At 70.4% G+C, this 49,479-nt stretch carries 32 protein-coding genes; 1 reads left to right on the forward strand and 31 read right to left on the reverse strand.

Going from position 1 to position 49,479, the window contains the following annotated elements; genetic code table 11:
• The 28 genes from ABTZ43_RS06370 to ABTZ43_RS06505 all read right to left on the reverse strand — a co-directional run.
• A partial coding sequence (locus ABTZ43_RS06370) for a DUF2510 domain-containing protein (RefSeq protein ID WP_350538214.1) occupies positions 1–279 on the reverse strand: 279 nt, incomplete at its 3' end.
• Positions 279–998, reverse strand: a complete 720-nt coding sequence (locus ABTZ43_RS06375; RefSeq protein ID WP_350538215.1) for a DUF2510 domain-containing protein — start codon at positions 996–998, stop codon at positions 279–281. The genes ABTZ43_RS06375 and ABTZ43_RS06370, both read right to left, overlap by 1 nt.
• A gap of 46 nt (positions 999–1,044) precedes the next feature.
• Positions 1,045–1,806, reverse strand: a complete 762-nt coding sequence (locus tag ABTZ43_RS06380) for a hypothetical protein (RefSeq protein ID WP_350538216.1) — start codon at positions 1,804–1,806, stop codon at positions 1,045–1,047.
• On the reverse strand, positions 1,803–2,666 hold the full coding sequence (locus ABTZ43_RS06385; RefSeq protein ID WP_056413297.1) for a hypothetical protein: 864 nt from the start codon (positions 2,664–2,666) through the stop codon (positions 1,803–1,805). Before ABTZ43_RS06385 ends, ABTZ43_RS06380 begins: the two co-directional genes overlap by 4 nt.
• Before the next feature lie 33 nt (positions 2,667–2,699).
• Complete coding sequence (locus tag ABTZ43_RS06390) at positions 2,700–4,394, reverse strand: type VII secretion target (protein ID WP_350538217.1); 1,695 nt, start codon at positions 4,392–4,394, stop codon at positions 2,700–2,702.
• A 16-nt stretch (positions 4,395–4,410) separates the two neighbouring features.
• The gene (locus tag ABTZ43_RS06395) at positions 4,411–5,154 is read right to left on the reverse strand and encodes a hypothetical protein (RefSeq protein WP_350538218.1); all 744 of its coding nucleotides are present in this window, start codon (positions 5,152–5,154) and stop codon (positions 4,411–4,413) included.
• A gap of 98 nt (positions 5,155–5,252) precedes the next feature.
• Complete coding sequence (locus ABTZ43_RS06400; protein WP_350538219.1) at positions 5,253–6,551, reverse strand: S8 family serine peptidase; 1,299 nt, start codon at positions 6,549–6,551, stop codon at positions 5,253–5,255.
• On the reverse strand, positions 6,551–7,867 hold the full coding sequence (gene eccB, locus ABTZ43_RS06405) for a type VII secretion protein EccB (RefSeq protein ID WP_350538220.1): 1,317 nt from the start codon (positions 7,865–7,867) through the stop codon (positions 6,551–6,553). The genes ABTZ43_RS06400 and eccB overlap by 1 nt, the downstream gene beginning before the upstream one ends.
• A 3-nt stretch (positions 7,868–7,870) precedes the next feature.
• On the reverse strand, positions 7,871–9,223 hold the full coding sequence (gene eccD, locus ABTZ43_RS06410) for a type VII secretion integral membrane protein EccD (protein WP_350538221.1): 1,353 nt from the start codon (positions 9,221–9,223) through the stop codon (positions 7,871–7,873).
• Positions 9,224–9,299: 76 nt separating this feature from the next.
• Positions 9,300–10,016: a hypothetical protein gene (locus tag ABTZ43_RS06415; RefSeq protein WP_350538239.1), complete on the reverse strand. Its 717-nt coding sequence runs from the start codon at positions 10,014–10,016 to the stop codon at positions 9,300–9,302.
• Positions 10,013–11,737 carry a serine/threonine-protein kinase gene (locus ABTZ43_RS06420; protein WP_350538222.1) on the reverse strand — a complete coding sequence of 575 codons (1,725 nt, stop codon included), beginning with the start codon at positions 11,735–11,737 and terminating at the stop codon, positions 10,013–10,015. Before ABTZ43_RS06420 ends, ABTZ43_RS06415 begins: the two co-directional genes overlap by 4 nt.
• Positions 11,734–13,374 (reverse strand): FHA domain-containing protein, encoded by a 1,641-nt coding sequence (locus tag ABTZ43_RS06425; protein ID WP_350538223.1) that lies wholly within the window; start codon positions 13,372–13,374, stop codon positions 11,734–11,736. The genes ABTZ43_RS06420 and ABTZ43_RS06425 overlap by 4 nt, the downstream gene beginning before the upstream one ends.
• Position 13,375: 1 nt before the next feature.
• A complete protein-coding gene (locus ABTZ43_RS06430; protein ID WP_149423975.1) occupies positions 13,376–14,188 on the reverse strand; it encodes a PP2C family protein-serine/threonine phosphatase in 813 nt (270 codons plus the stop codon).
• A complete protein-coding gene (locus ABTZ43_RS06435; RefSeq protein WP_350538224.1) occupies positions 14,185–15,687 on the reverse strand; it encodes an RDD family protein in 1,503 nt (500 codons plus the stop codon). The genes ABTZ43_RS06430 and ABTZ43_RS06435 overlap by 4 nt, the downstream gene beginning before the upstream one ends.
• On the reverse strand, positions 15,684–18,077 hold the full coding sequence (locus ABTZ43_RS06440; RefSeq protein ID WP_350538225.1) for a transglutaminaseTgpA domain-containing protein: 2,394 nt from the start codon (positions 18,075–18,077) through the stop codon (positions 15,684–15,686). The genes ABTZ43_RS06435 and ABTZ43_RS06440 overlap by 4 nt, the downstream gene beginning before the upstream one ends.
• Positions 18,074–19,336: a DUF58 domain-containing protein gene (locus ABTZ43_RS06445; RefSeq protein ID WP_350538226.1), complete on the reverse strand. Its 1,263-nt coding sequence runs from the start codon at positions 19,334–19,336 to the stop codon at positions 18,074–18,076. Before ABTZ43_RS06445 ends, ABTZ43_RS06440 begins: the two co-directional genes overlap by 4 nt.
• 10 nt (positions 19,337–19,346) lie before the next feature.
• On the reverse strand, positions 19,347–20,309 hold the full coding sequence (locus ABTZ43_RS06450) for an AAA family ATPase (protein ID WP_149423979.1): 963 nt from the start codon (positions 20,307–20,309) through the stop codon (positions 19,347–19,349).
• Positions 20,310–20,360: 51 nt separating this feature from the next.
• Positions 20,361–26,432, reverse strand: coding sequence for an Ig-like domain-containing protein (locus tag ABTZ43_RS06455; protein ID WP_350538227.1), 6,072 nt, complete (start codon positions 26,430–26,432; stop codon positions 20,361–20,363).
• Positions 26,433–26,583: 151 nt separating this feature from the next.
• Positions 26,584–27,303, reverse strand: a complete 720-nt coding sequence (locus ABTZ43_RS06460) for a hypothetical protein (RefSeq protein ID WP_350538228.1) — start codon at positions 27,301–27,303, stop codon at positions 26,584–26,586.
• Position 27,304: 1 nt separating this feature from the next.
• On the reverse strand, positions 27,305–28,135 hold the full coding sequence (locus ABTZ43_RS06465) for a PP2C family protein-serine/threonine phosphatase (RefSeq protein ID WP_350538229.1): 831 nt from the start codon (positions 28,133–28,135) through the stop codon (positions 27,305–27,307).
• The gene (locus tag ABTZ43_RS06470) at positions 28,132–30,000 is read right to left on the reverse strand and encodes a DUF5684 domain-containing protein (RefSeq protein WP_350538230.1); all 1,869 of its coding nucleotides are present in this window, start codon (positions 29,998–30,000) and stop codon (positions 28,132–28,134) included. The genes ABTZ43_RS06465 and ABTZ43_RS06470 overlap by 4 nt, the downstream gene beginning before the upstream one ends.
• Positions 29,997–32,534 carry a transglutaminase domain-containing protein gene (locus ABTZ43_RS06475; protein ID WP_350538231.1) on the reverse strand — a complete coding sequence of 846 codons (2,538 nt, stop codon included), beginning with the start codon at positions 32,532–32,534 and terminating at the stop codon, positions 29,997–29,999. Before ABTZ43_RS06475 ends, ABTZ43_RS06470 begins: the two co-directional genes overlap by 4 nt.
• On the reverse strand, positions 32,531–33,901 hold the full coding sequence (locus tag ABTZ43_RS06480; protein WP_149423984.1) for a DUF58 domain-containing protein: 1,371 nt from the start codon (positions 33,899–33,901) through the stop codon (positions 32,531–32,533). Before ABTZ43_RS06480 ends, ABTZ43_RS06475 begins: the two co-directional genes overlap by 4 nt.
• Positions 33,898–34,863, reverse strand: a complete 966-nt coding sequence (locus ABTZ43_RS06485; RefSeq protein WP_056413353.1) for an AAA family ATPase — start codon at positions 34,861–34,863, stop codon at positions 33,898–33,900. The genes ABTZ43_RS06480 and ABTZ43_RS06485 overlap by 4 nt, the downstream gene beginning before the upstream one ends.
• A 117-nt stretch (positions 34,864–34,980) precedes the next feature.
• Positions 34,981–40,896: an Ig-like domain-containing protein gene (locus ABTZ43_RS06490; RefSeq protein ID WP_350538232.1), complete on the reverse strand. Its 5,916-nt coding sequence runs from the start codon at positions 40,894–40,896 to the stop codon at positions 34,981–34,983.
• Entirely contained in the window at positions 40,896–42,023 is a 1,128-nt protein-coding gene (locus ABTZ43_RS06495; RefSeq protein ID WP_350538233.1) for a serine/threonine-protein kinase, read from the reverse strand. The genes ABTZ43_RS06490 and ABTZ43_RS06495 overlap by 1 nt, the downstream gene beginning before the upstream one ends.
• A gap of 193 nt (positions 42,024–42,216) precedes the next feature.
• Positions 42,217–42,786 carry a DNA-3-methyladenine glycosylase I gene (locus ABTZ43_RS06500; protein WP_350538234.1) on the reverse strand — a complete coding sequence of 190 codons (570 nt, stop codon included), beginning with the start codon at positions 42,784–42,786 and terminating at the stop codon, positions 42,217–42,219.
• A gap of 185 nt (positions 42,787–42,971) precedes the next feature.
• On the reverse strand, positions 42,972–44,018 hold the full coding sequence (locus ABTZ43_RS06505) for an NAD(P)-dependent alcohol dehydrogenase (protein WP_045255011.1): 1,047 nt from the start codon (positions 44,016–44,018) through the stop codon (positions 42,972–42,974).
• Positions 44,019–44,131: 113 nt separating this feature from the next.
• On the opposite strand from ABTZ43_RS06505, the gene ABTZ43_RS06510 reads away from it, so the two are divergent.
• A complete protein-coding gene (locus ABTZ43_RS06510; RefSeq protein ID WP_350538235.1) occupies positions 44,132–45,064 on the forward strand; it encodes a hypothetical protein in 933 nt (310 codons plus the stop codon).
• A 160-nt stretch (positions 45,065–45,224) separates the two neighbouring features.
• Here ABTZ43_RS06510 and ABTZ43_RS06515 read toward each other — a convergent pair whose 3' ends face one another.
• From ABTZ43_RS06515 to ABTZ43_RS06525, 3 genes are all read right to left on the reverse strand, one after another.
• Positions 45,225–47,294: an acyl-CoA dehydrogenase family protein gene (locus ABTZ43_RS06515; protein ID WP_350538236.1), complete on the reverse strand. Its 2,070-nt coding sequence runs from the start codon at positions 47,292–47,294 to the stop codon at positions 45,225–45,227.
• Between the two features lie 120 nt (positions 47,295–47,414).
• Complete coding sequence (locus ABTZ43_RS06520; protein ID WP_350538237.1) at positions 47,415–48,662, reverse strand: HTTM domain-containing protein; 1,248 nt, start codon at positions 48,660–48,662, stop codon at positions 47,415–47,417.
• On the reverse strand, positions 48,659–49,345 hold the full coding sequence (locus ABTZ43_RS06525) for a DUF5819 family protein (RefSeq protein ID WP_350538238.1): 687 nt from the start codon (positions 49,343–49,345) through the stop codon (positions 48,659–48,661). Before ABTZ43_RS06525 ends, ABTZ43_RS06520 begins: the two co-directional genes overlap by 4 nt.
• Positions 49,346–49,479: the final 134 nt, after the last annotated feature.

Genomic DNA, 49,479 nt, shown 5'->3' on the forward strand with positions numbered 1-49,479 from the left:
GACGACGAACGTCACCGGAATGCACGCGAGGACCGTTCCCAGCACAGCCAGACCGAGACCGACGAAACCCAGCACCGGCGCGACCCGGTCAGGCGACGAGGGCGGCCCCGTCGTGGCCGCCGCGTAGCCATTCGCGCTCGGCGCGGACGGCCCGGTCGGCGGCTGAGCAGAAGCAGAGCCGCCGCTCTGCTCGGGAGCGACATGCTCGCTCCACTTCTCGCCGTCCCACCATCTCTGACGCCCGGAGCCGTCGTCGTACCATCCAGCCGGCATACTCATCAGAAGGCTCCTTCACCGTCGGGGTCGCAGAAGAGGATCGCGTCGGTGATCGCCTTCTCTGCCGTGACGCGCTCGGCCTCGAGCGGTTCTCCTCCGGTGATCACTGCGGATAGCGTCTCATCCGACATATCCGATGCGTAGAGCTGCTCTCCCATGCACGGGTAGAAATCCGGCATACCGTCGTAGTTCGTCATTCCGTCGCCCTGGAACGTCCGCTGCACCTCGACGGCGATCTGCTCGGGCGAAGGACGCTCGTCGGACGGCTGAGCGCTGGCGGACGGCGTCGGCTGCGCGGTGGACGTGGCAGGAGGCTCGCTCGTCGGAACGCCAGGAGGAACCGGCCCGACGAGGGCGGCCGCGACGATCACCAGAGTCACGATCGTGCCGATCACACCGCCGATCACCGAGAGGACCATGCCGACGATCGACGGCCACTTCGCCGTGTTCTTCGTGAACACTCCGACCAGCGACACCACGAACGCCGCGATCAGCACCACCACGCCGACGACGAACGTCACCGGGATGCACGCGAGGACCGTGCCCAGCACAGCCAGACCGAGACCGACGAAACCCAGCACCGGCGCGACCCGCGATCCGGGCGCAGACCCGGAAGGAGCAGCCGCGCTCCCGTCAGGCGCGAGATGCTCGGTCCACCGCGCGCCGTCCCACCACCTCTGACGCCCGGAACCGTCGTCGTACCATCCAGCCGGCATACTCATGTACGTCTCCCCCTGTTCACCGCACGTCGAAGTCTCGACGCGATGATCAGGATCCCACGCCCACCAGCGCGTCCTGCGCGATGAACGCGTCGAGCACTTCGAGGTCGTCGGCCGTGACGATGCGCGCGCCCACCGCATGCTCGACGAGACGCGAACGCGCCGAATCCGGCAGTCGCCCCTCCGCGTCGCGCTGCAGGCCTCGGATGCCGCGTCGGGAGAACTTGTCGCACAGACTGCCCACGCGACGTTCGAGCTTCTCGAACGACCAGCGCAGCCGATGCGCCGCCTGGTCGAGATCGGGCAGCTCCGCAGCGCCCGGGACGTTCAGCCGCAGCATGGGCTCGGCGAGAGCCGTCAGCAGGATGCGCTGCATCGGCGAGAGCAGATCAGCGACGCCCGCACCGCCCGACGGCTGAGACCACAGCGTCGAGACCTCGTAGAACGGCGACTCGGCGGTCAACGAGAACTCGTAGGTCGTGGATCCGGCGGTGAACATCACGACCGTGGTCGCGAACACCAGCGGCATCGACGCTCCCGGCGCCAGCCACGACTGCGCCATCCCGTCGGCCGACGCCACGGATGCCGTGAGCCCCGACCCGACGTTCGTCAGTCGCCAGATGCCCTCGCGCTGCTCGATCTCGAGAAAGCGCCGATGCACGTACTGGTTCTCATCGAACGACAGGTCGGCACTGCGGCCCAGGACGAAGGTGCTCCCCGCGGGGATCTCCTCGCGTCGATCGCCGAACTGCAGAACCAGTGCACCGCCCACCGCGGCGCCCCCCGACCCTCCCGCGTCCACCACGGTCATGCTGCCGTGTGACGGGGCCACGCCCCACCGGGGAACGCGCTGACGGCGCCGAGCTCGGCCGTCACCTGGGTCATGAAGTCGGCAGCAGCCTGGTTGGCCGTCAGGATGATGTTCACGAGGCCGATGACATCGGCGATGAACGCCAGCACTTCGACGATGATCGTCGCGACACCGCCCGGCGCCCCGAACACCGAGACGATCTCGGCGATGCCGAGGGCGACGCCGATCGCCGTGGTGATGGCCGCGATCGAGAAGGCGACCCAGAAGTCGACGATCGCGTCGGCGAACGTGTTCAGCTGCTCGTCGATCATCGTGCACTTGGCGTAGATGCTGTCGGACGCCGGGTTCTGCAGTTCCACCCGTGCCGCATAGGCATTGTGCGCCGCACCCTCCCAGTGCCCCGTGCTCGGGAGCGCCGAGAGGACGACCGTCGAGGTCGCGACGGTGGCCGGGGTGCCCACGTTCTGCACCCAGCTCACACCGGTCTGACGCAGCGTGGTGGGGCTGCCGACATAGGCGAAGATCTCGGTGGTCCGTTGGATCGCCTCGTTGACCTTCTCGAACATCCGCTGGATCAGCTGGTTGATCCGGTCGATCAGATCGCCGATGAACGGAATGTGGCTTGCGAGCTCGAGGACGCCGTTGATGATGCCGATGACCGAGTCCGCGCCGTCGACGAACTCCTGGAACTTCGAGCGCGAGCGTTCGACGTCGCCGGCGTTGTCGCGACCGCCGTGGCTTCCGGACGAGCCGTGGCTTCCGGAGGGGCCGTGGCTTCCGGACGGACCGGGCGATGAGTTGCCGCTGGGAGCGTCAGGGCGTGGGCGGGGCGGGGACGGAGGAGAGGGGAACCTAGCCATGATGTCGTCTTCTTCCAGTCGTGAGGTCGGGGATCAGCTGTTCAGCCGGGTCTGCCAGGACGGTGTCGGTTGCGGCTGGGATTCGGCGCGGACACCATCCGCGTCGAACTCCTTCAGGATCGAGGGACCGCCGTCGCCATCGATCACGGGAGTCGGCGCGTCACCGCCGATGCCGTCGACCACGGGAGTCTCGGTGCCATCCACGGCCTCGGTACCGTCCGTGCCCTCGGTCACGCCGGCGCCGTCCGTGCCGTCGGTGCCATCCGTGACGCCGGCACCATCGGTACCATCCGTGCCATCTGTGACTCCTGCACCATCGGTACCATCCGTGACTCCGGCGCCATCGGTGCCGTCGACGCTGCCGTCGGTCGTCGGCGTCGAGCTGTCTCCGCCCGTCTCCGAGCCTCCGTCGGTGATCACGTCGGAGTCGACCTGCGACCCGGTGCCTGCGGAGTCGGTGCCCGCGGCTTCGTCACGAAGCTGCGCGGCCTGGTCGCGCAGGTCGGCCGCCTTGTCGCGCAGCTCTGCAGCGTCCTCGCGCGCATCGGTCATCTCTTCCATGGCCTCGTCGCGGGTGTCCTCGAGCGTCTCGATCTGCTCGCGGATCTCCGCGGCCTCCGCCCGCTGGGCTGCCGCATCGGCGCGGATGCCGGCCGATTCGGAGCGACTCTGCAGCGCTCCGGCCGAGTCGCCGGCCTGCTCCTGCTGCGTCGCCTTGAGATCGAGCTCGGTCGCCCGACGCTCGCCGTCCGTGGCGCTGCGGTCGAGCTCCGCAGCCCGGTCCTCGAGCGCGTCGATCTGCTTGTCGATCGTCTCGACCTGCTCCTGAGCCTTCTCGGCGTGCTGATCGGCCTGATCGGCCTGCCGGTCGAGCGCGTCGGCACGACCGTCGATCCTGTCGGCCTTGGCATCCGCCTCGGCACGGGCCTCGTCGTCGCCGGTCTCACCGTCGGTGTCGCCGTCGACTCGCGGGTCGTCGATCTGCGGGTTCTCGCCGCCACCGCCGCCGACGCTTCCGCCGCCGCCGGTTCCGCCGCCCGAGCCCCCGCCCGTTCCGCCGCCCGAGCTGGCACCGTCTCCGCCACTCGAGCCGCCGTTGGTCGACGGCACCTCGGTGCTGTCATTGGGCTGATGGTTCGCGGCCTCTTCCGCCTCGTTGTCGTCGTACGCCGTGGCGGTGAGCCTCAGCGATTCGGCGAAGCCGGTCAGAGCGCCGGGCGCCGAGCCGAGCAGCTGCGCCATGGTCGCCTGGAACGTGTTGTACGCCGCCGATGCCTGGCCTCCGATGAACGAGAAGGCGGATGCCGGGATGGTCAGCCCCTGGGCTGCAGACGTGATGCTGTCGTACGAGCTCGCTGCGGCCTCGAAGGCACTCGCGTCCTTGCGCAGGTACTCCGTCTCGACGTCGACTTCGCCCTCGGCGCCGAACGACGACGCGCTCGGCTGCGGGGGCGGCTCGGGCAGGATCGACTCGCCCCCCGTCTCGGGGAGCGGGGCAACCGTCGTCGGCTGCTGGATGCCGCCGCCCGACGAGACCCCTCCTCCGCTGCCGCCGCCGAACAGGTTGTTCGTCGCGCTGAACACCTCATCGAGCGGAGTGCTGGCGTCGATGACGTTGCCGACGGCGCCGATGACGTCACCGTCGGCGACGTTGCCCACGAAATCGATGATCTCGTCCGTAGGGTTGACGGCGTCGACGACGTCGCCCACTGCATCCAGAAATCCCATTGTCGTTCTCCCTGACTCAGCGGATCGCGCCCATGCGGCGCATCAGTTCCTGGGGGTTGTGCGCGAGCTGCATGAGCTGCTCGATCGCGGGGAACCCCTCGTACTTGTTCTCACGTTCGCGTGCCGACATGGCCATGACGTTGTTCAGCGCGCGCAGGACCTCTTTCTCGATCACCTCGTCGTTCGTGTTGCGCACCCAGCGCTCGTCGACCTTGACCGCGGTGATGGTGTCTCCCTCGCGGGTGACCATGATCGTCTTCGCGGCGTTGACGCCGTCTCGCTCCTGACGCGCGCGCTGCGCACGGTGGGCCAGGAAGTCCTGCTGCTGCGCGTCGGCCGCGGCGTACATGTCGCGCAGCTGCTCCCGCGCATCGATACCCCATGACACGCTCGGGTCGCCGAGCTGCACCGGGGCGGGTTCCGGCAGCGGAGCTGCCTCACCCTGATCGGCGGTCTCGGAATAGGCCTTCATCCACTGACCCGCCCGCTGTCCGATCGCGTCCTGGTAGCACGTGCTGATGACGAGTCCGAGCGCCTCCTCGCCGATGGTGTCGCGCCAGTCCTCATCGAGTGCGAGGGACTGCACCGCGCCGTTCGCCGCGAGTGTGAGTGTGACGGCGCCGGCGTCATCCTTGACGGTGACCGGGGCCAGCTGCTCCGACGCCGACGCGAGCGAGCGCAGCTCGTGCTGCAGTTCACCCGCCGTCTGGCGCAGTTCCGCCATGAGGCGATTGGCATCCGCCATATCCATGCTGACCATGCGCTCCTCTTCCGTAGACCTTTGACCTTGACCTCATACTACGAAGCGAGGCGTCGCGACCATAGGGGGAGAAGTCCCCATAGCGTCGCGCTCGGCGCTCACATCGCGGTGCTGCGGGCCCGTCCTCGCGCCAGCAGAAGCATGATCGCCGAGATCGTCGCGGCCCCGCCGAGCGCCCATCCGACGATCGCCCGGGCGGGGTCGAGCGGATCGGCATCCGGCTCGATCGAGATCGTCCTGGTGACCTCGGGTTCCGGCTCCCCCGCCGGATGCGCCGGGGACGGCGGGCCGGGCAGCGTGCCGTCGTCGACCAGGGCCAGCGCCTCGGCCGGGCGCACCTCGCCCCACCCGACCGTGTCGGTGGGCTCGGTCGGCGCGACGCGCATCGCCGACTGCAGCAGACGGAACGCCCACTGATCGGGGGTCTCGTCGGGGTAGCGCGCGGCGACGAGAGCCGCAGCGCCCGAGATCACGGCCGTCGCGTAGCTCGACGATGCGGAGTCGCCGTTGAACACGCAGTCGCCGCCCGAGATGTACGCCGAGGGCATCGACTGCCCGGGAGCGGCGATGTCGACGTGGGCTCCGGAGTACGACGAGTCCGGATCCCACGTGCCGTCCTTCAGCACCGCCGAGACGGCGAGCGCTCCGGTCAGCTCCCCCGGGTAGAAGTGCTCCGGATCGGGACGGTTCGCGTTCGCGGTGTTGCGGTTTCCCGCGCTCGCGATCACCAGGGCCCCGCGCGCATGGGCGTAGGAGACGGCGCCCGCGTAGAGATCGGCGGATTGGTCGTCGGAGAGCGACACGTTGATGATCTGCGCACCGTGATCGGCGGCCCAGCGGATGCCGGCGGTCACGGACGCCGCCGACGGCCCGGCGATGTCCCGGGAAGACTGCCCGTCCTCCGGCGCGGCCTCGAACGCCCGGACGGGCATGATCCGCGCCTCGGGCGCGATGCCGACCACCCCCGATCCCTCCACCCGCCGCGCGGCGATGAGGCCGGCGATCGCGGTGCCGTGGCCGAACAGATCGTCGTCGGCGGGGGCCGTGCCGTCGCCGAACGTGCTCGCGCCCGGCACGAGGGCGCCAGAGAGGTGCGCGTTGCCCGCCTCGACGCCGGAGTCGACGACCGCGACGGTGACGCCCTGCCCGCGGCTCAGCGTCCATGCGGCTTCGAGACCCAGTCGGTCGACGAGGTAGCTCGCTCCCGAGACCAGGACGCGGTCGCCAGGGGTGCACTGCTCCCCCGCATCGATCGACGGCGTCGAGGTCGATGCTGCGGCCGTCGGCATCGATGCCATCGCCGCACCCTGCGCACCCGGCGCACCGAGTGCCCCCGACCCCAGCAACGCGGCTACGCCGAGCGCCGCGGCTGCTCTCCGCACGGTGCGCAGACCCATCAGCCGCCCTGCCCCGACGTCCTCTGCGCGATCGTCCGGCTGAGGGTGGGGCCCTGCTCGAGCAGCTGCGTCCAGGCGGCGGGAACGGTGAGCGAGCTCTCGGTCGAATACCCGAGCAGAGCGAGATCCTCAGCGGTCTGCACGGGGAAGTACACGCCGGACTCGGCGACGAAGCCGTACGTGGCTCCCTCGCCGCTCGATCGCGCCGTGATCGCCGCACCCGCACCGGGGGTCACGCTCGTTCCGAGCTCGGCGTCGTCGGGAGTGGCCGTCACCGACACCACGGGGCCGTCGGCGCTCGGCGTCATCTGCAGGCAGGCCGTCTCTCCGCCGTCTGCCGACGACGACGAGACGGTCCGCGGCCAATCGGCCGGGATCGCGTCGGAGTTCACGTCGGCGAGGTCGGTCGCCTCGGCGACCGTCATCACGACCGGCTCCATGCCCACATAGGCGGTGAGGAGCTGCCGGGCGAACGGCGTCGCCGGAACGAGGCGACCGTCGCCGTCGGCGATGTACTCGTTGACGACGTCGCCGTCGGACTGCGTCTGCACGGCCTGGCCGACGACGAGACCGGCAGCGCCGGCATTCTCTCCGAGCTCCGCGCCGAGGTTCACCTCGAGCGGCGACCCCGGGGTGACCAGATTCAGCCACAGGGCCGAGACCGTCGGAACGGAGTCGACGTCGTCGATCCCGAGGAACACGCTCGCCACGACCGCGACGTTATCGTCGCTGACGGCATAGCGCTTGTCCCCCTCGACGAACCAGTAGTCCTCGTCGTCGTCCTTCACGAGGGCCGCCTGGTCGGCTGCTCCGACCGGGTCGTCGAGCAGCCGCGTCGAGATCTCGAGCGGGCTGTCGCTCGCGACGCAGCTGAGCCACGCCCCCTCGTACTGACGGTCGGGGGCGGGCAGGTAGTCGGGTGCTCCGTCGATGCCCACCGGAGAGGGGTCGCGGCTGATGCCGTCGAGCTTGTCGGCCGGCACCGAGGTGATCTTCGCCGAGCCCACGAGCAGTCGGGCGCTCGCGAGGTTCTTCACCGGGTAGAGCGTGCCGTCGAGAGCCACGTAGCGGGATCCCTCACCCTGCACGACGATGATCGCGCCCTTCTGCCAGTCCTTCGGCAGACTTCCGGTGAAGGTGCCGATCAGCAGCGAGACGATGATGGTCAGGATTCCGAGGGCGACGCTGACGACGACGCCGCGCAGCGGCTTGCCCGGGGCGAGTTCACGCCCGCCGGGCGCACCGCTGACGAACGCGCGCTGAAGACGGCGACGGTTGAAGGCCTGCGCCTGCAGCAGCTCTGACTTGGATGCCATGGATCAGAACCAGCCCCCGGTGATGATGGCGAGCGGGAGCAGCAGCGCGATCGTGCCCCATTCGGCGAAGTCCGCGAACCGGGTGAGACGGATGCGCGTCTTGGGGTTCAGCAGCACGACGACGATGATGCAGACGGCGATCGCGGCCAGCCCGATGACCAGACCGCCGATCCAATCGGGGTGGCTGAGGATCGCCGTGATCACGCCGAGCGCGACACCGGCGAGCACACCGGAGGAGACCGCGACGATGTCGAAGCGCGAATAGACCTGACGCGTGCCGAGGAACATCCCGATGAAGGTCACCGCGCACAGCAGGAGTCCCCAGAAGCCCGAGGCGACGACGGGGGCGGTCGCGACGAGCACGATCACGCACAGCGAGATGCGCAGCGAGACCTGGTAGCGGTGGGCGCGGGCGTACAGCCGCGCGACCTCTTCCGGCGAGATGTGCGACGGGGCGTCATAGACCTCGGACTCGTCTCGCGCCGACACGACGCGCAGCGGCACGGAGGCGAGAGCCACCCACGGAGCGCCGAGTCCCGCGATGCCGGCGACCGCCATGGCCGCGGCGAGCGTGGCGGCGACCGGGGCGGCGAACCAGGAGATGACGGCGCCGATGACGAGCAGCATGCCCCCCACCGCGACCGGGATGAGGCTGTACTCGCGCTGACGCTTCAGCGCGAGCAGTGCGACGGCACCGAACGCCAGCATCGCGCCGCCGCCGATCACGAGCGCGAGGCCCCAGCCGTCGGCATCCGGAAGGAGGGTGTATCCGGCGGCGCCCGCGTAGACCGACGAGACGAGCGCGAGCGACATGGTCGCCTGCTGCGGGGCTGCGGTGCGATCCATCACGAGCGCGCAGATCAAAAGCACGATCGCGGCGGCGCCCGCTCCGGCCGCGGTGACGATCGTGCCGGAGTCGACCCAGGCCCAGACGGCGGGCACCAGGCCGAGCAGCAGCAGCACGGAGGCGACGACGGTGGCCGTGGTCACCGAGTTCTGCGTCGACCACGACGGCGCGTTGGTCTCGACGGCATCCGCGACGGCCTCGACGAGGTCGTCGTAGCGTTTGGCGAGCGCGGCCGCCGTGCCCTGCTCGAGCACGAGGAAGTCGCCGTCCTGAACCCCCTGGGCCGCCAGCGTGCGGTCGGCCTCCAGCGGCGTGCCGTCGGCGTGGACGAGACGGAACCCCGCGGACGCCGATGCGCCGTCGAGCATGCGCAGACGGCGGGTCAGTGAGGGGAGCACCTCGGCGACCGGGACTCCGCCCGGCACACCGACGTCGATCCGCTCGGACTCCCACTGCACCGAGAGGCGCACGAGCTGCGAGGAAGCGACAGCCGTCGACTGGGGCGACATCAGATCCTGCTTTCGTCAGACACGCGGATTCACACTATCGTGCGTGTGGTCGGCTTGCGGAGGCGGCGCGACCCGCTCACGACTCCTCGTCGTCCTCGAGGTCGTCGATCGGGGCATCGAGCTGCGCCAGGTCGTCGCGGGTGACCAGACGGCTCGAGACCGCGTACTCGACCAGACGCGCCTTGCGGTTCATGGCGAGCTTGCCCTGCCCGCCCCGCATGCCCTGCAGGCCGATGCGGTCGAACTTGTCGCACACGTTGTCGAGTTTGCGGTTGAACTGGGTGCTCGTCCATCCCAGACGCGCGGCGGCCTGTGCGGAGCTGGGGATCTCGCTCGCCCCGGTGCCGTCGCGCTTCAGCGCGGGCTCGGCGAGCGCGAGGATCAGCAGTCGCTGTCGCGCGGTGAGCGGCACGTGCCCGATCGTCGACTGCCCCTCCTCCGCATTCTCGCGGGGGTCGAGGTGGAACGTGGGGCCCTTGGAGTGGATCGTGAGCTCGTAGGTCACCGGTCCTGCGGTGAAGACGACGGTGGTCTGCTCGAACACCACGGGGAGTCGGGCACCGGGGGCGAGCCAGGCGTTGACCCCGCCCGACGAGTCCGTCACCGTCGCGGTCAGACGGGACCCGACGTTCGACAACCACCACAGGCCGTCCTTGTCGGCGATCTCGAGGAAGTGACGATGAAGGAAGAGATTGTCGTCGAGTTCGAGATCACCCTGTCGGCCGACGTAGAACGGCTCTCCCGGTGTCAACTCGAAGTACTCTCCGGCGAATTCGACAGTGATCTCCATCAGCCCACACACCCCCTGATCGGCTCGGGCGAAGATCGCCCGTCAGCCCGTTTGATGAGCACCTCGATGCAGGTGCGCCCCGAACGATCCCCCTCCAGAGTGACGTCGGTCTGTTCAACGATATGCGCTTCCTGCGGTCCGTCCAGCGTCACCTCGTACCAGATGTACGCATCGTCGGGCTGCGGGTCGGGATTCGTCCAGGTGAACGAGACGACTCCGGCGGTGTTCGTCCCCGTGAGATCCTCTGCCTCGGGCACGGGGCCGGAGACGAGCGGATCCTGCGGCTCCGGCGCCTGCGCGGTCTGCTCGGGAGCCGGCACGAGAGAGCCGGCGAGACTGCTCACGAGCACGATGCCCCCCACCACCGTCGCCGCGGCGATGACTCCGAGGAGCCAGCCCCACCAGGGCATTCCGGAGCGGCGTGCCGCCGAGGCGTCCTCCGCTGTCGACGGCGCCGCAGGAGCGAACTGCGGCGCGCCCGGATGCGGGGCGCCGAGCGACGGCGGGGCACCCTGTGCCGGCGCGGTCTGCGGTTGAGACGACCACGACGCGTCAGGGGTGACGACGGTCGGGCCGCGCACGGCCGTGACGTCATCGTCGAACGACGGCGGGGGCGGCGCGGCGGGCGGAGGGGCGGCCGACGAGGCCGACGTCGCCGGCGTGCGGTGCTGGGTCTCGTCGAGCGCATCCGACGCGGGCGGCCGCTCGAACCTCGGCACATCGACGGCACCCACCGGATGCTTGCGCTGCGTCGTCGCCGACGGACGGGTGGCGGTCGGGCTCTCGGGGCTGATCGAGTGCACGTCGCGGACCCGCGTGAGTCCGTCTCCGTCGTCGCCCGGCGTCTCATCGAGCGGATGCTCGTCGACGATGTCGATGGTCGTCACCGAGTGCGAGAGCTCGATCTGCACCTTCTGGAGTGCGCGGGCGAACGCGACGGCACTGGGATACCGGTCATCCGGATTCTTCGCCATCGCCCGTTCGAGGACTCGCTGCAGGCTCTCCGGCGAATCCGGTCTGCCGAGCTGCGGCACGGCCGCCCGCTCGATCCGTTCGATGAGATCGGCGCCGGTGTTCCGCTCGCCCGGGCGCTCGAACGGCGAGCGTCCGGCGAGCAGGGTGAAGAGCGTCGCGCCCAGCGCCCAGACATCGGTGCGCGGGCCGCTCTGCGGCGGGTCGGCGAACGACTCGGGCGGCGACCAGGGAATCGACATCCCCGACGACTCGGTGGCCGCGGCCGTGGTCGACGCGATGCCGAAGTCGGTGAGAGCGGGCCGGTTGTATTCGGTGACGAGGATGTTGGCGGGCTTGATGTCGCGGTGCAGAACACCGGCCCGGTGCGCGGTCTCGACGGCACCGGCGACCTGGATGCCCACCCGCAGCGTCTCCGCGACCGAGAACTGCTCGCGTCTGGCACGCACCTGCAGATTCGGTCGGGGGCAGAACTCCATGACCAGGTACGGTCTGCCGTCGGCGGCGACCCCCGCCTGGTAGATCGTCACGATCGCCGGATGGGTCGACAGCATCGCCATGACGTTCGCCTCGTCGGTGAACTCCTGCGCTGCACCGGTCTCGAGGCGGTCGGCCAGCAGGACCTTCACCGCCACGCGGCGGCGGGGCATCTGCTGTTCGTAGAGGAACACGTCGGCGAAGCCACCGGTTCCGAGGTGCTCGAGGTAGCGGAATCCGGGAAGCTGCGGCGGCGGAGACGGCCGGCGGCTCACGGGATGTCCTCGAAGAGGACCGTCACCCCGTCTCCCAGGTCGACCACATCGCCCGACAGCACGAGGGTCTGCTCGCCCGGGTGCAGGCGCATCGGCTCGGCTCCCGGCCGCACGAGGGTGGAGCCGTTCGTCGTGCGCAGGTCGATGACGACGACCGTGCCGGCGTCGGGTCGGATCTCCAGATGGTTGCGGGAGATGTCCTGCTGCGGGCTGTCGACCGCGACGAGGTGCGGCAGGTCGTGTCCGCTCGCCCTGGTCGATCGCGGTCGGCGTCCGATTATGACGGTGCGGTCGAGCTCGACGACCTGACCCGAGGACACCCGGATGCGTCCGTGACCGGCGGGCACCGCGTCGAGGACCTGCGTGGCGACGTCGTCGGAGACGGACTGGCGTCGACGGAGGTCATCGAGCTCGGCCGAGGTGATCGTGGCGCCGTCGTGGTCTCCCAGAGCGGGTGCCGGTGCCACCGTCGAGGCGGGCGGCGCCTCGGAGCCCTCGGACCCGTCCGATCCGCCCTGCAGAGTCTCATCGAAGAGCTGCTCGATCTCGTCGAGGTCGTTCTGCGGGGCGGAGCTGCGCTGCGGCGGCTCCCAGGTGTGTTCGTCGAGGCCGTTGTCGCCCGCGATCGTCTCGTCGGCCCGTGCGTCGTCGGGAAGCGGGGGCGGGGACAGGAGGGGTGCGCCCGGAAGATCGGGGATCGCAGGCGGCGGGGGAATGGCGCCTGCCGCGGCCACAGGTGCGGCGGGCGCCGAGACGATGGTCTCCTCAGGAAGGTCGAAGGACTCGTCCTCGGCGGGCTCGTCTGCCGCGGGGTCGTCTGCCGCAGGCTCGTCAGCGGCGGGCTCGGCCGTCTCGGTCGGTTCGTCCGGCTCGACCGCCGCGAGCTCCTCGACGGTGGGCTCCTCGACGGTGGGCTCCTCGACGGCCGGCTCCTCGACGGCCGGCTCCTCCGGTTCGGTCGGCTCATCCGGCTCGGTCTGTTCTTCCGCCACCGGCTCCGCCGGCTCCGTCACAGTTGCAGATGTCGCCGCGCCGGGGAGATCGGGGGTGCCGTCGACACTCGGCGACGACGGACCGCCGAAGAGTGCCAGCGCAGGCGCCGCACCTCCGGCGAGAGCCGCGGCGGAGGCACCCGACTCGACCGGGTCGATCCGGGGGGTCGACCCGAGCGCGGCGGCGATCGGCGCGGCGTCGTCGACCTCGAGCTCGGCGCTCGCGGCGGCCGCACGCACGATGCCGCTCTGCACCGGCAGCACGGCCGCGGCATCCGTCTCCTCCACGGTGATCTCGATGCGCGTGGCATCGCCCACGAAGTGCTCGCTCCAGGTCGTCACCTCGGCGCCGGACAGCTCGTACGCCGCACCGGTCTCGGAGCTGACGCGGGCCACGACTCCGCCGCGCAGAGCGATACGCACAGCCGAACCCTCGACGACTGCTGCGGCGAACGGCGGCAGGGCGACGAAGGATCCGCCCGCGGCCGTCGTGAGCACGTCCATGACGCTCGCGAGCGTCTTCTCGACGGGGAGGCGCTCCCACAGCCGCGAGACCAGGTCGTTGTGCACGTCGGGCGGCAGTGCGACGAGAGCACCCGGAATCACGATGAGGTACCACTGCCCCGGTCGGTAGATCGTCTGCATGTCAGCGAACCCCTCCTGCTGCGCGTGGCAGCGTGTCGACATCGATGTCGAACTCGTCGGACTCGAGTCCCGCACCCGGCCGGGAGGAGACTCGGACCGCGTCGACGATCACGACCGTGATGTTATCGTGCCCGCCCGACTGCAGGGCTTCGGCGATCAGGGCATCGGCGGCGAGCTGCGGATCCGAGACGCGGGAGAGGATCTCGCCGATCCGCTGATCCGGGAGCTCGGAGGTGATGCCGTCGGAGCACACGAGGATGCGATCCCCCTCTTCGGCGGGGAACAGCCAGTAATCGGCATCCCCGGTGCTGCTCCCCCCGATCGCGCGGGTGATGATGTTGCGCCGCCGGTCGGTCGCGGCTTCGGCGGGGGTGAGCTCTCCCGACTCTACGAGCTCCTGCACCACGGAGTGGTCGACGCTGATCTGCTCGAGCTCGCCGCCGGCGAGCCGATAGGTGCGCGAGTCGCCGATGTTGACCGCCAGCCAGTACCCCGTGCCGTCGACGGAGGCCACCATAACGCCGCTCAGTGTCGTACCGGCTCTGCCGTTGCCACCCGTCGAGAGATCCTCCACCCCGGCCCTCGCGCGGTCGAGCGCGCCGCGGACCTCGCCGAGCGTCAGCGAACTGCGCCCGATGAACGGGGAGAACTCCTCGATGACCCTGGCGCTGGCGTGCTCTCCGGCCTCATGACCGCCCATCCCGTCGGCGACGATGAAGACGGGCGCCTCGGCGAGGAGCGAGTCCTCGTTGAGCGCACGCCGCAGCCCGATGTGCGTCGCGGATCCCGACGTGACCACCAGAGCGGACCTCATACGTACCCGCCGATCGTGAGGATCCGGTCGCCGATCTCGATCGCATCGCCCAGGCGCACGGGCACGCGCTGCCCGGGCGGGCAGTCGATGCGCTCGCCGTCGCGCACGATGGTCATGCCGTTGGTCGAGTGCCGGTCGAGCACCCAGCCGCCGGAGACCTCCGCCGCAGCCTCGAAATGGGTCTTCGAGAGCGACAGCGTCTCGTCACGCACGGTCACCCGCTCCGTGCCGTCCTCGTGGGCGGGGTTGCGCCCGAAGAGCGTCCGGCGCGAAACGGTCACTCGGGTGCCGTCGTCCCAGGTGAACAGCAGACGGTGGCCCGGGATGCTGATACGTGTCGACTCGAGCTCGTCCTCGAGCTGCTCCGGCGTCGACCGCGGCTGCACGATCGTCTCCTCGAAGAGCTCGACGGCGACCGGCCCCGAGTCGACGGAGTCGTGCGCCGCCGGCGCACCGGGCGCGGACCCCGCGGGGTCGACGACGGGGGTCGCCGGGATCGCGGGTGCCACGGCGCCCGCCGGCGTGACGCCGGGGACGAACGCGATCAGCGCGTCGCCTCCGGGCGCGGGGGCGACGGGCTGATCGGCACGGGACGCCGGGGCGACGCGCTGACCGGAGGGGGACGCGTCGGGGTGCGCAGGCTCGGGGACGGACGACCTCGGCGGCAGCGACGGCACCGCGAACGGAGTGCCGCCGGACGGCACGGAGAACGCCGACGAGGCACCCGCCGTCGACGGCGCCGACGCGTCGCCGACGAAGGGCGGCGAGGACACCGCGGGAGGAGAGGACACCGCGGGAGGAGCGGACACTGCAGGAGGAGCGGAGAACGCGGGGTCGGCGGCCGGAACCGGCGCTGCCGAGGCCGGGTATCCGGGAGGAGCGGAGACCGTCGCGGCGTATCCGCCGGCCAGCGGAGCCGGAGGGAGAAGCGGCACGGGGGGCGGGCCGACGGTCGTCGGCTGCGCAGGCACGCCGATGCCCCTGCCGGGCGTGGCGGTGCTCTGCGGGGCCCCGGCGCTCGCCTGCGCACGACCGGCCGGCGCAGCCGACGTGCGCGCGTCGAGGACGACCGCCTTGGACACCTTGTCGTGCCATCCCTGGAAGCGACCGGATCCGTCGAACAGCGGCGTGAAGTACCCGACGACGATGCCGGCCGCCGCCCCGAACACCACATTGCGCAGCAGTGCCCGACCGAAGCCGAGCGGCGTCCCGTCGGCGGCGGACGCGAGCCGCACGCCCTGCGCGCGCATGCCGATCGAGCCGCCGCGCGTCTGCATGAGCGTGTACACGACGAACCATGCCAGCAGCACCAGCAGCACCGTGCCGTAGGCGAGGGGCGCCACGAGGAGGAGCTCTTCGACGGGCCTCGGTGCGAACGTGATCAGGGCGGCGATCACGACGCCCACCGTGCCGATGGCTCCTGCGATGAGGGCGTCGATCAGGTAGGCGATGGCGCGCCTCGAGACCGGCGCGCTGCTGTCGATCGCGGGCTGGGTCATGATCTCTCGCTCTCGAGTGGGGAGGTGGACGGCTGTCGAGTGCGGCGTCCGATCGTCTCAGGTCGGCTGCCGCGGCGCGCGATCGCGGCGTCCCGCCACTCCGCGAGGCGGGCGCCGACGGCGGTCCCGCCGAGCAGCGAGCGCAGGCTCAGCCGCGCCCGGAGCCGCCGGAAGAATCCGGCGTCCGCGCCGAGTCCGCCGACGATGACGTCGACCTCGGCCCAGAACGCCTCGACGTCTTCGGGGGTGGGATCGTCGGGACCGAAGATCACGGCGTCCGCGCGTTCGGCGAGGCGCGCCGCCCGTGGCAGCTCGAGCGTCGCCGCGAGCGTCGCCCCCTCTTCGATCCGCGTGCCGCCCGTGTCGAGCCGCGCGCCGTAGTCGACGGCGCGGTCGGTGACCTCGTCCCAGCCGCCGCTGATGCGATCCGTGGGTACGGCCGCGTTCCGGCGGGCCCGGCGCGTGGCCGCCTTCCAGGCGCCGACGACGATGAAGGGCGCGGCGACGAGCAGCAGAATCCCGAGCACGATGCCACCGACGGCGAGGATGATCCCGATGAGACCCAGAACGTCGAAGGTCTCCTCCTCGCCCTTGCGGTCGTCCGGAAGGGTCGGCGGCAGATCGACCGGCTCCTGCGGAGGAGGCGGCGGCTGCAGCACCTGAGGCTTGGGATCGGCCTTCGGCTTGGTGTTCTGATCGTTGGGGACCTTGTCCTCGGGCGGCGTCGGGTCGAAGCTCATCCAGCCGATGCCGGCGAAGTTGACCTCGACCCACGCGTGCACGTCGTCGCCGGTGGCGTCGAACGTGGCGTCTCCCGCCCTCTCCTCGTCGGGGTAGTACCCCATGACGACGCGAGCGGGGATGTCGACCTCTCGGGCGAGCAGGGCCATCGCGACCGCGTACTGCTCGTCGTCGCCGATCATCTGGTCGCCGCCGACGAGCGTCGAGATGCGCTCGGCCGTGTGGCCGGCCCGGGAGAGCACCTCGCCCTCGAGACCGTGGCTGAAGAATCCGCCCTCCGCCAGGAACGTCTCGAGAGCGCGCACCTGCTCGATCGGCGTCTCGGCCCCCGACACGGTCTCGGCCGCGAGCGAGGTGAGCTCCTCCGGCACGTTGCTCTGCGTCGGCAGCGGCACCTTGCCGAAGTCGACGTCTGCGAGCTGCCGGTCCTCGACCGACGCGGGCATGATCGTGTCGACCGTGTAGGTGTCGCCCGAGGCGAGCTTCGAGGTGACCACAGCGGTTCCCGTCGCGGGGTTGTAGAACGCCGACCGGCGCAGCTCGTCCGCGCGATCACCGGTGAACACGATGTCCGACACCGCACCGGCATCCGGCAGCCAGACACCGGAGTACTCGCCGATCTCGACCTTGAGCGTCACCGGCAGGCCCTTCGCATCCGGCGACATGTTCGAGCGCAGCGGAGTGAAGGCGCTCGACGAATCGGGGCCGCCGTCGGTGACGTTGTAGACCATGCCGTCGAACTGATCCATGACCCCGATGCGGATCCGCGCGCCCTTGGGCAGCCCCTGCACCGTGAACAGCGTCTCCGCGGACTGGTCGCGCACGTTCTTGCGGAACGACTGCAGCGGGCTCGGGTAGTCCCGCACATCGAACGGCGGGATCACCACGTCACGGAACACATGACGGGGCTGGACCGGCTGCGCGACCGCACTCGTCGCGACTCCGGCACCGGCGGCGATCGCGAGCACCGCCGCTCCGGCGAGCAGCCGACGCATCCTCATTCGGGCCGCACGTGCGGGGTTGATCTCACTCACCGACACGGCGGCGTTGTGCGGATCCCAGAGCTGACGCAGGGCGAGCCAGGCGATCGCGAGCACCGCGAAGACGAGACCCTGGGCGAGCGGGAACGCCGGCTCCGGCGTTCCGAGGAGGATCGCGAGCATCAGCATCACCCCGGCGGGCAGCAGGGCCCAGGCCACGTTCCGCAGACGCAGGGCGAGGGATGCCGTGAGCACGGTTCCGAAAAGACCGACCAGGAAGGGCACGAGCAGGTGACCGTCCGACGCGGACACCGGCGCGACCGTCGTGAGCATCTGCTTCCACGACGTCACCGTGCCCAGTGCGAGGCGCTGCCACGTGTCGAGCGTCGGGATCACCCCGAACAGTGCGGTGTGCGGCAGCGCGAGCGCACCCCCGAGCAGGAAGTACACCGCGACCGTGACTCCGGCCGTGATGAGCATGCCCCAGCCGCGCCAGGCGCACACGGCCGCGATCGCGAGTCCGAGCACGATGCCGCCGATCGCCGCGGGCAGGTAGCTGCCGCCGGCGAACGTCGGCCACATCCCGGCGAGCGCGACGCCGCCGAGCACGGCGGTCGCCGCGAGGTCGAGGATCCATCGCCGCAGCGGCAGCACGACGGAGGCGCTCATGCGAGCACCCGCTGCAGGGCGAGCGGCACCTGCTCGAGCGCGCCGACGGTGACGACGTCGGCATCGCCGATGCGCCGCAGCGAGGGGGCGGTCGCCGCACGATCGGCGACGACGGCGAGAACACGCGCTCCGAACGGCAGCCGCGCGCATGCCGAGCGCAGATCCTCTCCGCGCACCTTCGATCCGCAGACGAGCACCACGATGCTGGCGAGCGGCATGTTTCGGGCGATGACCGCCGAGAGCGCGTCCACGCCGCCGTATCGGGGGCGGGAGTGCGTCACCGCCGCGAGGGAGTCGAGAAGCTGCTTGCCGGATCCTGCGGCGAGATCCCGGCCCTGGACCCGCACCTCCACCCGCTGCGAATCGCGGATGGCCCGCAGACCGATCGAGCCCGCGGCGGAGATCGCCAGCTCGAACTCCTCGTCGTCGGCGTAGTCGGACGCGGCGCGAGAGAGGGCGATGACGAAGTGCGAGCGCCGCGTCTCCTCGTACTGTCGCATCATCAGCGTGCCGGTGCGCGCGGTCGAGCGCCAGTGCACGTGACGCAGGTCGTCGCCCGGCTGATACTCGACGAGGGCGTGGAACGAGACGTCGTCGCGCGAGAGGTCGGTCGCCGGCATCCCCTCGAGGTCGCGCAGGAATCCGAGCGACTGCCCTTCGAACGCGATGGTCCGGGGGTGCACGTACAGGTCGACGGGGTCGTCTCGGCGATGCGCGCGCTCGAACAGGCCGAGGGGATCGCCGCGGACCACGCTCACCGGTCCGACCTTCACGACGCCACGGCGCTGCGTGGGGATGGCGAACAGCTCTTCGGCCTCCTCACCCGGGGCGAGCCGCTGGATGCCGAACTCGCCGCGACCCGCGCCCACCGGCAGCACGACGCGGGAGGGCAGGATCGCCCGGGGCCCGTTGTTGGCGAGGGTGAGGCCGCCGATCGCCCGCTCACCCACGACCACCCGCGTGCGCGCGAGATCGAGCGCGACGTCGTAGGCGGTGCGACCGATGAGGAACAGCGCGCACAGCGCGACGGTGAGGGCGATGACGGCGGCGGCGATCGTGAACTCCGCCCACCCGGCGGACTGTCCGAGGATCCACAGTCCGACTGCCAGCGCCATGAGCACCCACGCCAGCGGACGGATCGCGTCGGTGACCCTCCGCAGGCGCGCGAGCAGGCGCGCGCCGACGACCGCCACGACGTCACGCCATCGCGCGTCGGCCGTGGGCGGTGCGGGCACCTGATCGGGAGCCTGGGTGGTCATTCCCGCTGTCCTATCGGGCCTGCGGTGCGGCGATGCGGTCGAGCACGCGGGCGATCACCGTCTCACCGCTCGTGCCCGAGAACTCCGCCTCGGCGTCGAGCAGCAGCCGGTGCAGCCACACGGGGCGCGCGAGCGTCTTGACGTCGTCGGGCAGCACGTAGTGACGTCCCTGCGACGAAGCCCACACCTTGGCGATGCGCACCATGGCGAGAGCGCCGCGCACCGAGACCCCGAGTCGGGTCGCCGGATCCGTTCTCGTCGCCTCGGCGAGCTCGGCGATGTAGCGGAGCACGGCGGGCTCGACGTGCACGGTCGAGGCCAGGTCGGCCATGTCCGCGACGGCGCCGGTGGTGATGACGGGGGTGAGGGCCGCCGACGGGTTGCGCTGGGCGGCGCCGGCGAGGATGCTCTCGGTCACCGCCAGGTCGGGGTAGCCGATCGACGACTTGATGAGGAACCGGTCGAGCTGCGCCTCGGGCAGCTTGTACGTGCCCGCCTGCTCGATCGGGTTCTGCGTCGCGATCACGAGGAACGGTCGACCGGTCTCGTGAGCGGCGCCGTCGACGGTGACACGGGACTCCTCCATCACCTCGAGCAGCGCGGACTGCGTCTTCGGCGAGGCGCGGTTGATCTCGTCGGCGAGCACGATCGACGCGAAGATCGGGCCCCGATGGAACTCGAACTTGTGGTTCTGCTGGTCGTAGATCGTCACACCGGTCACGTCGGACGGCAGCAGATCGGGCGTGAACTGGATGCGCGAGCTCGTGCCCTGCACCGTGGCGGCCAGTGCCTTGGCGAGGCTGGTCTTGCCGGTGCCCGGGGCGTCTTCGAGCAGCACGTGCCCTTCGGCGAGCATCGCTGCCAGCACGAGCGAGACGATCTCGCGCTTGCCCTGCACGGCCCGGTCGACGTTGTCGACCAGGCGGGTGAAGGTGCCGTGGAACCACGCGGCCTGTTCGGAGGTCATTGTCATGCGATGGGGCTTCCTGTGTCTCGTCGGTGCAGGGCTGCGGGCGGAGCGGGGTCAGTACCAGGTCAAGGCGCTCGCGTGTCTGTCGAGCTCCTTGATGTAGACACGGATGGAGCTGCCCGGGTATCCGTAGTAGCAGTTGAGATCGACACTGCCGTTCTCGGGGACGTACAGCTTGGAGCTGCCGCCGTACTTGTTGCCGTCGTCGCACTGCAGCGAGTAGTTGCCGGGGCTGCGGAAATTCTCGACCGTGAGGCGCACCTTCGCGCACGACGAGGTGTTGCAGTCGGGCCAGGAGCCCGATGCTCCCTTCTCGGTGCGCAGCACCTCGGCGGGCGGATCGCTCGTGCGCGCCGCATCGGATGCCTCGGGTGACCACTGACCGGCGGTGTCCTGCGCCCTCACCTTGATGTCGTGGTTCTGCTGGTATCCGTCGCCGATCGTGCGCGAGCCCGAGATGCCGACGTTCTGCCAGCCGCCACTGTCGACGCTGATCTGCACGACCGCGATGTCGCGCCCGTTGGGCGAGCGCGTCGCATCCCAGGTGAGCTCCACCTGCGTGCCGAGGTTCCTGGCCGTGGCGCGGGGCGCCGACGGCACACCGAACGGCACCGCGGATGCCGCGTTCGACACCGCTCCCGCGTAGGTGGATCCGTCGACCGACGCGACCGCACGCACCTCGACGCTGTAGTTCGTGCCGTTGGAGAGGCCCGAGAGACGGGTTCCGGGGAGCCCCTGCCATCCGCCGCCGTTGAGACGGAACTCGTACGAGATCTCGTCGGCCCTGGCGCCGTTGCGGGAGCCTGCCGTGTACGCGATGTCGATGAAGCCGTCGCCGGGGGCCGCCGTGAGACCGCTCGGGGCGCCGGGCGCCGTGACACCGCGACGCGGCGGGGAGGACGCGCTGAACTCGCCCCAGCCCGCCTTGTTGTGCGCGCGGATGCGGTACGTGTACGCCGTCTCCGAGGTCGGCACCGTCACGGCCTGACTGGTCGCGGCGGCACCGGGGGTGATCGTGCGCACGAGCGTCGCACCCTCGTACACCTCGAGCTGGTAGCTGTCGATCGCGTCGCCGTTGTTGTTCGGCGTCGCCCAGTTCACCTGCATCTGCGCCTGGTTGCCGACCGGCGCGAGCTCCTGCGTGGTCGGGGCCGCTGCTGCGAGCGGCGGGCCCGCCGGGATCTCGGATGCCGACCAGGTGCTCCAGCTCGACGGCTCGGGCGCCTTGTTGTGGGCCTGGACGCGCACCTGGTAGTTCGAGCCGTTCTCGAGACCGTCCCAGACGATCGAGTTGCCCGTGACCTCCTTCTGCGAGATGCCGGACGGCGGGGCAGGCGAGATCTCGAGCGTGTAGCGCTCGACCGGCGACCCCGGGGTCGTCGGGGTGGTCCAGGCGACGGCGAGCGACTTGTCGCCGAACTTCAGCGTCGGGGGGTTCGGTGTGTCGGGCCTGGCGTCGGGACGGGCGACCTGCGAGGCCCCCGACTTCTCGCCTTCGCCGACGCGGTTGGTCGCCGTGACCTGGAAGGTGTACTCGACGTTGTTGGTGAGCCCGTCGAGGGTGCACGTCGTCGACTGGCATTCCTTGCGGTACGCGCTGCCCTGCACCGATGTGACCGTGTACTTCGCGATCTCGGCGCCGTTGTTCGACGGAGCGCCGTACGAGATCACGACCTTGCGGTCCTGCACGCTCGTGACGGTCGGCGTTCCCGGTGCCGCAGGCACGCCCTGCACCGTCACGACGACCTGACCGTTGACCTCGCGATCCGCGTCCTCCGTGGCGTCCTGGATGCGGTAGCGCACCACCAGGGATCCGACGTAGTCCGCCGCCGGGGTGACCACGAGCCGGTCGCCGTCGAGAGCCACGTCCCCGCCGCCGGACTCGACCACCTGGGAGACGATCTTGAGCGGCGTCTCCGGGAACGGGTTGAAGTCGTTCGCGAGCACGGGCACCGTGACGGGCTTGCCCTGATCGGCCTTCGGAACCGTGTCGGTGTTGGCCACCGGCATGGCCCTCGTCGAGGCGGAGACCACCACCGAGACGGTGCCCTCGACGGGTTCCGTCTCACCGTCGCTCACCCGCAGCTGCAGGGTGAGCGCTGTGCCCTTCTTCGCGTTCGACGACGCCTCGACGAACAGCGTGCTGCCCTCGGTGCGCGCGCTCACGCCGTTCCCCGTGCCGCCGAGGAGCGTGTACGTATGCTCGTCCTCGGGGTCGGGGTCGGTGGTGAGCGCCGCGAGGTCGAGCGTGCTCGCGTCCTCCCCCGGTGCCACCTGCACCTCGCCGGTGACGAACGTCGGCTGCTGGTTGTCGGGCGGCAGCACGGTGATCGGGATCGTGAGGGTCGCCTTGCGCCCCTCGGGATCGTCGGGTGCCGTGCCGTCGGTGACTTCGAAGGTCAGCGCGTCCTCCCCGAAGTAGCCGGGTGCGGACGTGTAGGCGAGGGTCGTCTCATCCGTCACGAGGTCGGCGCCGTCCGCATGGATCGCGCTGACCTTCGCGTGCTCGGTGATGCGGGCGGTGCCGCCGCCCGCGACCATGACGTAGTCCGACAGCGGCAGCGAGATCGTCTCACCGCTCATGACCTCGACGGGCTGGGTGCCGTCCTTCAGCGCCGGACGGAGGCCGGCGACGGCGGGCACGAAGATGAACGCCGAGGCCTCGAGGCCGTCGATGTCGGTGAGCGTGTAGCGGATGAGCTGCTGCTCCTCGCCGACGGTCACCCGCACCTTGCCGCCCTCGACCGCCTCGGCGCCGTCGCCGAGCACGACCTCGAGGGATTCCCTCGTGCCGTCCGGGTCCTCGTCGTTCTTGAGGATGTCGATGTCGGCCGTGAGCTCGCCGTCGTTCAGGTCTTCGGGGCGCACCCTGTCGTCGCGCGCCACCGGAGCCTGCAGCGGGACGTTCTCGTCGACGGTGATCGCCAGCACGGCGGATGCGGTCGCACCTCGCGAATCGCGGATCGTGTACTGCAGTGAGGTCTCGAGCGCACGGTCCGGCGCCTCCACGAGCACGCGATCTCCCGAGACGCGGGCGGAGAGGCCGTCGACGTCGGGCACTTCGAGTCCGTCGTTCTTCTCGCTGACGAGGATGATGTCCTCGCCCTCGGGGTCGGAGTCGTTGTCGAGCACCGGCACGGCGATCTCACGCCCCGGACGCACCACGACGGCATCCTTCACCGCGTACGGCGCCTGGTTGACCTGCTCCGGGGGGGCGATCCCGACCCGGATCGTGGCCTCTCCCTCGGTTCCGAGACGGTCGCGCACGCGGTATTTGAACGTGTCGACGCCTGCCGAGCCTTCGAAGGCCTCGTAGCGGAAGTAGTTCGCTCCCGTCTCGGTGATCCGCCCCTTGGTGGGGTTGGACGCGATGTCGAGCAGCTCGACCGAATCCCCGTCGGAGTCGATCCCGTCGAGCGGCACGGGGATGCTGACGGTCGTGCCGGCGAGCGCTCGCGAGACGATGTCCTGCGGGCGCGGCGCCGCATTCGTCTCCGGGTCGGCGGGCATGATCTGGATGGTGACGAAGCCCGCGGACTTCTGCTGGTGCTCGTCGACGGCCTCGTAGGTGAGGTAGACCGTCTTCGCCTCCGGTCCGGCCTTGAAGCGCACCGTGTCCTGCGAGACGAACGCCTCACCGTCATCCGGGTCGACGAAGGGCTCGATGAGCTCGGGGGCGACGTGCAGCACGTCATCGTTCGGGTGGGTGTCGTTGTCGAGCACCGGGATCGTCACCACGTCTCCCGCCCGCACGTAGGCGGTGTCGGGGCTGGCGGCCGGTTGCAGGATCTCCTCGGGCGCGGGGATCGGGATGATCACCACCTCGCCCTGTGCCGACTTGGTGCCGTTGGAGATCGTGTACGTCGCCCGCACCGGCTCGGTGAGCGCCCCCTGATCCGTGATGCGCAGCGTCTCGTGGTTGATCACCGAGACGGAGACCCCGGAGCTCGGCTCGAGGGAGACGGACTGCACGACCAGGATGCCGCCGCCCGGATCCGAGTCGTTCGCGAGGACACCCACGAGCACGTCGCCGCCGGAGCGGAGCAGCGCGACGTCGCGCACCGCGACGGGGGGCAGATCGCTCTCGGCGGCATCGAGGACATCGACGCGCACCAGGCCTTCGCCGTTCTTGGGTCCGGCCGTCGCCAGATACTGCACGTAGTACGTGTCGGGCGTCGCCGCCGAGAACGTGAACGTCTTGTTCGTGAAGTCGGGGACGACCGTGGCCCCCGGCACCTGCTCGTCGACCCTGCCGAGGCGCAGGGGTTCACGGCCGGAGCTGGTGTCGTTCGCGAGCGGGGCGATCGTGACCTGCTCGCCGACGCGCGTGACCACGTGATCCGCGTTGGTCTTGGGGTCGGTGCTGCCGGGCGGACGCACATCGAGCGTGAGTGTGGTCGTGCCGATCTCGCCGAACGCGTCGGCGACCGTGACGTCGACGGACTTCTGCCCCTGCAGGCTCGCCGTCGCCTTGTAGGTGAGCTGACCGTCGGTGCTGAAGTCGACCTCGTCGCCCGGTGCGGCGATCACGGACTTCAGGTAGATGTCGTCGCCGTCGGGATCGATCCAGTCGGGGAGGATGTTGTACGAGATCGTGCCGCCGCTCTCGACCGTGAGGCTGGTCTTGCGCTTGGGCGTCGGTGCGCCGTTCGTCTCGGGGTCGCGCACCAGCAGAGTCACGACCGCGGTGTCGGTGCCCCCACGTCCGTCGCTCGCCTCGTAGGTGAAGGAGGACGCGCCGGACGCGTTCTCGTCGACGGCGATCTGCAGGGCACCGCCGTTCTGGATCGGCTGCACGGTGCCGATCGACGGCTGCGCGTCGACCAGCTCGGCCACGAGCACGTCGCCGTCGGTGTCGTTGTCGTTGTCGAGCACCGGCAGGAGCGTGGTGGCGCCGGGACGCACGCCGAAGGAGTCGTCCTCCGCGACCGGCGGCGTGTTCTCCTCCTTGCGATCGGGGAGTGTCGTCTCCACCGTCTCCTGGGTGGTGTCCTCCTCGTTCTCGGTCTCGCCCTCGGGCGGAGTGAGGTCGTTCCAGTTGTCGACCTGCTGCAGGCTCTCGTCCGCGAGCCACGCGGAGCCGTCGACGAGGTCGTTGAGGATGATGACGTCGCGATTGACGCGGAAGGTCAGAGCGGTCGAGTCCTCCGCGCCGTCGATGGTGTCGTTGACATCGCTCGCGTCTCCCGGGCAGTCCCGGATGAACGCCGCGGACCCCGCCCAGGCGCCGTAAAAGCAGCCGCGCAGCGAGACGGGGGTCGCCGGTGCGCCCTCGGATCCGGTGTCGACGGAGACCGGCTCGTCGCCGTCGAGGGGCACGCTCACGAGCGCTGCCCGGGTGGCGAAGACGACGTCGTCGTTCGCGGCCGAGGGCTGCTGGAGCACGGCGTCGGCGGCGTTGGAGACGGGGGTGCGGAAGCCTCCGGGAGTCGTGACGACGCCCGCAGCGGCGTCGAGGACGATCGGCGTGCGGCCGACGGCCGTGATGCTGGGCGCCTCCGTGCTGTCGATCTCGCCGACGGATTCCGTCGAGGGGTCGAGCGGCTGGCCCTCGTTGTCGACGGGGATGGTGACGACCTCGCCTCGCGACGGGGCGAGGCCGAACACGGTGCCGTCCTCGGCGACCGCGACGTCGGCGTCGTCGCCGAGCTCGACCGTGGGCGTCGCACCCTCGATCTTGAAGGCCGCGAGGCTCTTCACCGCCACGACCCACAGGTTGCCCGACGCGGGATCGAGGATCGCCGTGGTCTTGTCGCCGAGCGCGACCTTCGCGGATGCGGGGATCGCGGTCGAATCGCCCAGAGCGACGCGAGCGGGGTCGACCGCGGTCAGCGTCGCCGCACTGCGGTCGACCACGAGGACGTTCTTCTCGTCCTGCAGGATGTCGTAGTCGTCGCTGGCCGTGCGGAGGCCGCCGTCGATCAGCGTCGACTCGTGGTTGAAGTGCCCGACGAGGAGGTTCGAGCTCTTCGTCAGCCAGACGCCGCCGTCATTGAGATCGACCTGCGTGGTGGGGTTGCCCTCATAGGCGAAGGCCATGGTCGTGAGCGCCACCGCGCCGACGGACAGCACGGCGGCGGACGCCAGCATCTTCGGCCGCGCTCGCATCCACGACAGCACCCTCATGCCGGCTCTCTCCCCCGCGCGCTCTCTCATCCGTCCGTCCCGATCGACGGGCAGGGCAGCGCATCACATGAGTCTAACCGGCGCCCGCGTCAGCACCGATGGGCAGTTCTGCCCACGACGACGGCGAGGACTCCGGCGACGGAAGACGGCGTCAGGTGAAGACGACGAAGGCCAGAGCGACCAGGCCGCACACCGACACCGCGCAAGCCGCGGCGACCGCGGCCAGCACCCGGACGCTGGTGCGTCGAGCCGCTCGCGAGACCGAGACCGAGGCCGCACCGTCGTCGACCACCCGCGTGGGGGCGACCCCGCCCTCCACCGTCGGTGGATGCGACGGGCGCAGAGGCGCAGGCCGCGGTTTGTAGATGGCGGGCAGCGGCTCCATCTCGACCCGTCGAGCGGGTGCGGCGGGAATCGTCGCGTCGAGGTCTTCGGCGTCGTCCGTGGGCGGATCGGGTGCCGGCGGCCGCACCGTGCGGCCGACCACGACCGTGTGGTCCTCCGCATCCTCGACGGGCTCGCGGGTCGGTGCAGCCGCATCCGCATCCGCCGCCCGATCGACGACCACCGTGCGGTCCTCCAGGTCGTCCTGTGCCGGGGGGAGAACCGGTCGATCGCCCGCGGAGCGTCGTCGCGCGACGACGACCGTGTGGTCCTCCACAGCCTGCGCGGGTTCGCGCGGCACCGCGATCGTGCGGTCGTCGACCCCGTCGTCTGCGGCATCCGCGTACCCGTCCGCCTGCGCCTCCGACGCCTGAGCCGGGGTCCCGATGACCGGCGGATCGGTCGGCGCGGCATCCGACTGACGCGATCGGCGCGCGCGTCGGGTGAGCATCACGGTCTCCTCGACCGGGTCCTCGTGATCGACCATGTCAGCGACGCCCCCTCGCCGGAACCGTCGTGCCTTCGAGCATCGTCTCGGTGTGGATCGACATCGACCGACGGCTGTCGGTCGAGTCGAGGGATCCCCCGCGCAACCCGCCGGAGACGACGTCGATGATGATCACGGTGATGTTGTCGCGTCCACCGGACTGCTTCGCCCGGCGCACGAGCGCGGCGGCGGCCGTCTCGGGGCGCCCCGCCATCGTCAGGGTCGCACGGATGCTCTCGTCGCCCACCTCGCCGCTCAACCCGTCGGAGCACAGCAGCAGCCGTTCGCCGTCGATCACCGGGACCAGCCAGCTGTCGGCGATGTTGTCGGAGGCTCCGATGGCCCGGGTGATGACGTTGCGCTGCGCGAAGCCGGCGAGGTCTTCGCGGCGCATCTCCCCGGCGTCGACGAGCTCCTGTCCCAGCGAGTGGTCGACGGTGAGCTGATCGAGCTCGTTGGCGAAGAGCCGGTACACGCGCGAGTCGCCCACGTTGAATACGAGCCAGTGCGGCGTGCCGTCGTGCTCGACCAGCGCCACGGCGGCGAGGGTGCTCCCCGCGCCGCGCGAGTGCTGGGAGGCGATCGCCTCGACGGTCTCGTTCGCACGCGCGAGAGCCGCGCCGATCTCGGCGGTGGTCACCTCGGTGCCGACCAGCGGCGCGAACGCCGCGACCACCGCAGCACTCGCCTTGTCACCCGCGTCGTGGCCGCCCATCCCGTCGGCCACCAGGAACACGGGCGATGCCGCGAGCACGGAGTCCTCGTTCATCGCACGCGTCAGACCGATGTCGGTGAGGGCGGCGACGTTGAGGACGACAGCGGAGGTGGTCACGAATCGGTCCCCACCTCGACGTGCATGCCGACCTCGCCGAGGACGAACCGTCCGGCGCCGATCACGCTCTCACCGGGGTCGAGCAGCGTCTCGGCGCCGTCATCCGCGACGACCACCACTCCGTTCGTGGAGTGCAGGTCGGTGAGGCGCCACTCGTCTGCCTGCACGATGAGGCGCGCGTGCGTCTTCGAGAGGGTGCGTGTGCTGTCGGCGATCGCCAGGCGCTGCTCCCCCGGCTCGCCGGTCGGATTGCGCCCGATCACGACGCTCGTCGCCGACAGGGCGAACGAGCGGCCGTCGTCGAGCACGAGAACCCGGCGCACGCCGCGTCGACGCGACACGACGACGGTCGCCTCGACGTCGTCGTCATCCTCACCGGCGTCGGCGGCCGGCGCGGCGAGATCGATCGGCGGCGAAGGCTGCGTCAGCGGGGGCGCGGACATCATCGGCGCGGGCCGGATGCCGGCTGCGGGGACCGGTACGGGCGGATCGACCGTGTCCACGACCGGAGCCGGCGGATCGACCGTGTCCGCGAGCGGAGCCGGCGGATCGATGGTGTCCGCGAGCGGAGCGGCCCAGAGCGGGGCGGCGCCGGACAGGGTCTGATCGATGTCGATCTCCGCATCGGTGTGCGGGCTCGCCTCGGCGGGCTGCGGTGCCGCGCGTGGAGGCTCCGGCACCGGCAGGACGACCGGAACGGGTGCCGGTGCGGTGAATCGCGGCGCGCGGGCATCGGGCGCGGGAGCCGCTCCCAGCCGATCGGGAAGCGAACCGACGCTCACCTGCGGGTCGTCGGAGGATGCGGCCTGCCCGGTCGATGCCGACGACTGCTCGGCCGCGCCGACTGCTCGCGCGGGTGGCTGGGGAAGCGTCTCCAGAACGGGGTCCGAGGCCCCCTCTACCGGCGCGCTGACGTCACCGGTCGGCGGGCGGACGCCGTCGACATCGTGGGCCGCGGCCGACGGGATCGACGGCGGCACGAACGGCAGAGCCGACTCGGTGCGTGCGGGGCGCTCGACACCGGGGACCCCGACGATCAGGGATTCCGGTGCAGACGGTGCCGACGGCGCGGCCGCGTCGACGGAGGGGGGAGCCGGCGCGTCCGGGCGAGTCGGCGCAGGCGCGGCATCCGCGGGTGGGAACCCGGGAGCCGCCGGAGCGAAGGTCGGTGCAGACGGCGCGAACGTCGGTGCCGCCGGCGGGAACGCGGGTGCCGGCCGCTCGAAGTTCGGCGTCACCGGGGGTGGCGAGACGAAGGCGGGCGGAGCCGGTGCCGGAGCCGGTGCTGGCGCCGGAGCATCCGGGGCGAACGATGCCGGCTCTCCGTGCGCGCTCTCGCCCCCCGGCGGGAGGATCGGAGGGGCGAGGTATCCCCTCGACGAATCGTGCGGAGGTGCGTCCTGCGGCGGCCCCTGACGGCGGGGGCCGGGCTGCAGCGCGGCGAGCCTGTCGCCCTCGGGATACGGCGGAACACCCCAGGCCAGGATCGATGCCCACACCGGCGGCAGCAGCACGGCGAGCACGGTCGATCCGGCGCCTCGGCCGAAGCGACCGTTGATGCTGTGGACGGCCTGGATCTTCACGACGAGGCCGTAGATCTGCACGATCGGGATGAAGTAGAACACGACGTTCCACGCGGGCTTGCCGCCGAGCGTGAGGATCGTCGCCTCGTTGAGGATCGGGACCCAGCCCTTCCACCCCTCTACTCCGAGGCGCGTGAAGAGCTTCGACAGCGCGAGCGCGTACCAGACGTAGAGCGCGAGGCCGAGGACTGCCCCCACGCCCAGCGCGGCCACGAGCGTCGTCAGGACAGCGGGCCCTGCGCCGTCCACCGCCAGGTGCACCCGGTCTGCGACCTCGTTCATGCGTCTTCCTCCTGCCTGCCTGCGCCTGCGCCGGCCACTGCGAGCGTACCGACTGCGAGCCGATGGTCCGAGGATGCACGCGCGCGTCGGGGCGCCACCCTGGCCAGGAACGAGCGCAGACGAAGGTGCGAGCGCACGTTCTGCCAGCGGGTTCGACGCTCGGCGATCGCCGCGCGCTCCTCGTCGACGATCGTCCAGGCGGCTTCCGCGTCGGCCTCGGTGGGCGGATGCGCGGCGAACACGCCCTGATCGACGAGCGCTGCCAGTCGCGTGGCCGCCTCACGGTCGACGGCGACCGCCGCCTGCACGCGGGTTCCGAACCAGGGCGTCGGGCGCTCGTCGTCGGCGTACACGTCGACGAGCTCCTCCCACGCACCCACGAGTCGCGATTCCGGATCGCCCGCGAGACGGCGCGTGCGCTGACGGATGTTCTTGGCGACCACCACCACCAGCAGCGGCAGCACGAGGAGCAGCAGCGCGAGAAGGCTGAGCCCGACGACGCGCGCGACGGCGAGCAGCGACGCCAAGGTGTCGGAGCCGCCCTCCTCGGGCGGCGCATCGGTGTTGCGCGAATCGCTCTGCGCCTGGGGAGGATCGAGCGCCTCGGAGCGCAGCTGCTCGGGAACGGTCGGATGCTCGGGGAGCTGCTCGCCCTCGGTGATCGTGCTCGGCAGCATCGCGAACTGAGGCGTGACGTCGACGGCCGTCCAGTCACCGCCCGACGAGCGCACCTCCACCCACGCGGTCATGTTCGCGCCCGTGCACGCGGTGTCGCAGGCGGGTATGCCGGGGACCTCCTCGGCAGCGGGAAGACGCGCTCCGAGAACGACCCGGGACTCCAGGCCCCAGAGCTCGGCGAGCAGCGCCGCCGCGACGGCGAACTGCTCGTCATCGCCGACCGCGGCGACCAGCATCTTGGGATCGGCATCCGCCCCGGCCCGACGTTCCTGATCGACGAGCGACGTGAAGAGCTCCTCGATCCGCGCCGCGGAGTGCCCCGCGTAGGTCGGGGCGAAGGAGTATCCCCCTGCGCTCTTGAGCGCCGAGATCCATCCCGTGGCCTGGTCATCCTCGAGCAGGGCGTGCGAAAGGTAGCCGCGGGCCCTGAGACGGTCGATGACCTCGAGATAGCCGGCGCCGGTGCGCGGCTGCTCCTGCATGGTCGCCCACTCGGCGAGCGCCGGATACGCCTCGCTGTCGAGAAGCGAATCGCCCCCGCGCACATCGGTCAGTGTGGGCGTCTCGGCGGGTGCATCCACGAGCACCCCGTAGCGGTCTCCCGGCTCGAGACCCTCACGCTCGTCGGACGTCTCGGCGATGGTGATCGCGGTATCGCCCTCGTCATCGACGTGGAAGCCGTCGGCGAGCTTCTCGGCGCGCGCGCCCTCGAAGGTCGGGGCCTGCGCGAGCCCTGCGGGTGCCGGCACCCAGATGCCGCGGTAGGCCTCGCCGACCGTGAACTCGAGCGAGAGCCGCCCTGCGTCGGGGGCCGCCGTGCGCGGCAGGCGACTGAATCGGTCGTCGGGTGAGATGTGGAAGTCTTCTCCGTCGTACGCATCGAGCGTGGCGATGCGGATGCGCTCGAGATCGCCCGTGTCACCCGAGATCGAGACGACGGGCTCGTCGAGCATCGACGTCGTGAACCAGGAGCGATACGTGCTGAGCGGGCTGATCTGCCGCTGCACGACCACCATCGGCTCGACGTCGTCGCGCAGGACCGTCCGATCGGACCACTGGGCCGCGGCCGGGACCACGGCGACGCCGGCGACGAGCGCGACGATCAGCAGGACGCCGGAAAGCAGATGACGACGGATGCCGAGCCACACCGGCGCCGCACTGCGCGTGACGTTCTGCGCGGCGACGATGCGCAGCGCCTGCGCGCGCCGCAGCCGCGCGCGACCGATGAGCCAGACCAGTCCCGCGAGGAAGACGGAGATGCCGAGCAGCCATTCACGCGGAGCCGGCAGGGCGATGCCCCAGAGCGTGATCGCCGAGCTGGTTCCGATGAGTCCGAAGGCGATGCCGAACACGCTCATGGTCGACACGACGGCCACCGCCCATGCCGCGCGTCGACCACCCTCGAGCACGAGCAGGGTGGCGGCGAAGGATCCGAACAGCATGACGACCATCAGCGGCACCAGGACCGCCTGGTACTCGCCGAGCGGCGGATTCAGGGTGAGGATCTGCTTCCATCCGAGCGCGACGCCGAGCACCGCGTCGCGGACACCGAGAAAGAAGGCCGGGAACGACGTCAGGGAGGAGGGCACGGCGAGCGGAGCGGCCGCGACCACGTAGACGCCGGCGGCGACGAGCGCCGACATCAGCAGATTCCAGCGGAGCACGCGCGCGACGACGGCGACGAGCATCCCGAGCAGGCCGCCCACGATGCCGACGATCAGCGCGCGCGGTGCGGCGTACAGCGGCCAGGCCGCGACGGTCGCGAGGCCGATGCCGAGCAGCACGTAGCCCAGACCCCAGATGTTGAGGGCGGAGAGGAGCTCGCGAAGACGCCGGAGCGCGTCCCGCGCGCTCACCGCAGCGCTCCTCTGGCGAGCATCTGCGGCAGGTCGCCCAGCGCTCCGAGCGTCATCACCGACAGCTCCCGAGCCGTGCGCATGGTCGGCTCCTGGCCGAGTTCGGTGCGGACGGCCACGGCCTCGACCGCGGCGGGGAGAGCGATCGCCGAGCGGCGGAGTCGGTCAACCGGCATCCGGGATCCCGTCACGAGGAACGCGATCGACAGGTCGGGGTAGGACTGCACGGTCAGGGCGGTGACCGCCTCGATGCGCATCACGCTGTCTGCGGCATCGACGGTCGACGTCGCGTCGAGCATCGACTTCGGAGTGAGGGTCGGCAGCGTGCGGATCGCGAGCACCTCGTTGCGCGAGTGCTCGGGGATCTCGTCGCTGACGACGAAGAGCACGTCCCGCCCCTCGGTGACGCCCTGGAGCGCGAGGGATGCGGCGGCGCTCACCGCGGTCTCGAACTCGTCGTCGCTCTCGTAGGAGTCGGCCGCGAGGTCGAGGATGATCGCGATGCGGGCGTGCCGCGACTCCTCGTACTGGCGCACCATGAGCGTGCCGGTCTTCGCGGTGGATTTCCAGTGCACGTGCCGCTGCGAATCGCCGACGACGTACTCGCGCACGGCGTGGAACGACAGGTCGGCGTCGACCAGTCTCGTGCTGGGAGTGCCGTCGAGGTCGCGGATCAGGCCGGCGCTCGTGCTGGGGATGCGCACGGTGACGGGGTGCACGTGGATGCGCTGCACCTCGGGCCACCGCTGCTCGCGGCGCAGCAGGCCGATCGGGTCGCCGCGAGTGATCGTCATCGGGCCCACGTCGATGATGCCGCGGCGATGCGCGGCGATCGTCAGCTGCTCGGTGTGGTGCCCGTCCGGACGCAGCAGCGGCACGTGCGCCTCGACCAGGCCCTCGCCGACGGGGACGTCGACGACGCCGGGGAGGGCGAGTCTCGTGCCGGTGTTGCGCACGTCGAGCACCGCGCCGATGTCGGAGCCGGCGACGACGCGGTCGCGTCCGAGCTCCAGGCGGATGCTGTAGTCATGGGCGCCCAGGATGAAGGGCACGCACGCGATCAGCAGCACCATCGCGATCGTTCCGACGGCCCACGCCTCGACCCAGCCCAGCAGCAGACCGCCGACGACCCCGAGCACGAGGGCCACGGCGACGAGCAGACCCGCGGTGGTCACGGTGTCGTTCAGCCACGACAGCGTGCCCTTCGCCGTGCGCGCGATTCCGCGCAGCATCCGACGCGCGCCGAACACCGCTCCCCGCACGGGCCCCCGGTGCGTGCGTTCGAAACGCGTCACCGTCGAGGTGCGGGTGGATGTGCTCGTGCGCGCGGCGGTGCGCGTCAGGCGCGATTCGGTGTTGAAGCTCACGCAGAGCCGTTCTCGCGCGGAGGTTCGACATCGAGGAGGATCTGGCCGATCACCGCGACGGCGGTGACTCCGTCGAACTCGGCCTCCGGCTCGAGCACGAGGCGGTGGGCGAAGGCGACGACGGCGAGGTCGCGCACGTCGTCGGGTGTCACGAAGGTCCGTCCCGACTTCGCCGCCCACGCCGTCACGAGGCGCGAGAGTGCGAGGGCTCCGCGCACGCTGACGCCCAGTCGCACTTCGGAGGCGCGGCGCGTCGCGTCGACGATGCGCATGATGTAGTCGGAGATCAGTGGGTTGACGTACACCCCGCGCGCCATCTCGGCCATGGTGAGGATCGTGTCCGTGCCGACGATGCCGTTCAGCGGGGGCTTCGGGGCTGCCGCCCCCTGCAGGATGCGCATGGTGGCCGCGCCGTCGGGGTAGCCGATCGACGACTTGATCATGAAGCGGTCGAGCTGAGCCTCGGGCAGCCGGTAGGTGCCCCCCTGCTCGATCGGGTTCTGCGTCGCCATGACGAGGAACGGCGAACCGACGGGCCGCGAGACGCCGTCGACCGTGACCGTTCCCTCTTCCATGACCTCGAGCAGAGCCGACTGCGTCTTCGGGCTCGCGCGGTTGATCTCGTCGGCGAGCACGATGTTCGCGAAGATGGGGCCCGCGTGGAACTCGAACGTGCCCTGCTTCTGGTCGTACACGGTGATTCCCGTGACGTCGCCGGGGAGCAGGTCGGGGGTGAACTGGATGCGCGAGCTCGTGCCGGTGATGGTCTGCCCGATCGCGCGCGCCAGCGCCGTCTTGCCCGTGCCGGGGAAGTCCTCGAGCAGCACGTGTCCGCCGCTGACGGCGGCGGCGAGCACGAGCTCGACCACATGGCGCTTGCCGAGGATCGCCTGCTCGACGTTCCCCGCGAGGATCGAGAAGGTCTCGGCGAACCAGGATGCCTGTTCGGGTGCGATGGTCATGGGAGCGGCGGCAGAAGCGGGCATACGGCAACAGTATTGGGCGTGAGGCCCTGGGTTCGAACCGGCGGGGTCATCGTCGTCCTTCTTCGTGGGGCGGGCAGGGGTTTCGCACGCGCATCAGGGCACCGGGCAGCCGTCCATCGTGCGCGTGATGGGCTGCAGCATGGAGAACGCGCCCTTCCACGAGATCGTGACCTCGTAGCGCCGGGGCTGGAGGGGGTCGGTCTGGATCGGCTTCGCGGTGATGTTCGCCGAACCGTTCGCCGCCGTCGAGATCGTCGCCGCGTTCTGCGGCTGGGCGGGTACGCACGGCGCGAAGTCGACGGAGACCGTCGTCGGGGCGCTGCCTGACGCCGGGGTGAGTGCCACCTCCGGCGAGCAGGCCCAGGTGAAGGTCTGATGACACGTCCGCGCCTTGGCATTGGACGGCGCGGAATTGGGGGACAGCGAGAAGCTGCCCTCCCAGCTGCCGTACACCCGGAACTGCGGGGCGAAGTTGGGCTGCGCCTCGACCGTCGGGGACTTGGCGAGCACGTAGGAGTACCGGTTGCCGATCTGCGTGTACGTGTTGGACACGGCCCAGGTCAGATCTCCCCCCGGGCCCCCGATCGATTCGAAGACGAAGACCGACGTCGGCGACGACTCGGCGACGCCGTAGCCGTTCGACGCGCACACCTTGACGTTGTAGGTGCTGTACGCCTCGAGATCGGAGAGGGTGGGCGTGTCCGAGACGCGCTCCGCGTTCGCGGAGATCGTGCCGTCGGGGTTCGCCGTGCACGTCGCGGTGCCCGAACGCCACGCGAGGTACTTCATGGTGATCGGGCGCGCGCTGCCGTTGCCGTTCGCCGACGTCGGGCCGCTCACCGCGATCGACGAGTTCGAGGACGCGGCCGCCGCCGTGCCCGAGCCGATGATCGGCGCTCCGGCGACGGTGACCGAGGCCTGATAGGCGCCGCCCTCGTTGCCGCCGCCTGTCGGAGGCTGGAACTGGCTGATCGGGACGATCGTGATGGTCTGAGCACCAGGGGGGAGCGTGACATCGACCGTGGTGGTGGCTCCGGATCGCGGGATGACCTGCCCCGAGCCCTCGATGCGGAACGAGGCCGCGTCGTCGCCGGCGGTGATCGACAGCGATGCGACGCCCTGCGACGTCGTCGTGACACCGGCGCGGTACACGGGCGCGGCGGCCGCGCCGGAGATCTCCGGGGCCGCATACGCCCACGTCGTGTGGGCCGAGGTCGGGGTCGACGAGCCGACCGCGTTCACCGCGACCGCCGTGTACGCGTGCGGCTCGCCGTTCACGAGACCGCTCACCGTGCAGCGGTAGAACCCGGCGTTCGGCGTGCACGCCGCATTCGAGGGCGCTCCGTCTCGGAGGATCGTCACGCCGGTCACTGCGGGATGCGCGCGCGCGGCCTCGCCGAGAGGCACGTCGAGTGTGACGGTGGTGCGGGTGTACGCCGCGGTCGTCACGCTCGCGGGCGGCTGCGAGATGCCCTGCAGGTCGAGCGTCATGGTGCCCGTGCCGGTTCGTCCCTGTGCGTCGCTGACGACGAACGGGATGATGCACTGACCGCCGGGAGCGTTTCCGCCGCCGGGCCAGCTCACGGCCAGGGAGTTGCCGGCGACGGTGACGCTGGCGACGTCGCACCGCGCTCCGGCACCGATCGAGGTGAGGGTGAGACCGGCACCCACCTTGCCCTGGAACGGGTCGTACTCGCCGGCGATGCCGACGGCCTCGACCGAGCACCCGGGGGTGGTGACGATGCACTGCTGGGTGAAGGTCGCGCCCCGCGGGGCGTCGGGCGGGGCGATGCCGACGACGAGACGGATCGCCGACGATGCGCCGCCGTACTCCGCCACGCTCACCGCGATCTCCTCGCGCGTGCCGGGCTGCGCGTCGGCTCGCGCCTCGACTGTCAGATTGGCGCCGTCGCGGGTGACCGTGAACGCGGATCCCGAGTAGTCGATGCCGTACTGGAGCGTCGAGGGATCGCCCGAGCGGCCGCCCTCCCAGGAGACCATTCCCGAGTAGAGGTCGATCGTCGCGGCGGCGCCGGGCGCGATGGTCTGCGCGATGGGCGCGAGGTTCACCTGCGGCGCCGCGGGGCGGATGCTGATCGGCACCTCGATGTACGACCAGCTCTGCTGACCCTTGAGCCGGACCGGAACGAGACAGGTGTCGGACCACGGGGCGCCGGTGCCGGACTGGTATGTGCCGGTCTTGCCGGTCGCCGAGCAGATCGCCGAGGCCCGCTGCGCGCTCAGGTCGGTGCCGACGTCGAAGGGATCGGAGCTCGAGAGGTCGACGTAGTCGCCGACGTCGAACTGCACCGTGGACTCCTCGTCGACCACGACGGGCTCGGCACCGGGGCGGGTCTGCACCCGGAGGTCGTCGAACGCCGGGATGTGCAGGAAGCCGTGCCCCACGATGTCGCGCCCGCCGACGGTGCCGCTGAGCGTGAACGGGACGAGGGCGCCCTCGGGGGGAGCCTGACCCGTGATCCGGTCGCCGGACACGGAGAATCCCGGCTGGTCGCCCCAGAGGCTGAGCGTGAGCTCGCCGATGTCGCCCGAGGTCCACCGGACCCGATCGGTCACGACGTCGATCCCGCCGCTGGAGAGCTCTGCCCTGTCGCGGGCGGTGAGCACCGTGTCGGTGACCGTCGGCTGGTCGGCGACGTCGTCTTCTGTGACGGTGACGACGATGAGGCCCTGCGAGGTGCTTCCGGTGCGTGTGGACTGCACGGTGTAGATGTACGAGTTCGTGCCGGCGGTGTCTCCGGCCTGCAGCACGACGCGGCCGTCGTCCAGCGACGTCTGATCGTCGATCAGCCGGTCGAGGCGCTCGTAGAGGGGATTGCCCGGCGCCGTCGGCGCATTCGGGATGAGCTCGACGAGCTCGAGTTCGCCCTGGGCGGGATCGATGTCGTTGGCACGCGGATCGAGCACGATCGGCGTGGACGAGTCGACGCGCACGCGCACGTAGTCGCTGAACGTGACAGGGGCCGTGTCGTCGATCGCGGCGTCGAGGACGCCGATCCGCACGGTGCCGGTTCCCTGATCTCCCTGCGTGTCTCTGACCGTGTAGTCGAAGCTGACCTGGCCGTCGCCGACTCCGCCCGCCGGGGCGCGGTACACGATCGCGTCGCCCGAGGGCGAGATGGTCACGGTGCCCTTGCCCGAGCCCGGCTGCGCGACACCGGCGAGGGAGACCCTGTCGCCGTCGGCGTCCATCCCCGTCGGCGGAACCTTGAGCGAGACCGTCTGGCCGCTGAGCACTCGCCCCTCGAGCGTGATCGGCGTCGGGGCGCGGTTGGTGCCCGACGGGACGACGGTCACGAGCACCGTGCCGTTGTCGGACAGCGAGGGGTTGCGCTCGAGCGCGACGGAGTAGGTGAGCCGGTACGTGCCGGGGGTCTTCGGGGCGAGGTAGCGCAGCGCGTTGCCGTCGGCGAAGACGAGCTCGTCGGGCTGGTCCGATCCGGTCACCTCCGGCAGCACGAGAAGAGGCTCGCCGCGGGGCGCGACGTCGTTGGCCGTGACCGCGATGCGCGAGAGGGACCCCGCGCGCACCGTGATGGCGTCGGCGAACACGATGGGCCTGGTGACGGTCGACGGCGAGGTGAGGAACACCGTGACCGTGCCCTTCACGGCGCCTCCCGCACCGTCGGCGATCGTGACGGATGCCGAGCCGATGACGCCGGGCTCTCCGTCGGCGGTCGTGCCGCTGACGCGGATGCTCTCGTTGCCCACGACTCCCACGTTGAGCAGGGAGGTCGAGCTCTCGACGCCGGAGACCAGCAGCACGCGACCGGTGTTGTTCTGCACCCCGCGGAGGACGTCCACCGTGGTGTCCTGGCCCTCGCGGACGAAGGCGGTGAGGGGCGCCATCGCGAGAGCGGTGGATCCGTCGACGGCGGTGACGCGGATCACGGCGGAGCGCTCGGCCTGAGTCACCGCGTCCTGCGCGGTGTAGGTGACGACGTACTGACCCGGCTGGGCGACCGTGAGCTCGACCGTGCCTGCTGCCGTGTTCGGTGCCACCTCGAGGCCGTCGGCGGAGGCCGACGTCTGCACGGCATCGAGCAGCCGGTAGGAGCCGGATCCGCCGGAGAGGTGATCCGCGACCTCGATCGACTGCGGCTCGCCCACGAGCGCGTTCAGCGCCACGGGGGCCGCGACGAGTGCGGGGTTGGCGGTCACCTGCACGTCGAGGACCTTCTCGGCCGTGGCGCCCTGCGCGTCCTGGACGACGACCGTCACGGAGATCACGGCGTCGGAGGCGTTCGGGTCGGTGTGGCGGATCGCGACGCGGCCGTCGTCCATGGGCACGACCATGACGGGCGCCGCCGCGTCGGTCTCGTAGGCGTCGCTGAGCACGAAGGGGTCGCCCTCGGGGTCGACCCAGCCCGACAGCGCCGCGACGATCGTGCTGCCTCCCGGCAGCAGCTGCGGGGTCGGCCATTCCTGCTGACACGCCTCGACACCGCACCAGACGGGAGCGGAGTTCGACGCGGGATCGACGACCGTGAGCGTCACGGTCGCGGGTTCCGACACGGCGGATCCGTCGGTGACCGCGTAGCTGAAACTGGCCTGCCCCGATGCCGCGCGAACGGTGATGACGAGGGACTGCCCGTCCGCGACGAGCGACACATCACCGAAGTCGGGATTCGAGAGGCCGCTGAGCGATGCCGCGTCGACCGACAGCACGTCCTTGCGGTTCGGGTCGTGGTCGTTGTAGAGCACGGGCAGGATGACCTGCTGGCCGCTGCGCACGCCGAACGCGTCATCGACGGCGACCGGTGGCATCTGCTCGGCGATGTCCTCGACGACGACCGTGCCCTCCTCCTGCTCGGTCTCCTTCTCGACCGCCCACTGGTCCAGCGGGATGAGGCGACCTTCCGGAGCCGTCCAGATCAGCCCCGTCCCCACCTCGGAGAGCACCGCACGATCGCCGTTGCTGCGGAACACCGGCCGGATCGACCCGGACTCCAGAGCCTTGTCCGGCACGGTGAGATCGACGGTGTCGCCGTCGGCCCAGAGGGTTCCGGAGCCGGTGTCGAGCCAGGCCGCATAGGCCTGCCCGCCGGCGAAGGTGGGAACAGCGGGAACGCCGGATGCCTCCACCGTGCGTGTCGCCTCGCCGCCTCCGAGCGGCACCGAGACCAGGCCGTCGGAATCGGCGATGAGCAGGTTCTCCGCGTCGGCGGAGCCTGCCTGGAGGATGGCGTCGTCGGCGATGTCGAGACTCTGCGGCTCTCCCCCGCCCGTCCACAGCTGTCCGTCGCCCGGTTGCAGCAGCGCCCAGCGGTCGCCCACGACGGTCATGGTGACGTCGGTTCCGGCCTCGGGCGCCGAGTCGATCGCCTGCGCGTCGCCGATGAACGCGTACTCGTCGATGTCGAAGCGGCGCACCGCGCCCTCGTCACCGGAGTACAGCGCGAGGATGCCGTCCGGCGACAGGCCGATCGCATCCGCGGTGTAGGTGGGCCTGTCCTCGCCCTCTTCGACCTCGACCTCGGCGAAGGGGTCGACGAGTGCCGTCGACGCGCCTGCGCTGAGGGTGGAGACCGAGACCTGCCCGGTGTCGGAGCGGTACGCGACGTAGGGGCCGGCCGAGACGATCTCCCTGGTGCCGGCGGGGGTCGGCTCCGAGGCCGACGCGGTGCCCTCCTCGCCGGCATCGGCGAGGAGGTTCTGAGGTGCCGCGGCGTCGAGATCCCACCGCTGACGGGAGCCCTGGCTGTAGAGCACCGCCTCCGCGCCGCTCTGCCAGACGGCGTCGGGCGCGTCGACGTTGCGCACGGTGTCGATCTCGGCGAGCTCGGTGTTGACGCGCGCGTACTGGCCCGAATCCCGGAGCACCCAGACCGACGACTCGAGGCGGGGCACCTCCTGCGATTCGTAGCCCTGGGCGGTGACGGCCACCGCGACCACGGTCGCGAGGGCGGCGACACCGGCGATCGATGCGATCAGCCGTCGACGGGAGGGCGGCGGCGTCGCGGTTCTGCTGCGGTCACCGATCGCCATCAGATCACTCCGGTCAGCATCAGCACGGTGACCCCGACCGCGCCGAGCGCGACCATGCCGATTCCGGCGCCGATGAGTCCTGAGACGAGAGGCGAGCGCTCCCGCTTCGGGGCCGGCTGCGCGTCGACCTCACGCGGACCTGTTCCCTTCGCGGCCGCACGCGCGGCGCGGCGCGAGGCGGGGTCGACGGTGGTGACGACGGGGCCGCGGGAGGCGGCGTCGGAGAAGTCGACGGGCGAGGCCGCCGCCCAGTCGGCGGATGCCGCTTCGAAGGCGGTGGGGGCGATGCGCAGCTCGTACTGCGCCCAGCGCAGACGCTCGGCGAATTCGGTCATCGACGCGAACCGGCGCTCGGGATCGCGCTGCATCGCGGTGGAGAGGATCTCGTCGACTCCGCGGGGGAACCCGGCGACGGGGACGGGCGTGTACTGCGCCTTCACGATGCGGCGGGTCAGGCGGTCGCGGGAGTTCTGCGACCGGTCGTCGACCTCGAACGGCGTACGGCCGGCGAACAGCGTGTAGAGGGTGGCTGCGAGGCTCCAGATCTCGCTGGCCACGGATCCCGACACCTTCTCCTGCAGCACCTCGGGGGCGCTCCACGGCACAGACATCGCGATGGTGTCGGACTCGCCCTCGTCGAGCACGGCCGCGGCGATGCCGAAGTCGGCGAGCACCGGGCTGCCGAGCGAGCTGACGAGGATGTTGGAGGGTTTGATGTCGCGATGCAGGAGCCCGGCACGGTGCACGGTCTCGAGCGCACCGGCGATGCGCACGCCGGTGTCGAGAACGTCGGCGACCGGCAGCGGGCCCCGCTTGTAGCGGGCGCTCATGTTGTCGGGGCAGTACTCCATGGCGATGTACGGACGACCGTCGGACGAGATCGAGGCCTGGTAGATCGTCACGATCGCGGGGTGCGCGCTGAGACGGGCGGAGATGTCCGCCTCCGCGTTGAAGGTGCGGAGGATCTCGGGGTTCACGGCGTCGGCGAGAAGCACCTTGACGGCCGAGACACGTCGAGGGAGATCCTGTTCGTAGAGGAAGACGTCGGCGAAACCGCCCGAGCCCAGCGGCCGGACGTAGCTGTAACCGGAGAGCACCGGTGGCGCAGACATGGTGCGCTTGGCCATGCGCTTCCCTCCCGAAGTGAACAGACAGCGAGAGAACGCCGTGCCGCGTCAGCAGAGTGCGCGCATCCCCCCATCGGATCATAGTCGAGGGGTCGCCCACACCGCCTCTGTCACCTTCCCGCGGGCGGTGTGCGGGGAGCGCTGATCATGACCGCGCGTCACGCCCCGGTGGTGCCCGCACGTCACGCCCCGGTCATGCCCGCCAGCATCCCTCCACATGGTCGTCGACCATTCCGCTCGACTGCATGAGGGCGTACATGGTGGTGGGTCCGACGAACCGGAAGCCGCGGCGACGCAGCTCCTTGCTCATCGCGGTGGATTCAGGGGTGACGGGCGGAACGTCCGACAGGGCCGCCGGCCGGGTGCCCGAGGGGTACGGCGCGAACGACCACATGAGTCGGTCGAGTTCTCCTTCGGCCATGGTGCGCACGATCTGGGCGTTGCCGATGGTCGCCAGCACCTTGGCCCGGTTGCGGATGATGCCGGCATCGCCCATGAGCCGCTCGACATCGGAGTCGTCGAACTCCGCCACCGTATCGACGTCGAAGCCCGCGAAGACCTCGCGGAAGCGAGGACGCTTGCGCAGGATGGTGATCCACGAGAGGCCCGCCTGAAAGCCCTCGAGCGACATCTTCTCGAACAGCGGACGGTCGCCGTGCAGTGGCGTGCCCCACTCTTCGTCGTGGTAGCGGACGTACTCGGGGTCGTCTCCCACCCAGGCACAGCGAGCGCGGCCATCGGGTGCGGTGATCAGGGAGGTCATGCGCTCACGCTATCGGCGACGGCGGACATGCTGCGGGTCGGCTCCGGCATGCCGACCCGCTCCCCTCCTTCATATCGAACCGGATGGCTGAAGAAGTCACGGGTGGCGGGCCGGATGCCGTCATCCCGTCCGACGACCGGGGCACAGTCAGCCAGAACGCGGCGGGCGCCGGGAAGGCGCTGCGGTCAGTCCGCGAACGTCGAGGCGTCGATCACGAAGCGGTAGCGCACGTCGGAGGCGAGCACGCGGTCGTACGCCTCGTTGATCTGCGCGGCGGTGATGACCTCGATCTCCGAGGCGATGCCGTGCTCGGCACAGAAGTCGAGCATCTCCTGCGTCTCGCGGATGCCGCCGATGTTGGAGCCGGCGAGCGAACGGCGACCGCCGATCAGCGACATCACCTGCACGGGCAGCGGTTCGGCGGGCGCCCCCACGCAGACCATCGAGCCGCCCACATCGAGCAGCCCGAGGTAGGCGCGCAGGTCGACGACCGCGCTCACGGTGTTGAGGATCACGTCGAACGAGCCGCCCAGCGACGCGAAGGTCTCGGGGTCGCTCGTCGCGTAGTAGTGGTCGGCGCCGAGGCGCAGTCCGTCATCCTTCTTGTTCAGGGTCTGCGACAGCACCGTCACCTCGGCGCCCAGGGCATGGGCGATCTGCACGGCCATGTGGCCGAGACCGCCGAGACCCACGACGGCGACGCGCGAGCCGGGTCCGACGTTCCAGTGACGAAGCGGCGAGTAGGTCGTGATGCCCGCGCAGAGCAGCGGAGCGGCGACATCGAGCGCGAGAGCGTCAGGGATGCGGACGGCGAACGACTCGGTCACGACGACCTGCTCCGAGTAGCCGCCCTGCGTGATCGAGCCGTCACGATCGGTGCTGCCGTAGGTGAAGACGGCGCCTCGGGAGCAGAACTGCTCGTCGCCGCGCTCGCAGTTGCGGCACTCGCCGCAGGAGTTGACGAGGCATCCCACGCCGACGCGGTCGCCGACGGAGTGCCTGGTCACGTCGGAGCCGACGGCGGCGACGGTTCCCGCGATCTCGTGACCAGGTGCGAGCGGATAGCTCTGCGGGCCCCAGTCGCCGCGGACCGTGTGGATGTCGGAGTGGCAGATGCCGGCGAAGGCGATGTCGATCAGGATGTCGTGGGCACCGAGCTCCCTCCTCTCGATGACGGTCTTCTCGAGCGGTGCGGCTTCGCTGGGTGCGGCGTAAGCGTGGACACGGGTCATCACGGGCTCCTCGGGTGGATTCGGGTAGAACCCATCGACCTTACGGGCCGAACCTGTGTCGATCCCGACGTGGGTATCGGTACCGTGGTGCTACGGCTCCGGAGGGGAAGTCCATGCGCACATCATCGTCGACCGCACGCCTGCTCACGATCGTGGTGGCTCTCGTGCTCACTCCGATCGCCCTGATCCTGCTCTCCGTCGGCGGGCAGACGATGAATCTCACGCTCCTCGCCTACGGCTTCGACGGCGACGTGACGCCGCTCATCGGCCCCGTGCTGCTGCAGGCGCTCGGGCTCGCGCTGCTCGTGCTGGTCGCGCTCACCGGCATCCGGAGTTCCGCCGGCCTGATCGTCGTCGGCCTGTCGAGCATCGGCCCTCTCGTCGTCGCGGTCCTCCCCGTGACGCTGTCATGGCTCTATCGGGTGACTCCACGGGAGTGGGGCGACGGCCTTCTGTACGGCGTGCCCCTCATCGTGCTCGCCTCTCTCGGAGCCATGGGGCTGGTGCTGGCGCTGGTGCGCCGGGACCCGCGCCCGAAGAGCGGAGTCCTGGGGGGGATCGGCCTCATCGCCTCACCGCTGCTGCTGGTCGCCGGCGCGGGGGCGATCGCCTGGGGCATCGCCGACGGCACGCTCTTCGCCCTGCAGCGGTTCCAGTTCGACATCCGTCCGGGGGCCGCGGGAGCGGTCGTCGCCGGCACGGTGCTCGTCGTGGCGGGCGTCCTTCTGACCCGCTGGTCGCCGTTCGCGCTGATCCTGCCGGCGGTGGCGCTGCTGGCCGTCGGCGTCGCTCTCATCGCCGCTCCCGATGCCACGGTGCCGATGCTGTTCCAGCTGCCCCGCCCGCTGAACACCGTCGTACCGAGCATGCTGCTCTACGCAGGCGGGGCCGCGGCGGGTGTGCTGTATCTCGCATTCACCGCGGTGCTCCTGCGGGTGCGCGCGCAGTCGCGGCGATCGGAACAGGCCCCCTCCGCACCTGCGACGTACCCACCCGCGACGTACCCACCTACCGCGACCACACCCGCGACGTACCCACCGGCCTGACACGGACATCAGGGCAGGAAGCTCGGACCCGGTCACTCAGCTCGGCCACCGGCCCGCGTGCGCGATTCCGCACGAACATCGGCCCCGGCTGCAGGAACGACCCCGCACACGAGGTGCGGGGCCGTTCCTGCTGAATTGTGAACGCGCTCCTGACCCGAGGTCAGCGTCTGGCGTTCTTCTTCAGCGTCTTCTCCAGCACCGGAGCCTCGCCGGATGCCGCGAGCGCGGCGTAGTACTCACGCGCCTCGTCCTGACGCCGGCGCTCGGCACCCGAGGCGATCGGTGCGCGCACGTGCTCCGGCTCGTAGCCGAACGCGCCGACGAGGTCGAGAGCGTGCGGACGCAGGCGCGTGCACAGGCGGTCGATGTAGCGAGAGACCGCGGCGGCGCGCTGCGTCGACAGCCGACCGTTGATGAGGTGCCAGGCGAGGTGCTTCTCGATGAGCTGCAGCCCGAACAGATCGCGCAGCCAGGTGAGCACCTTCTTGGTGTCGGCATCCTCGATGCGCCGCAGGGCGTCGGTGAACGCCTCCCACTGCAGCAGCTCACCGTGGGCCCGCGCCGCCTCGATCAGCTCGGCCTGGTTCTCGTTGAACAGCCGCTCACCCAGCGCCTTGTCCTTGCCCGCAGGGCGCAGCCGGCCGGCGATGTCGGCCACCATCTGCTGCACGCGCTCGGCGAGCAGCTGATGCTGCTGCTCCTCGCGCAGCCCGTTCTCGACCGACCGCGAGACCTGCCCGAGGTCGACGACCGACTGCCCGAACTGGCGGAGGCCGGCGCCGTGGAACAGCTTGCCCGCGGTCATCCCGACGGCGAACTTGGCCAGGGCAGCGGCATCCTTGCCGGTGAACTGCCGGGCGTAGTCGGTCAGCAGACGCTTGCCGACCAGCTGCAGGAGCACGTTGTTGTCGCCCTCGAACGTCACGTAGATGTCGAGGTCGGCGCGGAGTCCGACGAGGCGGTTCTCGAACATGAAGCCGGCACCGCCGCAGGCCTCGCGCGCCTCCTGCAGCGTGTCGAGGGCATGCCAGGTCGACAGCGGCTTGAGGGCTGCGGCGAGCGTCTCGAGATCCTCGCGGTCCTCGGGGGTGTCGATGCGGCCCGAGAACACGCCGTCGAACTTCTGCAGGAACTCGTCGTGCGCGAAGATCTGCGCATAGGTCGTCGCCAGACGCGGGAACAGGCGCCTCTGGTGCTTGCCGTAGTCGAGCAGCACGACCTCCTGCCCGTCGGCGCCGTCGAACTGACGACGCTGGGTGGCGTAGGTGATCGCGATGTCCAGTCCGAGAGCAGAGGCCCAGCAGGCCGCACCGTCCAGCGACACCCGTCCCTGCACCAGCGTGCCCAGCATCGTGAAGAAGCGGCGACCTGGACTGTCGATCGCGCTCGAGTACGTGCCGTCGGCAGCCACGTCACCGTACTTGTTCAGCAGGTTCGTGCGGGGGATGCGGATGTGGTCGAAGCTCAGGCGTCCGTTGTCGATGCCGTTGAGGCCGCCCTTGAGGCCGTCGTCCTCGCGCCCGATACCGGGGAGGTCGTTGCCGTCGTCACCGCGAAGCGGCACGTAGAAGCAGTGCACGCCGTGATTGACGCCGTTCGTGATCAGCTGCGCGAACACGGTCGCGGCGATGCCGTGCAGCGCCGCGTTGCCGAGGTACTCCTTCGTGGCGCCCCGGAAGGGTGTGTTGATCACGAACTCCTCGGTCGCGGGGTCGTACGTCGCGGTCGTCCCCACCGCGGCGACATCGGACCCGTGGCCGATCTCGGTCATCGCGAAGGCGCCGGGAATCGAGAGATCCATGACACCGGGCAGCCACTTCGCGTGGTGCTCGGCCGTGCCGAGCTGCAGGATGGCCGAGCCGAAGAGCCCCCACTGCACGCCCGACTTGATCTGCAGGCTGGGGTCGGCGACGACGAGCTCCTCGAAGCCCGCGATGTTGCCGCCGTTGTTCTCCTCGCCGCCCAGCGCCTTGGGGAACGCGCGGTGCACAGCCTTCTTCTCCACCAGAAGGTGCAGCTGGCCGAGCACGCGCTCGCGGTGCTCGTCCTTGCCCAGTGCGTCGTCGCGCCAGAACGCCGAGTCCTTGATCATCTCTCGCGCCTCGCGGCGGGTGTCCGCCCAGGTGCCCATCAGCAGATCGGTGACGCGGGCGACGTCGATGCGCAGATTCGCGTCGCTGGTGCGGGAATGAGGGCGGGTCGTCTTCGGACGGACGGCGGCGTCGACCATGAGCGTTCCTCTCAGAGGGAAGTAGGGGTGCCTTCATGGTAGGTCTGCGACAACATCCGAAGAAGTCGCCTGTACCCATCCTCCAAGTCGTACCGATCCTGTGGACCGACACGATTGTGGTCAGCCCACAGATGCTCCGGGTGGAGGCGAGGTCCTCGTCTGCTCCCATCGCCGCCGGGTGCCCGAGCTCAGGCGCGCCCAGGTGCGGTCGCGGATGAAGATCGAGTCGATCGCGATCATCGTGAGCGAGAACCACGGCAGCCCCATGAGCACGCCGATGCCGATGTGGAAGGAGAGGATGCCGACGAGCCCGATCAGACGCGTCGGTCGGGTCAGCAGCATGAGCGGGAAGGCCACCTGCAGGATGATCGACCCCCAGGTCGCCGCGACGACCATCGGTCCCCACGACGTCACGAGATCGCTGAGCACCGGCCAGGTGCCGAACCGCGCGGTCTGCAGCGGGTTGTAGACCGCGTACCCCTCTTCCCACGGAGCGCCGCCCGCCTTGTACAGCGCGCCCGAGGCGTACACGAAGCACACCTGCGCGGTGAGGGCGACGAGGGCGAGGTTGTGGAACACCGTGCCCAGCAGCGCCGGCTGACTGTTCGGTCTGAACCACTCGCCGCTCTTCGCCCGGCGCTTCGCATCCAGCGACCACCGCGCGGCGGGATCGGCGAAGAACAGCAGCAGCAGCGCGATGCGGAACATGTTGTCGCCCTGGTCGCCGACCATGTCGTTGGCCTCGACGAAGCCGATCCACAGGCAGAAGAAGACCGGCAGCACGATGCGGAACCGCCAGCCCAGCACGAACAGCACCGCGAGCACGCCGAGCAGCAGATACAGCGCGGTATAGAGGACGTCGTTGCCCATCGCCGCGTGGAACGCGCTGAACACCCAGATCTTCGGGAACTCGCTCACGGGGTCGGCGAGCTCGCCGTTCCAGGCCGATCCCGATCCGAACGTGTAGAGACGCGTGCCGAAGTTCGCGGCCAGCAGGCCGAGCGCGGTGACGCCGAACAGGATGCGGGTGACGGCGAGCCCGTACAGGGCCTTCTTGCCGGAGGAGAGCCAGTCGCCGACGAAGGCCGAGATGCGATCGATGGCCGAGAGCACCATCGCCCAGAGTCCGGCGATCATCGACGAGGCGAAGCTCAGCAGGCGGGTGAGGAAGGACCGGGGCGGCGTTCCGTCCGGAGCGCCGGACGGCGACGGGGCCGTCGGCTCGGGAGCCGTCGGAGCGGGGGCGGGAGCGACGGGCGCGGTCGCGGGCGCGGTGATCGTGGCCCGCGTCGATGCCGCCCCCTTGGTCGCCGGCGCCTTCTTCTTCGTCTTCGCCGTGGAGGACGCGGTCCTGGTCGGTGCGCTCACGGCTGGGTCCTCTCGAACTGGCTGCGGAAGGTGTTCGCGAAGTTCTCGCGGCTCTGCCCTTCCTCTTCTACAGGGAGTCGCCACCCCGTGGTGGAGAACGTCGGATCCGGTCGCTGGGCGCCGGGGTCGTTGCGATCCGCGTACGGGACGACGTTCTGGCGGCTCACCCGGTACTGCACCTTGATCACGGCATCCGCGCCCCAGATCGCGTAGGCGACCTGGGTGGCGTAGGCGGTGGAGAGGTGTTCCTCGGCCATGTACGCCTCGGTCGACGGGTTGTCGCCCTCGAGCTCGTCGAAGGAGCGGACCATCCACTCCTCCCCGTCGCCCTCCGCGAAGTCCAGCGCGACGACGGCCTTCTGATCGGCGTTCAGCTTGTTGAAGGCGTTCATCTGACCGCTGGCGACCTCGCTCGACTGGATGCCGGCTCGGGGCGGGAAGAGGTTGTACCGGATCATCGAGAGCTCGACGTCGGTCGCGCTCACCCAGCCGGTCTCGACCTGCTCGCCGTCCTTCTCGATGACGGCTCGGACGTTGAAGTGGTAGTCGCCGTTGATCGGCTCGGGGGCGAAGACGCTCCACGACTGACCGAACATCGGCAGCATGTACCCGGACAGCACCTGCTGCGTCGGGATCTCCCGCAGTGCCGAGTACGGCGCGATCCACAGGAACGACGCCCCCACGTGCCACAGCGTCAGCAGACAGGCCGCGAAGGCTATGATCCCTGGTAGGCGCCGGCTCGCACCGGATCGGCCAGCTCGAAACTGAGTCCCCACGCCCCCGCCTGCGACAGGATCTCGGCGAAGGTGTGGGCGAT

Origin of the sequence: Microbacterium sp. NPDC097977 (genome assembly GCF_040302605.1) — a bacterium.
In the GTDB taxonomy this organism is placed as follows: Bacteria; Actinomycetota; Actinomycetes; order Actinomycetales; family Microbacteriaceae; genus Microbacterium.

Bases quoted from the DNA above. Each gene is read 5' to 3' on its own strand.
- ABTZ43_RS06375 (WP_350538215.1), bottom strand. From the start codon at position 998: ATGAGTATGCCGGCTGGATGGTACGACGACGGTTCCGGGCGTCAGAGG.
- ABTZ43_RS06380 (WP_350538216.1), bottom strand. From the start codon at position 1,806: ATGACCGTGGTGGACGCGGGAGGGTCGGGGGGCGCCGCGGTGGGCGGT.
- ABTZ43_RS06385 (WP_056413297.1), bottom strand. From the start codon at position 2,666: ATGGCTAGGTTCCCCTCTCCTCCGTCCCCGCCCCGCCCACGCCCTGAC.
- ABTZ43_RS06390 (WP_350538217.1), bottom strand. From the start codon at position 4,394: ATGGGATTTCTGGATGCAGTGGGCGACGTCGTCGACGCCGTCAACCCT.
- ABTZ43_RS06395 (WP_350538218.1), bottom strand. From the start codon at position 5,154: ATGGTCAGCATGGATATGGCGGATGCCAATCGCCTCATGGCGGAACTG.
- ABTZ43_RS06400 (WP_350538219.1), bottom strand. From the start codon at position 6,551: ATGGGTCTGCGCACCGTGCGGAGAGCAGCCGCGGCGCTCGGCGTAGCC.
- eccB (WP_350538220.1), bottom strand. From the start codon at position 7,867: ATGGCATCCAAGTCAGAGCTGCTGCAGGCGCAGGCCTTCAACCGTCGC.
- eccD (WP_350538221.1), bottom strand. From the start codon at position 9,223: ATGTCGCCCCAGTCGACGGCTGTCGCTTCCTCGCAGCTCGTGCGCCTC.
- ABTZ43_RS06425 (WP_350538223.1), bottom strand. From the start codon at position 13,374: ATGCAGACGATCTACCGACCGGGGCAGTGGTACCTCATCGTGATTCCG.
- ABTZ43_RS06430 (WP_149423975.1), bottom strand. From the start codon at position 14,188: ATGAGGTCCGCTCTGGTGGTCACGTCGGGATCCGCGACGCACATCGGG.
- ABTZ43_RS06435 (WP_350538224.1), bottom strand. From the start codon at position 15,687: ATGACCCAGCCCGCGATCGACAGCAGCGCGCCGGTCTCGAGGCGCGCC.
- ABTZ43_RS06440 (WP_350538225.1), bottom strand. From the start codon at position 18,077: ATGAGCGCCTCCGTCGTGCTGCCGCTGCGGCGATGGATCCTCGACCTC.
- ABTZ43_RS06445 (WP_350538226.1), bottom strand. From the start codon at position 19,336: ATGACCACCCAGGCTCCCGATCAGGTGCCCGCACCGCCCACGGCCGAC.
- ABTZ43_RS06450 (WP_149423979.1), bottom strand. From the start codon at position 20,309: ATGACAATGACCTCCGAACAGGCCGCGTGGTTCCACGGCACCTTCACC.
- ABTZ43_RS06455 (WP_350538227.1), bottom strand. From the start codon at position 26,432: ATGAGGGTGCTGTCGTGGATGCGAGCGCGGCCGAAGATGCTGGCGTCC.
- ABTZ43_RS06460 (WP_350538228.1), bottom strand. From the start codon at position 27,303: ATGGTCGATCACGAGGACCCGGTCGAGGAGACCGTGATGCTCACCCGA.
- ABTZ43_RS06470 (WP_350538230.1), bottom strand. From the start codon at position 30,000: ATGAACGAGGTCGCAGACCGGGTGCACCTGGCGGTGGACGGCGCAGGG.
- ABTZ43_RS06485 (WP_056413353.1), bottom strand. From the start codon at position 34,863: ATGACCATCGCACCCGAACAGGCATCCTGGTTCGCCGAGACCTTCTCG.
- ABTZ43_RS06490 (WP_350538232.1), bottom strand. From the start codon at position 40,896: ATGGCGATCGGTGACCGCAGCAGAACCGCGACGCCGCCGCCCTCCCGT.
- ABTZ43_RS06495 (WP_350538233.1), bottom strand. From the start codon at position 42,023: ATGGCCAAGCGCACCATGTCTGCGCCACCGGTGCTCTCCGGTTACAGC.
- ABTZ43_RS06500 (WP_350538234.1), bottom strand. From the start codon at position 42,786: ATGACCTCCCTGATCACCGCACCCGATGGCCGCGCTCGCTGTGCCTGG.
- ABTZ43_RS06505 (WP_045255011.1), bottom strand. From the start codon at position 44,018: ATGACCCGTGTCCACGCTTACGCCGCACCCAGCGAAGCCGCACCGCTC.
- ABTZ43_RS06510 (WP_350538235.1), top strand. From the start codon at position 44,132: ATGCGCACATCATCGTCGACCGCACGCCTGCTCACGATCGTGGTGGCT.
- ABTZ43_RS06515 (WP_350538236.1), bottom strand. From the start codon at position 47,294: ATGGTCGACGCCGCCGTCCGTCCGAAGACGACCCGCCCTCATTCCCGC.